This is a genomic window from Mariniflexile sp. AS56 (assembly GCF_030552475.1).
In the GTDB taxonomy this organism is placed as follows: Bacteria; Bacteroidota; Bacteroidia; order Flavobacteriales; family Flavobacteriaceae; genus Mariniflexile.
This window is the reverse complement of record NZ_JAUPED010000011.1, coordinates 57,672-115,342: the sequence shown is the minus strand read 5'-3', so window position 1 is coordinate 115,342 and position 57,671 is coordinate 57,672. Positions and strand designations below refer to the sequence as shown.

51 protein-coding genes (2 of these 51 cut by a window edge) are annotated in these 57,671 nt (G+C 35.8%); 20 read left to right on the top strand and 31 right to left on the bottom strand.

The window, feature by feature from the left end:
• The 3 genes from Q5N74_RS14210 to Q5N74_RS14200 form a co-directional block, all read right to left on the bottom strand.
• Positions 1-109, bottom strand: the 5' end (the start) of a protein-coding gene (locus tag Q5N74_RS14210) for a DUF1592 domain-containing protein (protein ID WP_304389565.1). Its footprint begins 3,527 nt before the window's first position; only the first 109 of its 3,636 coding nucleotides appear in the window; the start codon lies at positions 107-109; its stop codon lies off the left edge, out of view.
• Between the two features lie 432 nt (positions 110-541).
• Complete coding sequence (locus tag Q5N74_RS14205; RefSeq protein WP_304389564.1) at positions 542-3,499, bottom strand: DNA polymerase III subunit alpha; 2,958 nt, start codon at positions 3,497-3,499, stop codon at positions 542-544.
• Positions 3,499-4,713: a DNA polymerase IV gene (locus Q5N74_RS14200; protein WP_304389563.1), complete on the bottom strand. Its 1,215-nt coding sequence runs from the start codon at positions 4,711-4,713 to the stop codon at positions 3,499-3,501. Before Q5N74_RS14200 ends, Q5N74_RS14205 begins: the two co-directional genes overlap by 1 nt.
• 52 nt (positions 4,714-4,765) lie before the next feature.
• Between Q5N74_RS14200 and Q5N74_RS14195 the strand changes: the two genes are divergently transcribed.
• Positions 4,766-5,539 (top strand): LexA family transcriptional regulator, encoded by a 774-nt coding sequence (locus tag Q5N74_RS14195; protein ID WP_304389562.1) that lies wholly within the window; start codon positions 4,766-4,768, stop codon positions 5,537-5,539.
• Positions 5,539-6,879 (top strand): exonuclease domain-containing protein, encoded by a 1,341-nt coding sequence (locus Q5N74_RS14190; RefSeq protein ID WP_304389561.1) that lies wholly within the window; start codon positions 5,539-5,541, stop codon positions 6,877-6,879. Before Q5N74_RS14195 ends, Q5N74_RS14190 begins: the two co-directional genes overlap by 1 nt.
• A gap of 62 nt (positions 6,880-6,941) precedes the next feature.
• Here the strand turns inward: Q5N74_RS14190 and Q5N74_RS14185 are convergent, their stop codons facing one another.
• The 3 genes from Q5N74_RS14185 to Q5N74_RS14175 are packed head-to-tail and all read right to left on the bottom strand — an operon-like array spanning position 6,942 to position 9,623.
• Positions 6,942-7,523, bottom strand: coding sequence for an LUD domain-containing protein (locus Q5N74_RS14185; RefSeq protein ID WP_304389560.1), 582 nt, complete (start codon positions 7,521-7,523; stop codon positions 6,942-6,944).
• On the bottom strand, positions 7,516-8,883 hold the full coding sequence (locus tag Q5N74_RS14180; protein WP_304389559.1) for a lactate utilization protein B: 1,368 nt from the start codon (positions 8,881-8,883) through the stop codon (positions 7,516-7,518). Before Q5N74_RS14180 ends, Q5N74_RS14185 begins: the two co-directional genes overlap by 8 nt.
• A 2-nt stretch (positions 8,884-8,885) precedes the next feature.
• On the bottom strand, positions 8,886-9,623 hold the full coding sequence (locus Q5N74_RS14175; RefSeq protein WP_304389558.1) for a (Fe-S)-binding protein: 738 nt from the start codon (positions 9,621-9,623) through the stop codon (positions 8,886-8,888).
• 384 nt (positions 9,624-10,007) lie between these two features.
• Between Q5N74_RS14175 and Q5N74_RS14170 the strand changes: the two genes are divergently transcribed.
• The 5 genes from Q5N74_RS14170 (at position 10,008) to Q5N74_RS14150 (ending at position 17,450) form a co-directional block, all read left to right on the top strand.
• The gene (locus Q5N74_RS14170; RefSeq protein WP_304389557.1) at positions 10,008-12,113 is read left to right on the top strand and encodes a bifunctional aldolase/short-chain dehydrogenase; all 2,106 of its coding nucleotides are present in this window, start codon (positions 10,008-10,010) and stop codon (positions 12,111-12,113) included.
• A 159-nt stretch (positions 12,114-12,272) separates the two neighbouring features.
• On the top strand, positions 12,273-13,553 hold the full coding sequence (locus Q5N74_RS14165) for a sugar isomerase (protein ID WP_304389556.1): 1,281 nt from the start codon (positions 12,273-12,275) through the stop codon (positions 13,551-13,553).
• A gap of 9 nt (positions 13,554-13,562) precedes the next feature.
• The gene (locus Q5N74_RS14160) at positions 13,563-14,933 is read left to right on the top strand and encodes an FGGY-family carbohydrate kinase (protein ID WP_304389555.1); all 1,371 of its coding nucleotides are present in this window, start codon (positions 13,563-13,565) and stop codon (positions 14,931-14,933) included.
• Positions 14,934-14,969: 36 nt separating this feature from the next.
• On the top strand, positions 14,970-16,382 hold the full coding sequence (locus tag Q5N74_RS14155; protein WP_304389554.1) for a cytosine permease: 1,413 nt from the start codon (positions 14,970-14,972) through the stop codon (positions 16,380-16,382).
• Between the two features lie 171 nt (positions 16,383-16,553).
• Entirely contained in the window at positions 16,554-17,450 is an 897-nt protein-coding gene (locus Q5N74_RS14150) for an aldose 1-epimerase (protein WP_304389553.1), read from the top strand.
• 92 nt (positions 17,451-17,542) lie between these two features.
• Here Q5N74_RS14150 and Q5N74_RS14145 read toward each other — a convergent pair whose 3' ends face one another.
• Complete coding sequence (locus tag Q5N74_RS14145; protein WP_304389552.1) at positions 17,543-17,830, bottom strand: hypothetical protein; 288 nt, start codon at positions 17,828-17,830, stop codon at positions 17,543-17,545.
• Positions 17,831-18,028: 198 nt separating this feature from the next.
• Between Q5N74_RS14145 and Q5N74_RS14140 the strand changes: the two genes are divergently transcribed.
• The gene (locus Q5N74_RS14140) at positions 18,029-18,415 is read left to right on the top strand and encodes a thioesterase family protein (RefSeq protein ID WP_304389551.1); all 387 of its coding nucleotides are present in this window, start codon (positions 18,029-18,031) and stop codon (positions 18,413-18,415) included.
• A gap of 77 nt (positions 18,416-18,492) precedes the next feature.
• A complete protein-coding gene (locus Q5N74_RS14135) occupies positions 18,493-20,055 on the top strand; it encodes a hypothetical protein (RefSeq protein ID WP_304389549.1) in 1,563 nt (520 codons plus the stop codon).
• Positions 20,056-20,723: 668 nt separating this feature from the next.
• Here the strand turns inward: Q5N74_RS14135 and Q5N74_RS14130 are convergent.
• Positions 20,724-21,605 carry an NAD(P)-dependent oxidoreductase gene (locus tag Q5N74_RS14130; protein ID WP_304389548.1) on the bottom strand — a complete coding sequence of 294 codons (882 nt, stop codon included), beginning with the start codon at positions 21,603-21,605 and terminating at the stop codon, positions 20,724-20,726.
• 495 nt (positions 21,606-22,100) lie between these two features.
• On the opposite strand from Q5N74_RS14130, the gene Q5N74_RS14125 reads away from it, so the two are divergent.
• Entirely contained in the window at positions 22,101-22,427 is a 327-nt protein-coding gene (locus tag Q5N74_RS14125) for a multidrug efflux SMR transporter (RefSeq protein WP_304389546.1), read from the top strand.
• Positions 22,428-22,542: 115 nt separating this feature from the next.
• Positions 22,543-23,757, top strand: coding sequence for a tRNA modification GTPase (locus Q5N74_RS14120; protein ID WP_304389545.1), 1,215 nt, complete (start codon positions 22,543-22,545; stop codon positions 23,755-23,757).
• 203 nt (positions 23,758-23,960) lie between these two features.
• Here the strand turns inward: Q5N74_RS14120 and glyA are convergent, their stop codons facing one another.
• The gene (gene glyA / locus Q5N74_RS14115; protein WP_304389544.1) at positions 23,961-25,232 is read right to left on the bottom strand and encodes a serine hydroxymethyltransferase; all 1,272 of its coding nucleotides are present in this window, start codon (positions 25,230-25,232) and stop codon (positions 23,961-23,963) included.
• Between the two features lie 200 nt (positions 25,233-25,432).
• On the opposite strand from glyA, the gene fahA reads away from it, so the two are divergent.
• Together fahA and Q5N74_RS14105 are read left to right on the top strand one after the other, a co-directional pair.
• Complete coding sequence (fahA, locus tag Q5N74_RS14110) at positions 25,433-26,716, top strand: fumarylacetoacetase (protein WP_304389543.1); 1,284 nt, start codon at positions 25,433-25,435, stop codon at positions 26,714-26,716.
• Between the two features lie 809 nt (positions 26,717-27,525).
• On the top strand, positions 27,526-28,704 hold the full coding sequence (locus Q5N74_RS14105) for a hypothetical protein (RefSeq protein ID WP_304389542.1): 1,179 nt from the start codon (positions 27,526-27,528) through the stop codon (positions 28,702-28,704).
• 104 nt (positions 28,705-28,808) lie between these two features.
• On the opposite strand, the gene Q5N74_RS14100 is transcribed toward Q5N74_RS14105, so the two are convergent.
• The 6 genes from Q5N74_RS14100 to ytxJ all read right to left on the bottom strand — a co-directional run bounded on the left by Q5N74_RS14100 (position 28,809) and on the right by ytxJ (position 34,243).
• Positions 28,809-30,245 carry a sulfatase gene (locus Q5N74_RS14100; RefSeq protein WP_304389541.1) on the bottom strand — a complete coding sequence of 479 codons (1,437 nt, stop codon included), beginning with the start codon at positions 30,243-30,245 and terminating at the stop codon, positions 28,809-28,811.
• A 330-nt stretch (positions 30,246-30,575) separates the two neighbouring features.
• Positions 30,576-31,025, bottom strand: coding sequence for a hypothetical protein (locus Q5N74_RS14095; RefSeq protein WP_304389540.1), 450 nt, complete (start codon positions 31,023-31,025; stop codon positions 30,576-30,578).
• A gap of 59 nt (positions 31,026-31,084) precedes the next feature.
• Positions 31,085-32,770 (bottom strand): RluA family pseudouridine synthase, encoded by a 1,686-nt coding sequence (locus Q5N74_RS14090; protein WP_304389538.1) that lies wholly within the window; start codon positions 32,768-32,770, stop codon positions 31,085-31,087.
• 100 nt (positions 32,771-32,870) lie between these two features.
• A complete protein-coding gene (locus Q5N74_RS14085) occupies positions 32,871-33,284 on the bottom strand; it encodes an SRPBCC family protein (RefSeq protein WP_304389536.1) in 414 nt (137 codons plus the stop codon).
• A 154-nt stretch (positions 33,285-33,438) separates the two neighbouring features.
• Complete coding sequence (locus Q5N74_RS14080; protein WP_304389534.1) at positions 33,439-33,837, bottom strand: gamma-glutamylcyclotransferase; 399 nt, start codon at positions 33,835-33,837, stop codon at positions 33,439-33,441.
• 16 nt (positions 33,838-33,853) lie between these two features.
• Positions 33,854-34,243, bottom strand: a complete 390-nt coding sequence (gene ytxJ / locus Q5N74_RS14075) for a bacillithiol system redox-active protein YtxJ (RefSeq protein WP_304389533.1) — start codon at positions 34,241-34,243, stop codon at positions 33,854-33,856.
• A gap of 272 nt (positions 34,244-34,515) precedes the next feature.
• On the opposite strand from ytxJ, the gene clpB reads away from it, so the two are divergent.
• Together clpB and deoC are read left to right on the top strand one after the other, a co-directional pair.
• The gene (gene clpB / locus Q5N74_RS14070) at positions 34,516-37,122 is read left to right on the top strand and encodes an ATP-dependent chaperone ClpB (protein ID WP_304389532.1); all 2,607 of its coding nucleotides are present in this window, start codon (positions 34,516-34,518) and stop codon (positions 37,120-37,122) included.
• 330 nt (positions 37,123-37,452) lie between these two features.
• The gene (deoC, locus tag Q5N74_RS14065) at positions 37,453-38,184 is read left to right on the top strand and encodes a deoxyribose-phosphate aldolase (protein ID WP_304389531.1); all 732 of its coding nucleotides are present in this window, start codon (positions 37,453-37,455) and stop codon (positions 38,182-38,184) included.
• A 2-nt stretch (positions 38,185-38,186) separates the two neighbouring features.
• On the opposite strand, the gene Q5N74_RS14060 is transcribed toward deoC, so the two are convergent.
• Genes Q5N74_RS14060 through Q5N74_RS14040 form a run of 5 tightly spaced genes read right to left on the bottom strand, consistent with a single transcriptional unit; the run spans position 38,187 to position 42,845 of the window.
• Complete coding sequence (locus Q5N74_RS14060; RefSeq protein ID WP_304389530.1) at positions 38,187-39,041, bottom strand: biotin-dependent carboxyltransferase family protein; 855 nt, start codon at positions 39,039-39,041, stop codon at positions 38,187-38,189.
• Positions 39,034-39,765, bottom strand: coding sequence for a 5-oxoprolinase subunit PxpB (pxpB, locus tag Q5N74_RS14055; RefSeq protein WP_304389528.1), 732 nt, complete (start codon positions 39,763-39,765; stop codon positions 39,034-39,036). The genes Q5N74_RS14060 and pxpB overlap by 8 nt, the downstream gene beginning before the upstream one ends.
• A gap of 5 nt (positions 39,766-39,770) precedes the next feature.
• Positions 39,771-40,511 (bottom strand): 5-oxoprolinase subunit PxpA, encoded by a 741-nt coding sequence (gene pxpA / locus Q5N74_RS14050; protein ID WP_304389527.1) that lies wholly within the window; start codon positions 40,509-40,511, stop codon positions 39,771-39,773.
• Positions 40,511-41,743: an Nramp family divalent metal transporter gene (locus Q5N74_RS14045; protein ID WP_304389526.1), complete on the bottom strand. Its 1,233-nt coding sequence runs from the start codon at positions 41,741-41,743 to the stop codon at positions 40,511-40,513. The genes pxpA and Q5N74_RS14045 overlap by 1 nt, the downstream gene beginning before the upstream one ends.
• Positions 41,736-42,845 (bottom strand): DUF2891 domain-containing protein, encoded by a 1,110-nt coding sequence (locus Q5N74_RS14040; RefSeq protein ID WP_304389525.1) that lies wholly within the window; start codon positions 42,843-42,845, stop codon positions 41,736-41,738. Before Q5N74_RS14040 ends, Q5N74_RS14045 begins: the two co-directional genes overlap by 8 nt.
• A 400-nt stretch (positions 42,846-43,245) precedes the next feature.
• Here Q5N74_RS14040 and Q5N74_RS14035 point away from each other — a divergent pair, with 400 nt between their 5' ends.
• Both Q5N74_RS14035 and Q5N74_RS14030 read left to right on the top strand, forming a co-directional pair.
• Positions 43,246-43,704 carry a toll/interleukin-1 receptor domain-containing protein gene (locus Q5N74_RS14035; protein ID WP_304389523.1) on the top strand — a complete coding sequence of 153 codons (459 nt, stop codon included), beginning with the start codon at positions 43,246-43,248 and terminating at the stop codon, positions 43,702-43,704.
• Positions 43,705-43,769: 65 nt separating this feature from the next.
• Complete coding sequence (locus Q5N74_RS14030; protein ID WP_304389522.1) at positions 43,770-44,987, top strand: RDD family protein; 1,218 nt, start codon at positions 43,770-43,772, stop codon at positions 44,985-44,987.
• Positions 44,988-45,376: 389 nt separating this feature from the next.
• Here Q5N74_RS14030 and Q5N74_RS14025 read toward each other — a convergent pair whose 3' ends face one another.
• The 11 genes from Q5N74_RS14025 to glp form a co-directional block, all read right to left on the bottom strand.
• Entirely contained in the window at positions 45,377-45,805 is a 429-nt protein-coding gene (locus tag Q5N74_RS14025; RefSeq protein WP_304389521.1) for a hypothetical protein, read from the bottom strand.
• A gap of 220 nt (positions 45,806-46,025) precedes the next feature.
• Positions 46,026-47,561 carry a YifB family Mg chelatase-like AAA ATPase gene (locus Q5N74_RS14020; RefSeq protein ID WP_304389520.1) on the bottom strand — a complete coding sequence of 512 codons (1,536 nt, stop codon included), beginning with the start codon at positions 47,559-47,561 and terminating at the stop codon, positions 46,026-46,028.
• A gap of 147 nt (positions 47,562-47,708) precedes the next feature.
• A complete protein-coding gene (gene moaA, locus Q5N74_RS14015) occupies positions 47,709-48,737 on the bottom strand; it encodes a GTP 3',8-cyclase MoaA (protein ID WP_304389519.1) in 1,029 nt (342 codons plus the stop codon).
• An 11-nt stretch (positions 48,738-48,748) separates the two neighbouring features.
• Entirely contained in the window at positions 48,749-49,660 is a 912-nt protein-coding gene (gene moaCB, locus Q5N74_RS14010) for a bifunctional molybdenum cofactor biosynthesis protein MoaC/MoaB (RefSeq protein WP_304389518.1), read from the bottom strand.
• 17 nt (positions 49,661-49,677) lie between these two features.
• The gene (locus Q5N74_RS14005) at positions 49,678-50,121 is read right to left on the bottom strand and encodes a molybdenum cofactor biosynthesis protein MoaE (RefSeq protein ID WP_304389517.1); all 444 of its coding nucleotides are present in this window, start codon (positions 50,119-50,121) and stop codon (positions 49,678-49,680) included.
• A 5-nt stretch (positions 50,122-50,126) separates the two neighbouring features.
• The gene (moeB, locus tag Q5N74_RS14000) at positions 50,127-51,230 is read right to left on the bottom strand and encodes a molybdopterin-synthase adenylyltransferase MoeB (RefSeq protein ID WP_304389516.1); all 1,104 of its coding nucleotides are present in this window, start codon (positions 51,228-51,230) and stop codon (positions 50,127-50,129) included.
• A gap of 40 nt (positions 51,231-51,270) precedes the next feature.
• Positions 51,271-51,504 (bottom strand): MoaD/ThiS family protein, encoded by a 234-nt coding sequence (locus Q5N74_RS13995; RefSeq protein ID WP_304389515.1) that lies wholly within the window; start codon positions 51,502-51,504, stop codon positions 51,271-51,273.
• Positions 51,501-52,073: a molybdenum cofactor guanylyltransferase gene (locus Q5N74_RS13990; protein ID WP_304389514.1), complete on the bottom strand. Its 573-nt coding sequence runs from the start codon at positions 52,071-52,073 to the stop codon at positions 51,501-51,503. The genes Q5N74_RS13995 and Q5N74_RS13990 overlap by 4 nt, the downstream gene beginning before the upstream one ends.
• Position 52,074: 1 nt before the next feature.
• Positions 52,075-52,815, bottom strand: coding sequence for a sulfite exporter TauE/SafE family protein (locus Q5N74_RS13985; RefSeq protein WP_304389513.1), 741 nt, complete (start codon positions 52,813-52,815; stop codon positions 52,075-52,077).
• Positions 52,815-53,153: a winged helix-turn-helix domain-containing protein gene (locus Q5N74_RS13980; protein WP_304389512.1), complete on the bottom strand. Its 339-nt coding sequence runs from the start codon at positions 53,151-53,153 to the stop codon at positions 52,815-52,817. The genes Q5N74_RS13985 and Q5N74_RS13980 overlap by 1 nt, the downstream gene beginning before the upstream one ends.
• 10 nt (positions 53,154-53,163) lie before the next feature.
• Positions 53,164-54,342, bottom strand: coding sequence for a gephyrin-like molybdotransferase Glp (glp, locus tag Q5N74_RS13975; protein ID WP_304389511.1), 1,179 nt, complete (start codon positions 54,340-54,342; stop codon positions 53,164-53,166).
• Between the two features lie 239 nt (positions 54,343-54,581).
• On the opposite strand from glp, the gene Q5N74_RS13970 reads away from it, so the two are divergent.
• The 3 genes from Q5N74_RS13970 to Q5N74_RS13960 all read left to right on the top strand — a co-directional run.
• Positions 54,582-55,337, top strand: coding sequence for a Crp/Fnr family transcriptional regulator (locus Q5N74_RS13970; RefSeq protein WP_304389510.1), 756 nt, complete (start codon positions 54,582-54,584; stop codon positions 55,335-55,337).
• Positions 55,338-55,599: 262 nt separating this feature from the next.
• Positions 55,600-56,985, top strand: a complete 1,386-nt coding sequence (locus tag Q5N74_RS13965) for a CmpA/NrtA family ABC transporter substrate-binding protein (RefSeq protein WP_304389509.1) — start codon at positions 55,600-55,602, stop codon at positions 56,983-56,985.
• A gap of 22 nt (positions 56,986-57,007) precedes the next feature.
• Positions 57,008-57,671, top strand: partial view of an ABC transporter permease gene (locus Q5N74_RS13960; RefSeq protein ID WP_304389508.1) — the 5' portion only. The gene runs 443 nt beyond the window's last position; 664 of the gene's 1,107 nt are visible here — the first part of the coding sequence; the start codon lies at positions 57,008-57,010; its stop codon lies off the right edge, out of view.

The window sequence follows — 57,671 nt, the reverse complement described above, 5'->3', positions numbered from 1 at the left end:
GCCCTAGAAAAAATACAAACGTATTTTCAATTTCGCCTGTTAAAGGAATAAAAAAAAGCCCTAAAAGTGTTGCCGTAAAAACAAGTGCAATTAACAGGGTACGTTTCATAAAATTTAGAGTCTTTTAAAATTCACTGAACAACAAAACCACTATTTAAATTAAGAGTAATTTTATATGAATTGATTTACAAGAAATTAGCAAAAACAATGTTAATCACAATTAAAGCAAAAATCTTCCAAAATCTTCACCATTTATAATACTATTTTTGCTTTTAATAGCGTTTCCCTTTTTTTAAAGAACAAAACGAATGTGAAGTATGCTTAAAATTGAAATAATTATTTATGATATTCCATTTTAAATATCAGCGTAATAACTCTAAAATATTGGCTGTTTTTTTTGAATAGAATAACTTTTACTCTCCTATACACCAACGCAATACATACTAAAAAAAAATTACGAATTACTTTGAATAACACGCTCTTTAGCCCTTTTTGAGTACCCCACATGCTTACCGTAAGAGACTCTCCCCTAACTTCTATACTACAAACCTCGCGGGTCCGGTTTTAAAGACATTTTATTTGACCAAATAATATCTAAACTACAAAAATCAAACTCCTCGGTAACCTTCCCATAACAGGCATAAACCCCCATACCATTAATTGGGTATTTATCAACTACTTTGGTGAAATGTACCGTATCAAAGTAGCTACCATCTCTGTCTACAAAGGTGCAAAACCGTATTAATTTACCTGTAGAAGTATTATGGAAACGGGTGTTTACTAAAATACCATACAGCAACACATCCTTATTTATGTATTTATTTAATTCATTTACCTTTATGTTTTCCTGACATACTTCATCCATCAAATCAAAATAACTACACAACGGGAACCCAAGCAACTCTATCTGGTCATAAGCTTCTTCAATATACGTAATTGTAAGCGTTGGCAAATTAAACTGCCTGTGGTTGGGCTTAAATAAACGGGCCTGTGTTGTGCCTTGCTTAGTAACATTCAGTTTAAAAATAGCTTCCCATAACAATTCCGTTTTTGAACGTTCGGTAAATCTAAAAGCATCAATTCTAATTAATATGGTTATTTGTTCAATACTAATAGAAACCCGATCGATAAAATCATCTAAAGAATTAAATATGCCATTAAAATTTCGCTCCGTCAGGAATCTTTTAATGGTTAATGCTTCCAAACTTTTCAAGTAACCAAAGCCCAAATAAATAGTTTTCTCCTTTATCAGGTTGGGATGATCGCTATTATTAATACATGGCGGGTGCACCAAACCACCACACATTTTAGCCTCATGTATATAATGCTCTGTACTATAAAAACCCCCACCATTATTTAAAACAGCCACCATAAACTCCAAGGGGAAATAGCATTTTAAATATAAACTTTGGTAACTTTCTACAGCATAAGAAGCCGAATGCCCCTTTGCAAAAGCGTACCCTGCAAAGCTTTTTATTTGATCCCACACCTCAAAGGTTAATGCCTCTGGATAGCCTCTTTCTTTACAATTTTTAATAAACTTCGCTTCCACTGCTACAAACTCCGTTCGTGACCTAAACTTACCGCTCATGCCTCTACGCAACACATCGGCTTCTCCTAAAGTGAGTCCTGCAAATTGATTGGCTACTTTCAGCACATCTTCTTGATACACCATAATACCATAAGTCTCTGGCATAATTTTTAATAACATGGAATTCGCTTCTTTGCGTTTTTCTGGATACCGCTGCCTGATGATAAATTCTTTTTTCATGCCTGAACCAGAAACCCCTGGACGAATAATAGAACTCGCCGCTACTAACCCTAAATAATCCTGCGTTTGTAGCTTTTGCATCAAGCCTCGCATGGCAGGAGATTCTACATAATAAGCCCCAATTGCTTTACCTCTTTTTAAAAGGTCATTGATGTTCGGGTCCTTTTTAAACGCCTCGACTTGGGTAATATCTATGGGTGGGAGTTCGGGTCTGTTGTACTGAACAATTTCAATCGCTTCCTTTATTTTAGCCAAACCCCGTTGTCCTAAAATATCAAATTTAAAAACACCCACATCTTCCGCAATAATCATATCAAATTGAATGGTTGGAAAGCCTTTTGGAGGTAAATCAGTCGCTGAATAATAATGAATGGGTTTATCTAAAATCAATACGCCACAAGAATGTACACTCAAATGGTTTGGAAAACCTCTAATAAGTTGTCCGTACTTTAAAACTAATTTTGAAATATCATCTAAAGTAGATTCTGCATATTTACCATCACTCAACTTATCTATTTCTTCCTTTGGCAACCCAAATACTTTACCCAATTCTCTCACCACACCTCGATACTTGAAGGTGTTATAAGTGGCTAATAAGGCGACATGTTCAAAACGTTTAAAGATGTATTGAGTAATATCTTCTCTATCTTTCCATGAAAAATCGATATCAAAATCGGGTGGAGATGCTCTAAAAGGATTAATAAAACGCTCGAAATACAAATCCAACTCAATAGGGTCTACATCTGTAATCCCAATAATATAGGCCACAATACTATTCGCGCCACTGCCCCGCCCTACGTGTATATACCCCATTCGTTTTGAATAGGAAATAATATCATAATTAATTAAAAAGTAAGACACAAAATCCATGGTCTTTATGGTGATTAACTCAGTATATAAGCGGTCTTTAACCTTTTTTGTAGGCTTGGAATAGCGTTTATGTAAATTAGCCTCGCATAGTTTCTCTAAAAGTTCATAATCTGCTTCTGGTGATTCTAAATACACCCTTTGGTTTTGTGATATTCGGTCTTTTCCAAAACTAAAATCAATGGAACAGGCTTCCAATATTTTTTCAGTATTAGAAATAATATGCGGAAACTGATTGCAAGCTGTTTTTAAATCTTCCAAAGGCAACATAACATCGGTGGTTTTGCATTCTTCAGAAGATTGCAACTTACTTAACAAGGTGTTATTATCGATGGCTCTTAATAAACGATGGGCATTAAAATCTCTTTTATTCCGAATGGTAACCTGCTGTTGAATGACCAACTTATCGGTATATGATTTATATGCTGAAAAGGGTAACTTCTTTAGCTCTTCCACAGACACCCCTATAAATTCATTATCATGAAACACTTTCTTTTCATTTTGCAACACCTTTTCAAAAGGATAAATAATGAACACATTCTGGAATGAAGGCGCCTCATTAGGAATGTTTTTTTTGTGATGAGAATGCTCTGATAAAAATGTATTCAACTCCTGAAAGCCCTCATTATTCTTGGCAATACCAACAAACTGCTGCGAAACGCCATTTCTAAAATCAATACCAATAACTGGTTTTATATTGAATCCCTTTGCTTTTCGTGTAAAATTTAAACATGCCGATGTGTTATTAATATCTGTTAACACCAATGTTGAAATGCTGTTTTTTTGTGCAAGTTCCAAAAGGTCTACTTCTGAAAAAGTTCCAAAACGCAAGGAATAATATGTATGACAGTTAATGTACATTATTGTTTTCTATGTGCTAATAAAATAGGTGGTTCGCCATTAAATGGATTTTGGAAACGCCCAATAGTTTTTGCGCCCATGGCCGATGCTTTTTGGACACTCAATTCACCATAACGGTTTCTTATGGTATCCATCGCATTGTAAAGGCTCAACATTTCTTCGGTATCATCAAATAGGTTAATTTGGTAATTACCCGTCACCAAATCACTAAACTTCACCCCCACTAACCTAATTAGTAAACGCCGTTGATACAGATTATCAAACAACTCCAGTATTTTAGGAATTAAAACATGGTCTGCACTGGTATATGGAATTTTAAGCTGTTTGGAATAGGTATTAAAATCGGAATAACGAATCTTCACACTAACGCAAGACGCCAGTTTATCACCTCTACGTAATTGAAATGCTAAATTTTCAGCCATTGCAAAAATTGTGGTGCGTAATTTCACAACATCCGTTGTATCTTTGGTAAAAGTGCGTTCTGTCGAAATAGATTTTCGTTCATAGAAAGGAATAAGTGGCGGGTTGTCTAAACCATTGGCACGCTTCCAAATGGTAGTACCATTAACCCCCAAGACGCTCGTCATCATTTCAACGGGCATTTGCTGCACCACACTTACTTTATCAATCCCTAAATTCCTTAAAATTTGATAGGTTTTATCTCCTACCGATGGAATTTTTTTAATAGACAAAGGTGCTAAAAAAGGTTTTTCAAAACCAGGGTCTATACGCAGTTGGTTATTAGGTTTCGCTTCACCCGTCGCTACTTTTGATACAATTTTATTAGCAGATAAACCAAATGAAATAGGCAACCCTGTTTCCCTAATAATGGTAGATCGCATTTCCGAAGCATATTTATAACTTCCAAAAAACTTGTCCATACCACTTAAATCGGCATAAAACTCATCGATGCTCGCCTTTTCAAAAACAGGCACTTTTTCTTTTATAATTTCAGTAACCTGATGGGAGTATTTGGTATAAATAGACGAATTCCCTCGAATAACAACTGCCTCAGGACACAAACGTCTGGCTAGCTTCATAGACATTCCCGAATGTACCCCAAAACGCCTTGTTTCATAGCTACATGCGGCAACAACACCTCTATCTCCTATACCGCCAACCAGTAAAGGCCGTTTTTGTAACCTGCTATCAATCAATCGTTCACAAGAAACAAAAAAGGTATCCAAGTCTAAATGTAATATGTTCTTATTCATGCTACAAAATTAGCTACATTTACAAGCAATTATTGCTTATATTTGTAGCATTATGAAAATGATTTCAAAAAACATTCGGCATTTAAGGCATTTAAAAGGGCTTACACAAGAAACGCTTGCAGACGATTTACAGGTAACACGTTCACGCATTAGTTCTTATGAAGAAGGACGATCGGCACCTACCATCGACATGCTTATATTAATTTCAGATTATTTTAAATTACCTATTGATATTTTATTGCGAAACGACTTAACAAAAGCAACAGATTCCTCCTTTATTGAAGTTGGCAACCAACGCGTATTGTTTCCTATAACGGTCGATTCAGATAATGAAAACCTAATAGAAGTAGTTCCCATTAAAGCTTCTGCTGGTTATTTAGCAGGTTATGACGATCCTGAATATATTGAACAGCTCGATAAAATAAAACTTCCTTTTTTACCCACAGGTAAACACAGAGCCTTCCCTATAAAAGGCGATTCTATGTTACCCATGAAAAGTGGTTCGTATGTTGTGGGACGTTTTGTTGAAGATAGAAACGATATTACCAATGGTAAAACATATGTACTCCTTACTTTGAATGATGGTATGGTATACAAACGTGTCTACAACCATATTAAAGAGAAAAATGCATTACTTTTAGTTTCCGATAATACCACGTATCCACCTTACGAAGTATCTATTAATGAGGTGGTGGAATTATGGGAATTTACCTGTAGCATCAACACTCAAGAATACAACGAACAGGAACTAAAAATAAGCAGTATTATTAATATGTTTAATGATTTAGGAGTTGAATTAAAAGCTCTAGAAAAACTACAACGCTAATGTATACGATCATCGATGTTGAAACCACGGGACAAGGCAATAAAATAACTGAAATATCTATTTTCAAATATGACGGCACCCAAATTATTGACGAATTTACATCGTTAGTAAACCCTGAAGCCTATATCCCCGAATACATTACCACGTTAACCGGTATTGATAATGCCATGGTTGCCAAAGCACCTACATTCGCTGAAATTGCTAAAGATATTTTGGCGATTACCGAGAATACCATCTTTGTGGCGCACAGTGTGAATTTTGATTATAATGTAATACGCAGTGAATTTAAAGACATAGGTATTGATTTCAAAAGAAAAAAACTATGCACAGTCCGCTTATCACGTAAATTAATCCCAGGGCATGCCTCTTATAGTTTAGGCAAAATATGTACCGCATTATCTATTGATATTAATGGCAGACACAGAGCACGAGGTGATGCTGAAGCCACCGTAATCCTTTTTGAAATTTTATTAAAAGCTGAAAATTCTGAAAAGGTTTTTAATGATTTTTTAAAACCCTCTTCAAAAGAAGCGACTCTACCTCCCCACTTACCAAGCGCTGTTTTTAATGCGATTCCCAATAAAGCGGGTATTTATTATTTTAAGAATAAAAAAGGAAAGGTTATTTATGTTGGAAAAGCAAAAGACCTAAAGAAACGTGTGTTGAGTCATTTTTACAACAAAACGACCAAAGAGTTAAACCTGTGTCGAGAAACCGTAGATATCGATTTTGAGTTATCGGGTAGCGAACTTGTTGCGCTTCTTATGGAAGATGCTGCCATCAAAGAATATTTCCCTGAATACAATTTGGTATCAAAAAGAAACACCAAAGCTTTTGGTATTACGATGTTTGAAGATAGAAACGGTATCATTCATTTAGCATACAACACTTTAAAAGCCACCCCAAATCCGCTATTTATTTTTTATAGTATAACAGATTGTAGAGCTTTTCTAGAACGTTTATGCTCCCAGTTTGAATTATGCCCAAAATACTGCCATCTACAAGATGGTGTTGCCCAGTGTTCGCATTACAAAATAAAAACATGCCATGGTATTTGCAATGAAAAAGAATCTACCAATCTATATAATGACCGTGTTCGGAATGCTGTAAAACTTACACTTGAAAAATCTAAAGACCTTGTTATAAAGGAAAAAGGCCGACATGAAGAAGAAGAGGCCTTTGTACTTATAAAAAACAATGTGTATTTAGGCTATGGTTTTATTGATAAATCGGAACAAATAACCAATAACGAAGCTTTAGAACACCATTTGATTCTACAAAATGACAATGTGGATGTGCAGAAAATTCTACGCAGTCAATTATTAACTATATTAAATTAGAAATAACAAGCATTTAAGAAAGCACTAGCTTGCTTACGCTCCAAATTTCTCATTCAATTCCTTTAAACAATAAAAACAGTTAAACTCATGGCTCCGTGCGCTCCTACTACCAAACATTGTTCAATATCGGCTGTTTTAGAAGGCCCTGAAATGAAGACTCCAAAGGTGCGTTCACGCTTAGAAATAGCTTCATAGACATGGTGCAGGTGCAAATAAATATCCTTTTTTTCTACTATTAGAATTAAATCGTTTGTAATAAATGGTAAGGCACGAATGGTAAAATCAGACTCAGCTATCCAAATAGCACCATTTTCAGCGACAGCCAATTCGCCTTTTATAATCGCTAAATCTATATCTTCTAAACCATGTGGTTCTGTGTCTTTATTAATAGAAATGGTTCCTAATGTAGATTCCTTTACACAAGACACAATTTTTGAAGCCTTGGGATACAGCTTTTTAATTTCAGCATCCATCGCTTCAATCGCATTTAATTGAATCGCTTGGCCGCCAACAAACTTCAAGTTATCTATAAAAGTTTCTACTAAATTTATTTCTTCTTCAAAAAAACTTAAATCAATTTCCGGTAATGGTAACGATTCTGGTTTATTTTTTTTAACGGCTTTTAAAATAGATTCTCTACTCATTTTTCTTTCTTTTTTTATACCATTCATCAAAATTCTCATTCTTAACTTCTGGCAAATCTCTGGCTTTACCCCAAGCATTTAACTTCGAATAAATTAAAAAACGCGGCGCATGTTTCAACATAAAACGTGATGATTTCCCAACAAAACTATACATTTTAGAATTTGCTAAAACGCTCCCTGCTATTTTTAAAACCGTCTTCTTCACAACAGGTTGAGGCACATCTTTCACAATCACTTGGCGCCATTTATATAACTGCTCGTGAATATTAATTTTAACTGGGCACACATCACTACACGAACCACAAAGTGTGGATGCAAATGGTAGTGAACTGTGTTTTTTCAAATCGATTCCTGGTGATAGAATAGACCCAATAGGTCCTGGAATGGTTGCTTTATAACTGTGACCACCGCTACGTCTGTAAATTGGGCAGGTATTCATACAAGCACCACAGCGAATACAATGTAAGGAGGCTCTAAAATCTTCACGACTTAATTGCTCCGTTCTTCCATTGTCAACTATTACAATATGCATTTCTTTACCCGGTTCAGGCTTATTAAAATGCGACGAGTACGTCGTAATAGGTTGCCCCGTAGCGCTTCTGGCTAGCAGGCGTAGAAAAACACCTAAATGTTTTTCTTGGGGAATCAATTTTTCCATTCCCATACAAGCAATATGCACTTTGGCAAGGTGTGCGCCCATATCGGCATTTCCTTCATTAGTACATACTACAAAACCACCCGTATCGGCTACGGCAAAGTTAACACCTGTAATAGCCGCATCTGCTTTTAAGAATTTATCACGTAAATGCTTTCTAGCTTCACTGGTTAAATATTGAGGGTCGCCATTACACGGCTTGGTACCTAAATGCTCTTGAAAAAGCACATCGACTTCTTCTTTCCTTTTATGGATAGCAGGTAATACAATATGACTTGGTGGTTCTTGAGCCAATTGCACAATACGTTCCCCTAAATCGGTATCAATTACTTCAATATCATGCGATTCCAAATAAGGGTTTAAGTGGCACTCTTCCGTAAGCATCGATTTGCTTTTAACCACTTTTTTAACGTCATGCTTCGCTAAAATACTGTGAACAATCTTGTTGTGTTCTTCGGCATCGGCTGCCCAATGTACGGTTACACCGTTTTTTTGAGCGTTTTCTTCAAACTGTAAAAGATAACCATCTAAATTAGAAAGCACATTCGCCTTAATGGCCGATGCTAAATCTCTAAGATTTTCCCAGCCTTTTACGTTATGAGCCGATTTATCTCGTTTCTGCCTAACAAACCATAAGGCTTTGTCGTGCCAGTCTACTTTCGCTTCGTCTTTATTAAATACTGCTGCTTCGTCTGCGTGTGCCATAATTAGATACTGCTATTTAAAATTTCTGCTATGTGCATCACCTTTAAAGGTTGTTTATTTCTATTTATTAAGCCTTCCAAATGCATTAAACACGAGTGGTCTGCACCGGTTACCACTTCAACATCGCTGTCTAAATGGTCCTGAATTCTATCTTTCCCCATTTTTACTGAAATGGCTTCTTCAAATACCGAAAACGTTCCACCGAAACCACAACATTCATCCACTCTATTCAAGGTTTTAAGTTCTAAACCTTTCACTTCTTTTAATAGACTTTCTTCGGTTGAATAATGATCGTCCATCCGTTCTGAACAAGACCCAAGGCGTAAACCACGAAGACCATGACAACTTTTATGAATGCCCACTTTATAAGGGAAGGAAGCGCCTAAATCTGTTTTACCTAATACTTCATAGATAAATTGACAAAGCTCGTAAGTGTTTTTCCTAACACGTATCACCTCTTCCGTTTGTTCTAAAATATCAAAATGTTTTTTAACATGATACACACAACTCCCTGAAGGCCCCACGATATAATCGAATTCCTTAAAATTCTCTACAAATAATTGACAAATTCCTTTCGAATCATCTTCATATCCGGAGTTACCTAAAGGCTGTCCACAACAGGTTTGCCCCGTGGGATATACAACTTCAACGCCTAATTTTTCCAAAACCTCTAAAGTAGCAATACCTACTTGAGGGTATAATTGATTTATGTAACAGGGTATAAATAAACCGACTTTCATTTTTTCCTTATTTTTTAAACTTCTTTAATAACACCTATTAAAGAGTATTAATTATTGATGTTTGAAGAAGTTCTTCTTTAAAATTTAAACACCATAAGATAATAGCAAATTTAAACATCTCAACTAGAAATACTGCCCTGTACTGTACTGTATTTTTAGTTTCAAGTAAAAACGAGCACATTATTCATTCTAACAAAGGGTTATAAATACCTAATTAATAAGTCCTAATAACATGAAGTTGTATCCTAATTCAGGATAAAAAATCAACATTAAACATCATTTTTTTTTAAATAATTCATTTTTTTTAATGGATAACAGTACAGTACAGGATACAAACATTATTCTCTTAATTTATCTTCGCTTAGAAATATTTTAATAATACTCATGAATACACTTGAAAAAAATTTTAAATACGTAGATTATCTTTGGGATAACGCAAAGGCAGAAAATTTAGGCGATGATCAGGTTGCATTATTTTTATACCGTTCTAACATTTTAGGAGCCGATTTAAGAATCACTAATTATGGAGGCGGAAATACAAGCTGTAAAACCATTGAAAAAGACCCTTTAACAAATGCTGACGTTGAAGTGATGTGGATTAAAGGTTCTGGAGGCGATATAGGTACTTTAAATAGAAGTGGTATTGCAGGAATTTACACAGATAGATTACGCGATTTAAAAAAGGTTTATGGCGGTTTAGCTGATGAAGACCGCATGGTTGCTTTATTCAACCACTGTATTTATGATTTAGATAGTAAAGCGCCTTCAATAGACACGCCTCTTCACGGGTTATTACCTTTTGCACATATAGACCACTTACATCCAGATGCTTTAATAGCTGTTGCAGCTGCTGAAGACAGTGAAAAAGTAACCAAAGAAATTTGGGGTGATACTATGGGCTGGGTGCCTTGGCAACGTCCTGGTTTCGATTTAGGTCTGCAATTAGAAAAATGCTTAGCAGACAACCCTGGAATTAGAGGCATTGTTTTAGGTAGCCATGGTTTATTCACTTGGGGTGATACTTCTTATGAATGTTATATGAATAGTTTAGAAGTTATTGAAAAAGCTTCTGATTATATTGAAACCAAAATCAAAGAACAAGGATCTGTTTTTGGCGGACAAAAAGTACAGAGTTTAGCTAAAGAAGCGCGTTCTGAAAAAGCATCTCAATTAATGCCTTTATTAAGAGGTTTATGTTCTTCTGAAAACCAAATGATTGGTCATTTTTCTGATAGTGATGTGGTTCTAGAATACATTAACAGTCATGATTTAGAACGATTAGCGCCAATGGGAACGTCTTGTCCAGATCATTTCTTAAGAACAAAAATTCAACCATTAGTTTTAACTTTAGATACTAATGAAGAAATAAGTGATTCTAAAGCCATTCTTGCAAAATTACAACCTGCTTTTGAAGCATACAGACAAGAATATGCTAATTATTACAATACGTGCAAGAAAGACAACAGCCCTGCCATGCGCGATCCAAACCCGGTTATTATTATTTATCCAGGAGTTGGAATGTTCAGTTTTGCTAAAAACAAGCAAACAACACGTGTGGCTAGTGAATTTTACATTAATGCGATTAACGTAATGCGTGGTGCAGAAGCTATTACATCTTACACGTCATTACCAAGACAAGAAGCGTTTGATATTGAATATTGGTTACTCGAAGAAGCAAAACTTTCTAGAATGCCAAAAGAACAACCATTATCGCGTAAAGTAGCTTTAGTTACTGGTGCTGGTGGTGGTATTGGAAAAGCAATTGCCGATAAATTGGCTGCTGAAGGTGCAAACATCGTACTTACAGATATTAATGAAGACAGTTTAAAAGAAGCACATGCTACTTATAAACGCGATGTATCTACCTATGCTATTTGTAATGTAACAAGTAACGCATCTATTAGAGAAGCATTTAATAAAGCGTGTTTAGAGTTTGGAGGTGTTGATATTATTGTACACAGTGCTGGTTTAGCCATCTCTAAACCTATTGAAGAAACTACTGAAAAAGACTGGGATATTTTACAAAATGTATTAGTTAAAGGTCAGTTCGAATTAGCTCAAGTAGGTGCTGAAGTGATGCGTAAGCAAAACCTAGGCGGAAACTTTATTAGTATAGCTAGTAAAAACGGATTGGTAGCAGGCCCTAATAATGTGGCTTATGGCACAGCAAAAGCAGCACAACAACACATGGCGCGTTTATTAGCCGCAGAATTAGCTCCAGATAAAATACGTGTTAACACCGTAAACCCCGATGGTGTTATCGTTGGAAGTAAAATTTGGGAAGGTGCTTGGGCAGAAGGGCGCGCTAAAGCCAATGGTATTACTGTAGAAGAATTACCTGCTTTTTACGCAAAAAGAAATTTATTAAACGAAATTATAACACCTGCTGATATTGCGAATGGGGTTTTTACTTTAGTAGGAATTCTAGATAAATCTACCGGAAACATTATTAACGTTGATGGTGGAATGGCAAATGCATTTGTTAGATAAAATAGTTTGAGTTAGTTTTAGTTTGTTGAAAACTTCCATAGCATATTCAAGTATATATGGAAGTTTTTTTTTCGACATCTAGAATTAGTTCCTTGTAAATTTTAGGAGCACATAAATAATACAAATGCTATCTTACCATTAATATAATATTACCAACTCATGAAAATAGGACAAAACCACATACAAGACACCAATAAAAAAGATTTAAAATCGCATCAAGAGCATTTCGATTTTTTGGGCCATAGCTTAACAAAAAAAGGAGCGAATGTTGATGCTATCATTAAAAAACTTCAAGATTTTCAAGTAGCCATTCCAAGTTGGGCACTAGGCGCTGGAGGTACACGTTTTGGACGTTTTTCATTTTTCGGAGAGCCTTCTAGCTTAGAACAAAAAATTGAAGATGTAGGTGTTTTACATGCCTTAACACAAACTGCAGGAGCTGTATCACTTCATATTCCTTGGGATATTCCTCAAGATTATAATGCCATTAAAGAATTAGCAAGCGGTTTAGATATTAAGTTTGATGCGGTAAATTCAAACACCTTTCAAGATCAAAAAAATGCGAAAGAAAGTTATAAATACGGTTCTTTAAGCAACACGAGCGAAGCTGCGAGGCAACAAGCCATTCAGCATAACTTAGATGTTATTAATATTGGAAACAAATTAGGTTCCAAAGCTTTAACCGTTTGGTTGGCAGATGGCTCTTGTTTCCCTGGTCAAAACAACTTTCAAACGGCCTTTCAAAACACACAAGATAGTTTAAAAGCCATTTACAAAGGCGTGCCAGATGATTGGAAATTATTAATAGAATACAAACCATACGAGCCAAACTTCTACAGTACGGTAATTCAAGATTGGGGTGCTTCATTAATGCTTGCTAATGAATGTGGTGACAAAGCATATACTTTGGTCGATTTGGGCCACCACCTTCCAAATAGTAACATCGAACAAATTGTTTCTATTTTACAATTGAAAGGAAAATTAGGTGGTTTCCACTTTAACGATAGTAAATATGGTGATGATGATTTAACTGTTGGTAGCATCAAGCCTTATGCCTTATTCTTAATTTTTAATGAATTGGTTTATGGGATGGAAAACAACCCACAAAATCCAGATTTAGCGTGGATGATTGATGCGAGTCACAATGTAAAAGATCCGTTAGAAGATTTAATACAATCGCTTGAAGCCATTCAAGAAGCCTATGCTAAAGCACTTTTAGTCGATCAAGAGGTATTAAAAGCAGCACAATTGGATAATGATGTAGTTAAATGCCAAGAAATTTTACAAGACGCTTATAGAACTGATGTGCGTCCACTCTTAGCAAAAGCACGATTAGAAAGAGGCGGTGCCTTAAGCCCTATTCAAGCATATCGTTCGTTAGATGTTAGAAATTCATTAATAAAAGAAAGAGGTAAAAATACTGTGGCAACAGGTTTATAATAGGTGAACATGATAGACGTAACAGCTGTATTTGACATCGGTAAAACCAATAAAAAATTCTTTCTTTTTGATAAAGATTACAAGGAAGTTTATAAAGAATACACACACTTTGACGAGATTGAAGATGAAGATGGTTTTCCTGCCGAAAATCTAGAAGCCCTTCAAACCTGGTTAAAAAGTGTATTTGAAAATATTCTTAAAGCATCTGAATTTAATGTGAAGGCCATAAACTTTTCAACCTATGGTGCTAGTTTTGTGCATTTAGATGAAAACGGCGAAGTACTTACGCCACTTTACAACTACACAAAACCTATTGACAAAAGCATTATAGATTCGTTTCTAGAAAAATACGGACCAAAAGAAGAGTTCCTAAAAACAACAGGGTGTTTCGATTTGAGTTTGCTAAACTCGGGTTTACAACTTTATTGGTTAAAATATAGCAAACCAGAGGTTTTTAAAAAAATTAAATACTCGTTACACCTGCCGCAATACTTAAGCTATGTTTTTACGGGCATTCCTTTAAGCGAATATACCAGTATTGGTTGCCATACGGCGCTTTGGAATTACACGAAAAAGGATTACCACGAGTGGGTTTATAAAGAAGAATTAAACACCATTCTACCTGCAATCGTGTCAACCGAAACAAGTATTAACATGAATTATAATGGAAAACGCATTAAAATTGGTGTGGGTATTCACGATAGTTCATCTGCATTATTACCTTATGTAAGAAGTGTTAAAAAGAAATTCGTGCTAGTTTCAACAGGTACTTGGAGCATTACTTTAAACCCCTTTACAGACCACCCGATTATTGAAGATACGCAGGATAAAGATTCTATAAATTACATGCGAATCAATGGAAAACCTGTAAAAGCAACCCGCTTATTTCTAGGGAATGAATATAAAATTCAAGTTAACAAACTACATACACATTTTGGTGTTTCAGATGATTATCATCGTCATGTAAAATTTGATTATGATACCTATGCTGAAATTAATAAAAATTTCAAACACATGTTTAAATGGGAAAGTTTAACGGATAGCGACATGCCGTCACAAACCAGCTTTCCATACAGCAAATTTGAAGATGCTTACCATCAATTAATGACCGAACTTGTTTTGCTTCAAATAAAAAGCATCCAAGACGTTATTGGAGATGATGCTATTAAAAGATTATACATAGATGGTGGTTTTAGTGATAACGATTTGTATGTAAAATTACTATCACATTACTTTAGAAACATGAAACTTAGAACCACAGACTCTTCATTAGGGTCTGCTTTGGGTGCTGCTATTTGTATTTCAGATTCAAAACTCAATTCTAAATTCCTTAAAAAGAATTATTCACTTAAAAAACATGTACCCTTTATTTTAAAATAAAACCAACTTATACCATAACTAAATACCATAAAACTAATGAGCCAAATTAATACCGAAGCCGAAGACATAGAAATTATTGCAGGAGGCGAGTTTGAAAGAACCCCTGTGCCGCAATCAAAATTAAAAAGTTGGAAAAGCTTTTTAGGTATGTATGCCGGCGAACATGCTGCTGGAACCGAATTTATGATTGGCCCCTTATTTTTAACCGCGGGTGTAAGTGCTTTCGATTTAATTATCGGTCTTCTTATCGGTAACTTATTAGCTGTATTATGTTGGAGGTATTTAACCGCCGAAATTGCTGTTAAAAACAGATTAACCCTATATTTTCAACTAGAAAAAATATGTGGTAAAAACTTGGTAACAGGTTATAATTTAGCAAACGGTATTTTATTCTGTTTTTTAGCTGGATCTATGATTACGGTTTCAGCCACCGCTGTTGGTATTCCTTTTGACATGCCTATGCCGAAACTATCAGACACACTCCCTAACGGAGCAACTTGGGTTATTATTGTCGTTATTATTGGTGCTGTGATATCGCTTATTGCCGCACGAGGTTACGACACGGTTTCTAAAGCTGCCAACTGGATGTCGCCTATTATTGTTTTAGCTTTTTTAGCTTGTGGTATTGTTGCTTTAAACCAATTAGGTGTTTCTAGTTTTTCTCAATTTTGGGATATTTGGGGTGCAGGTAGAGACCCATTCCCAGGTCAAATAAAATACACCTTTTGGCATGTTGTAATATGGTCTTGGTTTGCAAATGCTGCCATGCACATTGGTATGTCCGATTTATCCGTTTTTCGTTTTGCAAAGAAAGCTAGTTCAGGCTGGACTACCGCTGCGGGTATGTATGTAGGTCATTATATGGCGTGGATTGCTGCTTGTTTATTATATGCGGTATATTTAAATTCACCCGAAGCACAAGCCTTTTTATCAAATGGTGAAGCACCTCCTGTAGCTCCCGGACCTTTAGCTTATAACGCTATTGGTGTTTTCGGAATTATCGCTGTGGTTCTAGCTGGATGGACTACCGCCAACCCAACCATTTACAGAGCTGGTTTAGCATTCCAAGCAGTTTTACCAAAATTATCGACTGCAAAAGTGACTATATTAGCAGGTGCAATCGCAACCATTGCGGGTCTATTTCCTGCTTTTGCGATGAAACTTTTAGGGTTTGTTGCTCTTTACGGATTTATTTTAGCGCCTTTTGGAGCCGTTATCGTATTTGAGCATTTCTTCCATAAACAAGCTGGTATAGTTAAAAACTACGCTGAGGTTGCCAATATTCAATTTAACAAATCGGTGTTATGGGCTTGGGCTATTAGTTTTGGTTTGTTCTACTTTATATCGGTACAATTTGATGTGTTTTTATCATTTGTAACGTTACCTGCTTGGTTACTATGTGGCGTCCTATTCCTTGTTTTTAGTAAGAAATTTCAAAAGAAACACTAGAAGATAAAGTTTATAAAATTTTTATAGAAACCCGTGAACAAGCTTGTTTACGGGTTTTTAGTTTCTAAAGCGATTAATAAAATTCAAAAGACAAAAACCAATAAAATGTAGGCATTTAACTTGCACTTAGTATATTTGCAAGGTTCTAATCATCAAAAAAAAAGGAAGACATTGTATACCATAAAGCAGACTTTAAACAGCTCTAATATTTTAGAGTGTATTGAAATAGAAAACTCAGAAAAAACATGTTATGCTAAAATTAACGTCCATCAAGGCGCCAGTTTACAAGTATTAAAACTTGATAGCAAAATAGTTATTGAGGATTTATCTCCGTTAACTTATAACAACACCTATGCTTCCTCTATCCTGTTTCCGTTTGCCAACAGAATAAAAGATGGTAAATACACGTATGAAGGTAAGGAGTTTCAGTTTGAGGTCAATGAATCTGGTAATAACAACGCCCTGCATGGATTGGTTTACAACAAAACCTTTCAAGTGGTTGATCAAAAAGAAACAAAAGACTTTGCCACTATCACCTTTGAATATGTAGAGACTAACGAATCTATGGGCTTTCCATACACATATACCATGCAACTTGAATATGTTGTGAATAAAAATTCGGTAGACATTCATGTGTCAGTTAAAAATACCGATGCCGAAGCCTTTCCTTTTACACTCGGGTGGCACCCTTATTTTGTTAGTGCAGATTTATACAACAGCACTCTTAATTTTGATAGCAACAAACAACTTGTTTTCGATGAACGTTGCTTAACCACAGGCGTTACAACCATTGAGAATGAACCCGATTTCGAGATTAAAGACAAACAATTGGATGATTGTTTTGTTCTAAATACGAATAAAACCCAATTCAATACACCAACTTACAAACTAGCAATAAGTGCTTCTTCCCAAGAAAACTTTCTGCAAATTTACACACCACCTAGAGCAAACACCATTGCTATAGAGCCAACAACCGGCGTATCGGATAGCTTTAATAACAAAATGGGCTTGGAAGTTTTAAAACCTAATGAAACGCATCTACTCACATGGAATGTAACCATACTATAAATTAAAAAAATGCTGTTTCATTAAATGAAACAGCATTTTTTTTTATATAAAGCTTCTAATAAAGGGAGATGCAATTAAAACATCTCTTTTTATTAAAGGATGATGATTAACAGTAAAATGATGATGATTGCTCCCGAAGAAATGTAAAGTCCATTTCCTGATGCTCTTACATCTTTCTTGATTTTTCGTACTTCTTTACGTAGTGCCTTCTTTTCAGAAGAACTTAACTCAGATTTATCTAATTCTTTTATTTCTTCCAATCGATTCAACATCACTTGAACTTCAGCAGGGATTTCAGCTGGTGCAGGAGCTGTTGCATGTATTGGTGCTTTTTCAGCAGCCATCATTGTGTTTGGTAACGCTACTAATGATACCATCATTAATAAAATAATAAGTGACTTTTTCATAATGTGTTGGTTTTAAGATTATTTAACACTGTAAAGGTAGGCGATATGCCGTTGCTTCCGTTATATCATTTTTTATACATGTTACATAATTCAAACTTTACAGCATTTTTCAGAATTTATTAATTACTAATTTTTATCTTTCCTTTTTTCAATTCAGAAAAACAGAACAGCATGCAAACTTTCGAGACGAGTTTAACGGTAACAGAAAACGATTTAGACGAACTTAACCATGTTAATAATATTCGGTATGTACAGTGGGTGCAAGATATTGCCAAAGCGCATTGGCTAAAAAATGCCTCGGAAAACATCCTAAAAACCTATCATTGGGTCATGCTATCTCATTATATAGAGTATAAAGGTTCGGCCTTACTAGATGATGTTGTGACGATTAAAACCTATGTGGTAGATTCTAAAGGCGCCACCTCTATGCGTATGGTTGAAATATATAATGATGCCCAAAAATTGCTTACAAAATCTGAAACCTCTTGGTGTTTAATAAATACTAAAACCAAAAGACCTGCACGAATTACCCCCGAAATAATCGATTTATTTAACTAAATAACGAAGTTGCATACTATAGGTTCAAAACAAAAGTTATATTTTTGATTCCTATTGATTCTAAATAACCCCGTTTAATGAAACGCACTTTATATACCCTTTTTACCCTAGCCTTTTTAATGCTTTGGAGTTCTTGCAGAAAAGATTTTGATTTTTCACCAAACACAGGAAGCCTTCAATTTTCTAAAGACACCGTATATTTAGACACCGTTTTCACCAACATTGGGTCTAGTACTTATAATTTAAAAGTATATAACAAGAGTAATCATGATATTCTGATTCCTTCTATAAAATTGGCTTTAGGGAACACCTCGAATTACCGCTTAAATGTAGATGGGATTGCAGGTAAAACCTTCGATAATATTCAAATTCTAGCCAAAGACAGTTTGTTTATTTTTGTTGAAACTACCATCGATATCAATAATTTTTCCAATCCAGATGGGGAATTTTTATACACCGATCAAATAGAGTTCGATGCAGGTGCCAACCTTCAAAAGGTAGAACTTGTTACATTAGTACAAGACGCTGTTTTCATATACCCAGATAGAGATAACACGACCAAAATTATTGAAACTCTAAAATTAGATATTAACGGCGATCAAGTAGAAACAGAACTTCAAGGTCGCGAGTTATTACCAAGCGAACTCACCTTCACCAATGAGAAGCCCTATGTTATTTATGGTTTTGCTGCGGTGCCCAACGGAGAAACCTTAACCATTAATGCTGGAGCTCGTGTGCATTTTCACGAAAATTCTGGTTTGATTGTTACAGCTGGTGCTACCTTAAAAGTAAATGGGAACCTGAGTACTGATGCTGAACTTTTAGAAAATGAAGTTATTTTTGAGAGTGACCGTTTAGAACCCAATTTTGAAAACGTTCCCGGGCAATGGGGTACCATTTGGTTATTTGAGAATAGTATGAATAACAGCATAAATTACGCGACCATAAAAAATGCAACCATTGGTATTTTATGTGATGGAAACGCCAATGTTGCGAGCGAAAAACTTAAAATTACAAACTCACAAATTTATAATTCTAGTAGTTTTGGCTTAATGGGGAGAAACACCTCTATTACAGGTGAAAATATGGTGATTAATAATAGCGGACAAGCCTCATTCGCAGGCACTTTTGGTGGAAAATACAATTTTACGCACTGCACCATTGCTAATTACTGGAATGGCTCTAGGCAATTCCCTTCTGTTTTTTTAAACAATTTTATTACAGATGAAAACGATACTGCTATTGTAACCGATTTAACCCAAGCCAATTTTAACAACTGTATTATTTACGGAAACGATAATCCTGAAATTCTGTTTGAAGAAATTGAAGATGCTTCGGTAGTTTTTAACTTTAAATTTACGAATTGCTTGATTCGCTTTGACAATAGAAGTAATAATTTCACAGGACCTAATTACGATTTGAATGACACCAACCACTATGAAGGTAGCATTTTTAATAAAAACCCACATTTTAAAAACACATCGCTAAACCAAATGATTATAGGTGAAGATTCCGCGGCTATAAGCCAAGGTTCATCCGCTTTTGCAAGCCAAGTACCTTTTGACATTTTAAATGTAGACAGAACCACTTTAACTGACTTGGGAGCCTATCAGCATATTACTTTTCCTGTTGAGGATTAAAAATCATAATATCGTATCTTGGTTTATTGTTGGGGGTGTGAATAAAAAAACTTCAAGATGAATAATATTATACAGGAATTGCTGTTGATTCGAACAAACGTTTTTTAGAACATCAAAAACAACCGAAAGCTTGTTCTACTGGGTGTAAAAAACATACGGGAATAGAAATAATCGAAACAATTGACACATAGTATAATGGAATCAAAGATGCTATTATACTACTTGAGGATATTTATACTCTAAAGATATTGACAAGTATCTATTTAAAAATGTAAGAAGTAGTAGGTATTTAGGAAACGACTTGAAAATAAAAAATCACTAGTGTTAACTAAACCAAATCTAGAAAACGAGCAAACTTCCACACACAAGGACGTTATGATACCGTTTTCCCCGCCTTGAATAAAGACTACCTAATTTTAAACATTATCTACAAAAAGGATCAAGTCACCAGACGGTATTCACAAATTTTCAAACTAAAAATTTTAGACGAAATTCGAGCCAATAAACTTAATAAAAAATTAACTAGATAGTCTTTACGGTATTACTCCTACTCCCATGAATGGATTAGAATACACAACCGTAAAGACTGACTTGTCGTGAATAAAGGTCATTTTATTGAAACTTAAATTCACAAGCATTAATTAGTATTAAAAAAGATTAATACACTTCTATTTCTCTAGTTTCATGAAGTAATCGAAAATTTCAGGAACATTTCCACTACCCATATCAGCACTAACAGCTGCTTTAAGGTTTGTAGAAGTAGCTTCAGCAATCAAAGATGTTGTACCAAGATCATTCATCATTTGCACAAAATACCCTAAATCTTTGTTAGCATTAGCTATAGAAAATCCTAAATCACTTACGTTGTCTACAGCGTAATTTTTACAGAATTTCATAAACGGAGAGTTCGAAGGCCCAGAAGACATGATATCAAACAGTTGCTGAGTATCTACACCTGCTAATTTCGCTGCTGCGAAAGCTTGCGACATAGCAACTACAGTTGTCATACCCATGAAATTATTAATCAGTTTAGTAGTATGTCCAGCACCTAGAGCACCTAGATAGAATACATTTTCACCCTGTTCATCAAGAACCGGTTTCACTTTCGCGAAAGTCTCCGCATCTCCAGCCGCCATAATGTTTAGCAGTCCGTCTTTTGCATGTGCAGGTGTGCGCCCTAGTGGAGCATCTATCATACCAGCACCCTTTTCAGCTAGGTCCTTACCTATTTTGATAGTCGATGCAGGAATTGAAGTTCCGAAATCAATCAAAACAGCTCCTTCTTTAATTCCAGCTAAGATACCATCTTCACCGTAAACTATCTTTTCAACAACTGCAGAAGTTGTAAGACAGAACATTACGATATCGCTCTTTTCAGCTAATTCTTTTGGCGTAGAAGCTTCAGTAGCATTACCGCGGGCGATAACTCTTGCAACTTCATCCTTATTAAGATCCATTACTATTAATTCGAATCCTCTTTTTTGTAGATTTTCAACCATGTTTCCGCCCATAAGGCCAAGTCCGATAAATCCGATAGTAGGTTTTTTCATATTTAATTGAATATTGTTAATGCAAAGATATGCATCTCTTTATTAAAATAGCTTACTCGACTGATAAAAATGAAATCCACAAAATTTGTAAAGAAAAGTTTTAATTTTCTAAAAAAACAATAAAAATGTTGAGAAATAATAACTTTCCAAAAACGCAAAAAACAATTCTATATCCTTAAAAAACAAAATACTACCGACAGCACTATCTTTAATTCATGCCTATTGATTTTGTGAATGAAAATGCAATAGCAGAAAGTCTTAATAATATTCTTAAAGGTGAATTTTATCTAGACCAAACCTTTACTAATATGGTTCACTAGAAAAAATACAATTAATTTATTCAACGAAATAAGATTACACTTATCTTTAGACTATAAAACACCGAATATACTGTATAAAATTAATTTTAACATGTAGTCATATTTCAGAATGAAACATATAATTACAGACCAAGACTGAAGACCAACAATCATCTCAAAAAGAAATTAACAACTAATGAATTGGATATTATTAATAATTGCCGGACTATTTGAAGTAGCTTTTGCAGCTTGTCTTGGAAAAGCAAAAGAATCAACAGGAGTTGAATCAACTTATTGGTATATAGGCTTCCTAGCCTGTTTAGTAATAAGCATGTCTCTTCTTATAAAAGTGACGCAACAACTGCCTATAGGCACGGCATATGCCGTATGGACAGGAATTGGAGCCGTAGGTACCGTTTTAGTTGGAATTCTCGTTTTTAAAGAACCCGCCACATTTTTGCGACTATTTTTTATTACTACATTAATTATCTCAATTATCGGACTAAAAGTAGTTTCACATTAAACGGATAAAACAAAAGGATAAATACAAATCAGAGGTCGATGCAAATCCGAAAATTTAAAGTAACAATCCCTACTGCCCATAGACGATAACTAAATAAAAACCAAATTATTACCAAATGAAAAACCAATTACTTATTCTTCTTTTTAGCATTTCATTTATTAATTGTTATGCTCAAATTACTTTCGAAAAGGGTTATTATATTAACAACAATAACGAAACTATAGAGTGTCAAATTAAAAATTTAGATTGGAGAAACAACCCTACTGAATTTGAATATAGACTTCAAGAAAACAGTGAATCTAAAAAAGAAAGCATAAAATTGGTTAAAGAATTTGGTATTAATAACATTTCAAAATACGTTAGAAGTACCGTAAATATCGATCGATCTAGTGATGTTATTAGTAATATGAATTACGACAAAAACCCTATCTTTAAAGAAGAAGTGATTTTTTTAAAGGTACTTCTTGAAGGAAAGTCTAATTTATATGAATATATTGACAGCAACCTGAGACGCTATTTTTACACCAATTCTACTTCCAATATTGAGCAACTGGTTCGTAAAAGCTATAAAACACATGAAAATCAAGTAGCTGAGAATACAACTTTTAGAAATCAATTATGGAATGATTTGAAATGCCCAAGTATCAGCATCAACCGAGTTAAAACCGTCGATTATACTAAAAAAGATTTAATTAAATTTTTCACGCTATACAGCACTTGTCATAAAACAGAATTCTCGAATTTTAAACAAAAAGAGAAAAGAGATTTTTTCAACTTAACACTTCGTCCACGCATAAATAGTTCGTCGTTAACCATGATGGAGAACTCTCAAGAAATGGATTACGGCACCAAAATTGGACTTGGGTTTGGAGTGGAATCTGAATTTATTTTACCTTTTAAAAAGGGTAAATGGAGTATTTTAATTGAACCGACCTTTCAATATTTTAAATACAAAAACACAACGGAATCAAACAACGTTTTTGGTGGCGAACTTACAGAAGAAGTCGATTATAACTCCATTGAAATTCCTATTAGCTTAAGGCATTATTTTTTTATCAACCCCAACTCAAAAATTTTCATAAACGCTTCTATAGTAACCGATTTAACTTTAGGATCTACCATTGAATTTACCAGAAAAGATGGTTCCACTATAAACTCATTAAAATTAGATTCAAGAAACAACTTAGCCATGGGGCTAGGTTATAAACACAACGACACCTATAGTTTTGAAATAAGATACCAAACGAGTAGAGAGGTCTTAGAACAGTACGGTTTTTTGAAAACAGATTATAAAACCTTGTCTTTTATAGTCGGTTATTCCATAATGTAGAAAAGAACGAATTAACCTGTTTTTTAGTTCATTAAATAAACAGAATCATTAAACTATTTGATCACACAGTCCTGACATCTGATTATTACGAGATCCATGATGCATAGATCCCAAAAACAAAAAATCCTGCATAAAGCAGGATTTTTTATTATATAGAGAGCTCTCTCATTTTAAAAATCTGAGAGCTCTTATTTACTATGTGACTATACAAATAATGGACGTCCAGCCATCATTGCATTTACTTTAACTTTAACAGCCGCTAAAACGTCTTCATTTTCATGATTCGTAATAACTTCATCAATTAAGTCAACAATTGCAATCATGTCATCATCTTTCAAACCTCTAGTTGTTACTGCAGCAGTACCAACACGAATACCAGATGTTACGAAAGGAGAACGTGTATCGAAAGGCACCATATTTTTATTTACAGTAATATCTGCTTTTACCAAGGCATTTTCAGCTTCTTTACCAGATATATCTTTGTTACGTAAATCAATTAACATACAGTGGTTATCGGTACCATCAGAAATGATATTGTATTCTTTCTCTACCAACGCTTTTGCCATAGTAGCAGCATTTGCTTTTACTTGTAATTGGTAATGTAAAAAATCATCAGTTAAAGCTTCACCAAAAGCAATCGCTTTAGCAGCAATAATGTGCTCTAATGGTCCACCTTGGTTTCCAGGGAATACCGCCGAATCCAATAAAGAAGACATTTTACGTAAACTACCATCTTTTAAAGTAATTCCGAATGGGTTCTCGAAATCTTGTCCCATCATAATCATACCCCCTCTTGGACCTCTTAAAGTCTTGTGAGTTGTTGTAGTTACAATGTGGCAATGTGGCATTGGGTCGTTTAAAATACCTTTTGCTATTAATCCTGCTGGATGTGAAATATCGGCCATTAAAATAGCACCAACACTATCAGCAATCACTCTAAAACGTTCAAAATCGATATCACGAGAATATGCAGATGCACCAGCAATTATTAATTTCGGGTTCTCTTTAGTAGCAATTTCTTGAATTTTATCATAATTTAAAACGCCTGTTTCCTGCTCTACACCGTAAAATACAGGATCGTATAATTTTCCAGAAAAGTTTACTGGAGAACCGTGTGTTAAATGGCCACCATGTGATAAATCGAATCCTAAAATTTTATCTCCAGGGTTTAAACATGCGTGATAAACCGCTGTGTTTGCTTGACTTCCAGAGTGTGGTTGTACGTTAACGTACACAGCACCAAACAAAGCCTTTGCTCTATCGATCGCTATTTGTTCTACTTCATCAACCACCTCACAACCACCGTAGTAGCGTTTACCTGGGTAACCTTCAGCATATTTATTGGTTAATACAGAGCCTGCAGCTTCCATTACTTGTGGGCTTACAAAATTCTCTGATGCAATAAGTTCTATACCATTAAGTTGGCGTTCTTTTTCAGCTTCAATTAGTTCAAAAATTTGTTCGTCGCGTTGCATAAAATTAATTTCTTGTTAAATATTCGGCAAAAATAACAAATAGATTAGTTAAATACACCAAAAAACATATATTTACTTGTAAGTTTTCAACTGTTTTATTAACGGTTAAAAGAAACCTAATTTTTATGCATTTTATTCCATTAAAATGAAAAAAATGTGTACGTTTGAATATAATTCAATAAACATTAAACTTTAAAGTTATGCCATTAACAGCTAACAATCCAGATAGAAAATCGTGGTTACACGTCGATAAAAATTCAGATTTCCCAATACAAAACATTCCGTTTGGGGTCTTTTTAACACGCGATGACATTGTAACTATTGGTACTAGAATTGGAGATACCGCTATCGATTTGGGGGCGTTACACCAATTAGGGTATTTTGAAGGTATTCCGTTAACGGATGATATCTTTCTTCAAGACACATTGAATGATTTTATTGCCGATGGCCGTAAAACATGGCGTGCTGTTAGGAATAGAATTGCTGATATTTTTGACAGCAACAACAAAACATTAAAAGACAACAAACACCATAAAGAGATTGTTCTTTTTAGATTGGATGAAATTGAGATGCAATTACCAGTGCAAATTGGCGATTACACCGATTTTTACTCAAGCATCGAGCACGCTACCAATGTAGGCACCATGTTTAGAGATCCAGACAACGCCTTATTACCAAACTGGTTACACATACCTGTTGGTTACCATGGTAGAAGTTCATCTATCATTCCTTCAGGGATTCCTGTTCACAGACCACAGGGGCAAACGCTTCCTAATGGCGCTGATGCACCTGTATTCGGCCCAAGTAGATTGGTAGATTTTGAATTAGAAATGGCTTTTATTACTACCGATGCTAATGATTTGGGTGAACCTATCCCTATTAAAGAAGCAGAAGAATACATTTTTGGATTGGTATTATTAAATGATTGGAGTGCACGCGATATTCAAAAATGGGAATATGTGCCACTAGGACCGTTTTTAGCTAAAAGCTTTGCATCGTCTATTTCACCGTGGATTGTAACACTTGACGCTTTAGAGCCGTACCGTGTGGAAGGACCAAAACCTTTAAAACCACAATTAGAATACCTTCAATTTAAAGGTAAAAAGAGTTACGATATTAATTTAGAAGTTTCCATTCGTCCAAGTGGTGCTAAAGAAACAGTTGTTAGCAAATCTAATTTCAAGTATATGTACTGGAATATGGCGCAACAACTAGCACACCATACTATAAATGGTTGTCCAATAAATTCTGGTGACATGATGGGAAGCGGTACCATTTCTGGACCAACACCCGATTCTTACGGTTCGATGTTAGAATTGTCTTGGAGAGGTGAAAAACCAATTAAAATGAAAGATGGTAGCGAGCGCAGCTTTATAAACGACAACGATACGGTTATAATGCGTGGTTTCTGTGAAAAAGACGGCACTCGTATTGGTTTTGGTGAAGTTTCTACTAAGTTACTACCTGTTTTTAAACGCAAATAATTTAGAAATCGGCATAGCGAAAGCAAGCATGCTAATTTTTTAAAATTAAAATATAATGAGATTCTAAATCCTGCAAGGTTTCAATACTTTGCAGGATTTTGTATTTCAATCCCACCGTCATTGCGAACGCAGTGAAGCAATCCCATGAAAAGAAACGTCATTGCGAGGAACGAAGCAATCTCATGAAATTAATTCGAAAGTGAATATTCAACTCAAAAACAATGAGATTACTTCAGTCGTGCCTCCTTCGTAATGACGCTTAATTAGATGTTTTTCTTTAGAATATCACAAGAAACGAAGCAATCTCATCAAACCTACCGTCATTGCGAACGCAGTGAAGCAATCTCATGAAAAGAAACGTCATTGCGAGGAACGAAGCAATCTCATCAAATCAATTCGAAAGTGAATATTCAACTCAAAAACAATGAGATTAATTCAGTCCTACCTCCTTCGTAATGACGCTTAATTAGACGTTTTTCTTTAGAATATCACAAGAAACAAAGCAATATCATCAAACCCACCGTCATTGCGAACGCAGTGAAGCAATCCCATGAAAAGAAACGTCATTGCGAGGAACGAAGCAATCTCACCAAATCAATTCCAAAGTGAATATTCAACTCAAAAACAATGAGATTACTTCAGCCCTACCTGCTTCACTATAACGTAAATTAATGAGATAATCCGAATACAATTCCTATTAAAAAAGCAATATTTAATCATTTAAACGGATTTATTAGTATTTAATCTATTCTTTCGCTATTTTGGCACCCTTATTGGAAACACACCCAAATAAACCAAACGTAAACCTCATGATAAGAACATTACTTTCTGCATTACTAATAGCCTGCATCTTATCTTGCAGCACTAGTAAACAAATTGAAAAATCGTTAAGTACTGGTAATTACGACCAAGCTATTTATAACGCCATTAGTAAATTACGTACTAACAAAGACAAAAAAGGGAAAGCCGATTTTATCGCCATGCTTCAAGAAGCTTATAATAAAGCCAACGAACGCGATTTAACCGACATCAATTTCCTTAAAAAGGACAACAATCCGGAAAATTATTTACATATTTACGATATGTATCTAGTTTTAAAAAACCGCCAAGAACTTATAAAACCTTTACTACCATTGGCTATTAATGGTAAAACGGTCCAGTTTAATATGGTCGATTATTCCAACGACATCATCAAATTTAAAAACGATGCGTCTTTACAAATCTATAACAACGCATTAGCACTTTTAAAATCTAAAAACAAGCTAGATTCCAGACAAGCATTTCAAATGTTTAAGGATATTGAAGACATCAACCCTAATTATAAAGATGTTCGCAGCCTTTTAGATGTAGCACACACACAAGGCATCGATTTTGTACTGGTAGATATGGTTAACGATACCCGAAAAGTGATTCCAACCCGTTTGCAAGACGATTTATTAAACTTTAGCACGTACGGTCTTAATAATTTATGGACCGTTTACCACAACACCGCCGTTAAAGAGGTGCGATACGATTACAACATGCGCTTTAATTTAAGAGAGATTAACCTTTCTCCTGAACAAATTAAGGAACGTCAAATTATAAAAGAAAAACAAATTGCTGATGGTAAAAAAGATTTACTAGACAGCAAAGGCAATAAAGTAAAAGACAGCCTTGGCGCGACTATTCAAGTTGATAAACTAATAACCATTCGTTGCCAATACGAGGAAAACACCCAATTTAAATCGGTGCAAGTTACAGGTAATGTCGAATATGTGAATTTAAACACCAAACAGTTGGTAGATGCTTTTCCTATAAGCAGCGAATATGTATTTCAACATATTTTCGCAAGTGTACGCGGTGACGACCGTGCTTTAGAAACCACACTTTTACCTTACTTAAAAAACCGTCGTGTGCCCTTCCCTACCGAAGAACAAATGATTTACGATACCGGTGAAGATTTAAAAGCACAACTCAAAAAAATTATAAGTTCCTACGTTTTGAATTAGAACAAACCGTTCTAGCACAAGCTAGAATTTCGGTATACAAAACAAAAAACCTCTAAATTACTTTAGAGGTTTTTTTGTGGGTTTTAGGTGAAATTTATCAGAAATTATTCAGCGTATCGTGGCCATTTAGCTTGTATAACTCCCTTTAAGCCCTGTACTAGTGCCGGGTTTGTACTTGCTATGTTTTCAGTTTCATTTCCTGTTTGTGTATGGTCATACAACTCCACAAACCCATCATCATGAAGTGTGAATCTATGGGTATTTGTTCGTATTGTACTAGCGTGTCTAAAGTATGCAAACGCAGGATGCCCTTCGGCATTTGGATCTTCCATTACGTTTTTTAAGGATACGCCTTGCGCAAAATCAGGAGTTTCAATACCCGTTAAATCGCAAAGCGTTGGAAATATATCCAGAGTTTCTACAATAGCACTTGTATTAACATCCGCATTTTTCATACCCGGATACTGAATAATCAGCGGTGCATGCAACGATTCCTCAAACAAACTGTGTTTGCCCCAAATAGCATGTTCACCTAAATGCCAACCATGGTCGCCCCAAAGTATGACAATGGTATTTTTATCGGCGCCCGTGCGCTTCAATTCAGCAAGCACTTTTCCCACTTGAGCATCTGCATAGCTCACACAAGCGGCATAATGCCGGCGTACCTCATCTGCAAAATCACTATCTGTATTCGGGTCTTTACCCCAACGGTTGTAATTCATAAATTCACCCGATGGATGCCAAGTCGTTCTCCCCTCTGGTTTTTGCGTGTTTTTTGGTTCTGGAAATTCAACACCATCATACATATCTAAATACTGTTTAGGTGCACCAAAAGGTAAATGAGGTTTAATAAGTCCAACTGCAAGGAAAAAAGGTTGCGCTTTATCTGCTGAAAGCGCTCGTAATTGGTTTAGTGCTACTTCCGTAATCGCACCATCTGGATAAATATTGTCATTGCCAGTTGCAGATTGAAAAACATCCATATCCCCTGCTTTTTTCCGAATGTCGCCATGAGCCAACCCATGCATCGCGCCACGTGGGTGCTCCCATTCCGTAACAGGCATCAAGTGTTTATCCCACGCATTTGGCATTTCAATAACAGTGCTATCGTTCCAATCTTGACCACCTCTACCACCTGGGTGGTGCGATACTTTCCCAACCGACACGGTTTTATACCCCTGTTTTCTAAACCACTCGGGCATACTCGGGGCGACGGTTTCACTTCCTTTTTCTAGGTTTTGAGACCGTTGGAAAAGCGCATCGTTAGTTGCGGGTCCATATTGCCCTGTTAATAAGGTATAACGCGAAGGACCGCAACTAGGTGCATTCACAAAATGTTTTTGAAATGAAACACCTTGCTTTGCCAACTGGTCGATGTTTGGAGAAATGATGTGCTTCGCTCCAAAGCTTTTCAACTCCGGGCGTAAATCATCCACACAAATTAATAGAATATTGAGTTTTTTATCGGGTGTTGTGGTTTTACAACCCACCAACAATAAAACGCCTAATGCCACGCAAAGAATAGGTATTGATCTCCTCATTTTAATATTTTATAAAAAGATATTGAGTGAATTTAACATTTTATCGCTTTAAAAACGAAGTGGTTGTATGGCTTGTTATTAGGAGTTGTTAACATGTTGCACGCTAACCTATAGATTTTACCACTTCTAATCGGTGGGACTGAACTTATTGCGGATAATAAGATCATTGGAACACCTGTAAATCACATCCGATTCTCTATAGAAAAGCTGATAATAACATTCTGAAAATCGTTAGAATTCTGAATAAGGGTTTGGATATTAAAAGCGACTGATACATACAACTCCTCAAATAATTTATAAATTTTTCAATTCCTTCGGAACCTTCGTTTTTCAAAAATATAATTGAAACTTTCTATCTTCAATTAGAATCATAACGGGTTCATGATTCTGAGGAAAATCAAAATACAAAGTCTTTTTTATATTCTTATTTCCTTTAATTTTCTTCTTCTTTTCTGAAAATGGTTTTGAAAAGTAAACAGGGTACCTATTATTTAACCTGTCAAGTGCATAAACATTTTCGTAATTTAAATAAATGGGCGTTTTCCCAGTGTTTTTAATAACTAATTGTATCATTTTAATTGAACCTTGCACAGCCCGAAAAGTACTAGATCTTTGAACAGCATATCTATCTACTACTTTTAAAACCTGAATATCCAAATTTTTAAAATCAGGATTTTGCCCAAAACAACAAGAACTTGTAAATAGAAACAATATTGGAATAATACTTAAACACTTTAAAAAATTTGCCATATTATATTTTGATATAAATTTTCTAAACATTCAACTCAAACAAATTTAGGGTTTTCCTACTAAAAAAAATAATAACACAACCCAACATCCTAAAAAGGCACCTTACAACTCACCGTAAGTACTTCGTTAATAATAGGATGCGTAAAAATAATTTGTTCGGCGTGTAAGTGGAGACGGTTGGCTTTGGTGCCGTAGAGATCGTCGCCAACAATAGGTGTTTGCAAGCCTTCGCTGTGGGCAGCGTGTACACGTAATTGGTGGGTGCGCCCCGTAATGGGGTAAAAATAGACACGGGTTTTACCGTTTTCGGTAGCGATTACTTCGTAGTTCGTGGTACCCGGTTTGCCATGCGTGTAGCATACCAATTGTTGTGGGCGGTTATCTAAATCGACACGTAACGGCAAATTTATAGTCCCCTTGGTGCTGGGTAATAATCCATCTAACACAGCCACATAGCGTTTTTTTACGCTGCGGTCTATAAACTGTTTTTGCAACTGCTTATACACGCGTTTGCTTTTGGCTACCAACAACAAACCCGAGGTAGACATATCTAAACGGTGTACCAACAAAGGCCCTGTGGCATTTGGTAAATACTGCTGCATTCTGCTTAACACCGACTCGTTGATGTTTTTTCCGGGAACCGATAAAAACTCATGAGGCTTATTTACCAATAAGAGATGCTCATCTTCATAAACAATATCCAAGGTTTGGTTCAACACAATTTGGTCTTCAATAGGGTTTGGGTCTATTTCCAAACCTTGCATCATGTGCCCTAAAATAGGTTCGCACTTGCTACGGCAAGATGGGTAAAACTGTTGGTGTTTCCGAACTTCAGACTTTGGAGAAGCTCCCCACCAAAATTCGGCCATCGCGATGGGTTGCAACTTATTTTCATACGCATATTGAAACAATTTAGGCGCAGCACATTCCCCCGAACCCGCAGGTGGTATAGGCGAAGTGGTTTCTTTGAAAATATCTAGTAAATCTTTGGTATTGCCTGCTGCGTTTAAAAACTGGTACTGCTCGTGAATGCGTTTTTGTAAAGACGCCGATAAGGTTGCACGCTTCGTTTTTGAGTCTTGAATGGGTTGTGTAAAACTATTTAAATGTATTTCCGCTTCTTGTATGCGCTGCTCCCCTTCTATTTTAAGATGCTTTAAACGTATTTGGTAACCAATACTCTGTTGACTTAAAGTTTCAACAAACACAACGTAAGCTTCGGCCGTCATAGTTTCCTTTGCAGCTTCACGTTGTTGGTTTCTGTGTTGCTTAGCAGTTTTAATTTCGGTTTTAAGAGCTTTTAGTGTTTCCGCGAAAGCGTTTTTACTTTCTAAAACATGTGCCTGTGCCGTTATATACGCGGAAGCCTGCCCTAAACGTTCAATCTCTGCATTGATGGCGTTTAATTGTGCTTCGCCTTTTTTATAAAAACCAGCTTCGTTTAAAGTATTATAAACAGTGGGCACAAAACCTTTAAGATGGTTGCTATCTGCCAATTTACCAGAGAATGCTGCTAGATACCCCAATTCACCTTTGGTAGTTTTTACCACCATAACGCCAAACATTTTACCTATTATGAGTCCGTTTTGGTTGGGATTCAAACCAAAATTATGCATAAAATCCGTTTGAGTCTCTAAATACTGTTGCAATTGTTTTGCTGCCAACAAACTTAAAGCGTGTGGCTGGTAATAAAAGGGAAAAGTGAATTTTTTGGGTAATTCTATTCCCGAATCGTTCGTTAAAGGATGATATAGTGAGGTATTAAAATGCTGCATAGTTGGTTTACAAAACGCTGCAAAGAAACAAAATTATAAGGAATATGAGGTTTTTGGTTCACAATGCCCCCGTTTGAAGATTGAAGGACACGACATGTTTTTATTTACTTTCCACGTAGGCTTTGAAATTATTCAAAATAGCTAGCCATCCGTTTTGCTGCATCTCCACCGAGTTTAGGTTTTCAGGGTCGAACACCTCAGTTAACTTGGTTTCATGACCGTTTTCTTCAAAAATAACCATAACCTGTCGCCCATCGGCCATAGTGTAGGCTATTTTCTTATGGGTGATAACCTCCTTGTAAACCCCTTCAAAATCAAAATTTATGATACCATCTTTAGAAGACATTCTTATGGAAAATTGACCGCCCACTCGTAAATCGTTCGCGGCCTTAGGGCAACACCAATCATTTGAAGCAAAATTCCATTTTACAATATGCTTCGGAATTGTCCAAAAATCCCAAACCTTATGCAACGCTGCGTTCACAATTACCTCAACAATGATTTTACTTTTCATTATAGTAATTATTAAAAGAATACCCTTCCTAAAGGTAATAATAATTACAATTAAATCAAAAAATATAGGCTGGTAAAAAGATGATGAACCACTTTTTACCAGCCTATATTTTTAATATTCTAGGCGCATCTAAACGCCCTATAACTATATATCTTTACTTATCTAGGTAATTCCCAGAGCCAATTTGTTTTAAATTCTCAGTGGAATTATTATAGGTATACACCCAGGTTTTTACAGGCTCTTGCGTGTCTAGTTTGGCCTCAATTAAGGTGCGTGTATACTCGTTTGCATGTTCGCCCGTATCACCAATGCCTTCATAATCATCCAAAACTTTAAAGGTTTTTTCAGCATTTAGAATTTTAAACACATGCCCATGAACTCTATGGTTTGGGTTATCGCTTAAAATAGCGCCCGGATACCAGGAAATTTCAAAGAGATTCCCTTGAAAGCTACCAACACCCACGAACTCGGAGTTTCTTTCTAAAAACTTAGACATATAACTCTCAAAATCTTTTAAGAGCGTGCCGTATACGAATAGAAAATCAGATGTCATTTATAAAAAAACAGGATTAAATAAATTCGCTTAAATCGATGCTGTTTATAGCTCCATGGCTATCAAACTTCACAACAACCCCATTTTTAATAATAAGTAGTTGCGGCGATTCATGCATAACTTGGAAGGTAGCAGCTATTTCGCCAGAAATGTCGCGGTGGTTAAGCAAATCTAAATAATACAAATCCACATCGTTTTCTGTTACATTATAAGCACTTTCAAACTGCTTTATAACCATTCTACTAATACCACAACGGGTAGAATGCTTAAATATAACCTGTGTTTTGGTGGCCGATTTGGTTTTAATGTCTGTTAATTGTGCTAATTCGGTTAACGGAATCCAAGGCAATGCCTTTTTATCTTTTTCTTCTGTTGAACCACTAAATAATTTATTAAATATACCCATGTAACTATTTTTTATTCCGCGAAAGCGAACTTTTTATGATCATTAATTATATTATGTAAGTCGGAAACATTTCAAAATCTTACAAACTGACTAAAAGTCACTAAAAACCAGCACTTAACCGACATTTTGTCTTTAAAATCGTACTGGTAAGATTATTGACTTATTCAAGTTGTAAAAGTAAAATAATTAAAAATATTTTTGCTTTACATTGAAAAGAAAAAGAAACATGAATTAGATTTCCTTGATGAAAGGAATGATAAAAACAAAACCATATGAATTTAAATAATTATACCATAAAATCGCAGGAAGCCATACAGCAAGCACAGCAGTTGGCGCAAGGTTTTGGGCATCAGCAAATTGAAAACGAGCATTTTTTTAAAGGCATTTTTGAAGTAGACGAAAACGTACTTCCTTTCATTTTAAAAAAATTGAATGTAAACATCAACATTCTAGAACAAGCCTTAGATAAACAATTGGAAAGCTTCCCAAAAGTTTCTGGTAGCGAACTCATGCTATCGCGTGAAGCAAGCAAAACACTAAATGAAGCCGCTATTATTGCAAAAAAAATGAAGGATGATTATGTGTCTGTAGAACATTTAATCATTGCCGTTTTTAAATCGAATAGCAAAATAGCACAGATGCTAAAAGACCAAGGTGTTACCGAAAAAACACTAACGGCAAGCATTAATGAATTGCGCAAAGGAGAGAATGTAACCTCACAAAGTCAAGAAGACACCTATAATTCGCTTAATAAATATGCGAAAAATTTAAATCAACTTGCTAAAGATGGTAAACTAGATCCTGTAATTGGGCGTGATGAAGAAATTAGAAGAATTCTTCAAATATTATCGCGAAGAACAAAAAACAACCCCATTTTAATTGGAGAACCTGGAACAGGTAAAACAGCCATTGCCGAAGGTTTGGCACATAGAATTATAGATGGCGATATCCCTGAAAATCTAAAAGACAAACAAATTTTCGCTTTAGATATGGGCTCACTAATTGCAGGCGCGAAATACAAAGGCGAATTTGAGGAACGTTTGAAAGCCGTTATAAAAGAAGTCACAAGCAGCGAAGGTGATATTGTATTGTTTATTGATGAAATACACACACTTGTAGGTGCTGGTGGCGGACAAGGAGCTATGGATGCTGCCAATATTCTAAAACCCGCTTTAGCGCGTGGTGAATTGCGAGCTATTGGAGCCACAACTTTAGATGAGTATCAAAAATACTTTGAGAAAGACAAAGCTCTAGAACGTCGTTTCCAAAAAGTAATGGTTGAGGAGCCAGATACAGAAAGTGCTATTTCGATACTTCGAGGTATTAAAGAAAAGTATGAAACTCACCACAAAGTTCGCATAAAAGACGAAGCGATTATTGGCGCCGTAGAACTATCACAACGCTACATTACCAACAGGTTTTTGCCAGATAAAGCGATTGACCTCATGGACGAAGCCGCTGCCAAATTACGCATGGAAATTAATTCGAAGCCCGAAGAACTGGACGTTTTAGACAGAAAGATCATGCAGTTGGAAATTGAAATTGAAGCCATAAAACGCGAAAAAGACGAAAGCAAACTTAAAGTACTGCGCGCCGATTTAGCAAACATTAAAGAACAACGTAACGAAATAAATGCCAAGTGGAAGAGTGAAAAAGAGGTTGTAGACAACATCCAAAACACTAAACAAGCCATTGAAAACTACAAACTAGAAGCCGAACGTGCCGAACGCGATGGCGATTACGGTAAAGTAGCCGAATTACGCTATGGAAAAATAAAGGAAGCGCAAGCAGAACTAGAAACCTTCCAGAAGCAATTACAGGCCCAATCTGAGCACTCTTTGATAAAAGAGGAGGTTACTTATGATGATATCGCTGAAGTGGTCGCAAAATGGACCGGAATTCCCGTTACCAAAATGCTACAAAGCGAACGCGAAAAATTATTGAAGCTAGAAAACCAGCTGCACAAACGCGTGGTAGGACAAGAAGAGGCTATTGAAGCGGTAAGTGATGCGGTACGCAGAAGTCGTGCCGGGTTACAAAACCCCAAAAAACCCATTGGCAGCTTTTTGTTTTTAGGAACCACAGGCGTTGGTAAAACCGAGTTAGCGAAAGCTTTAGCGGAATACCTGTTTGATGATGAAAATTCGATGACACGTATAGACATGAGCGAATACCAAGAACGCCATGCGGTAAGCCGATTGGTTGGCGCACCTCCAGGATATGTTGGTTATGATGAAGGCGGCCAATTAACAGAAGCCGTAAGACGTAAACCCTACTCTGTAGTTTTGCTAGATGAAATTGAAAAAGCACATCCAGACACTTTCAATATTTTATTACAAGTGCTAGATGAAGGGCATTTAACGGACAACAAAGGACGTGTAGCCGATTTTAAAAACACCATTATTATCATGACCTCCAACATAGGAAGCCAGATTATACAGGAGCGCTTTGAAGCCACAAAAGACATTAATTCTGCTATCGAAGCTGCCAAAGTGGATGTTTTAGCTTTATTGAAACAAAGCGTACGCCCAGAGTTTTTAAACAGAATTGACGACACTGTCATGTTCACCCCTTTAAATAAAGAGAATATAACAGCCATTGTAAAACTACAGCTAAAAGGCATTACAAAAATGATTGGACAACAAGGCATCACTTTTGATACCACTCAAGAAGCTATTAATTATTTAGCTGAGAAAGGATACAACCCCGAATATGGCGCTCGCCCAGTAAAACGCGTGATTCAGAAAGAGGTTTTAAACGCCCTAAGTAAAGAGATTTTAGCAGGTAAAGTCACCACAGACAGCATTATACTTTTAGATGCTTTCGACGACCAATTGGTTTTTAGAAACCAAGGCGATATGGTTACCGAAACTATTTAATTACAGTTTTTTGTAACAAAAAAGTTAAAACTTAGACACATAGTTGGTTGGTTAGCAAAAGCAACATGATTCTTCTCGGAGATGAGTGTTGCTTTTCATTTTTCACCCCTTCGACAAACAACCACCCTCTCAAATTACATAATATTCTAAAAACAAGTCAGTTAAATGAATTATCCGAAAAATTTTCTTTAAAAAATGTTGTTTTATCGGATAAATATGAATTTAATCGTTATTTTTGTTTCAAGTAAGGTCCCAAACTCTACTCAATAATACTAACAATTTAGATTTGTTACCCTAATAGCAAATCCCTAAAAAAAACCTATTAATAGCATGGATATATCCAAATGTATTGACTATTCTTTACTTCAAGCGACCTCTTCAGAGCGCGATATCATCAACCTTTGCCACGAAGCAAAGCTAAATAATGTTTTTGCCGTTTGTATAAACACCGCATATGTAGCCCTTGCAAAACAACTTCTAGATGGTACCGATGTTAAAATAGCATCTGTAGTCGGCTTTCCGTTAGGTGCCACCTCTACTGCTGCTAAAGTGTATGAAGCCCAAAAAGCCATTGAAGATGGTGCTGATGAAATTGAAATGGTTATCAACCTCGGGTTTCTTAAAAGCAAAAACTACGTGTCGGTTTTAAAAGACATTATCGATGTTAAAATGGCGATTAAAAACACCCCTCTAAAGGTGATTTTAGAAATATCAGAATTAAACAAAAATGAAATTATTAAAGCCTGCAACATCTGTATTGATGCGCATGCCGACGTTATAAAAACCTCTAGCGGCTTCTCGAAAAGCGGAGCTACTTTTACAGCCACAAAAATCATTAAAAAAACCATAAAGAACCAAGCACAAATAATGGTTTCAGGCGGTATTGAAGATTATGAAACAGCCGTTAAATACCTAGAAGCAGGCGCCGATAGAGTTGGAACTGCCAGAAACATAAAAGCTTCAAACAGCTCACTTCAAAATAGAAATATTAAAATTTTCAAGAAATACTCAGAAAACACACAAAGACAAACAATTGAAGTAGACGCGATTATTATTCAATAATTTCACCTACTTCCAACCAGCTTAAAATCTATAAAGCTGCCTGTGAATTTTTGAGCCATTCTATTAATTGCCGACTCTTTTAACTGCAACACCCGGGGATAACCACCTGTTGTTTGACAGTCGCGCATTAATACAATAAGCTTTCCAGACGGCGTTAATTGCACCGTACCTGGCAATACAGCCGACGTAATAATAGGCTCTAAATTATTTTCTAAAGGTTCTGAAAGTTGATACGCCATACGGTTATTATCCTTCGAAACAGTAAAGCTATTTTGAAACAAAAATTCTTGCTGATTCTTTGATAAGAAATCAAATTCAGGACCTTTATAAACATCTATTCGGTGAGACAAAAAATGTTCATCTTTCACTTTAACTAATGCATTATTACTTACTGTAAATGAATTCATTTCATTAATTAAAAAAACATCATTTTTAGAAATTTTAGATTGAGAAGTCACTCCATTATACATGCTTCGACTCCCCATAACTTCTTCGGTTTTAAAACCACCAAAAACAGCTAAATAACAACGAAACCCTTTAGCTAATTTACCAAAAGACAACACATCGCCAGCAGACACCTGAATACTTTTATTCATCTGAATTGCCTGGTTATTTAGTTCCGGAGCCATAGTCGCACCCGATATACAAATACGCGTATCGCAATCAAACCGAAGTGATATTCCAGTAATAGTCATTTCAATGACCGCATCATTCGTATTATTACCTAAAATATGATTTGCTAAAGACGCTGAATACACATCCATCACTCCAGAATACGGTACGCCGTATTGCTGAAAACCCATACGCCCTAAATCCTGAACAGACGAATACATACCTGACTTTAATACTTTAACCATGAAGCACCTCGCTTTCCATTTGATACAGACCCGCATCTACCAAGGCCTTGATGTCTTGATACTCAATAAGTGACACCTGCTTAAAGACGATACGATCTCCTGCTTTCGCAAAACATGGTACGTTTAGTTTGGGATTAAAAAACGAGACAGGTGAATTCCCTATGATATTCCAACCCCCAGGACTTTCTGCGGGATACACTCCTGTTTGATTTCCACCAATAGCCACAGCCCCCTTTTCAATTCGTAAACGTGGCGTTGCTTTTCTTGGCATATGGAGTAACACATCTAAACCTCCTAAATACAGAAAGCCAGGTAAAAACCCAATAAAATAAACAGTATATTCAACTTCTGTATGACACTTAATTATCGCTTCTTTGGACAACTTTTTTTCTTCGGAAATAGCTTCTAAATCAACACCAAAAGCAACATCGTAACATACAGGGATTTTCCACAGCACTGACACTGTGTCATTATTCAATTGAAGCGATTTATAGATGTTTTTAAGCATGCTTACTTCGTTCTCAAAATTCCTACAAACAGAATCGTAAATAATTAATAACGAGTTATATGCGATCTTTAATTCAACAATAGATTTAACACTATTATCCGAAATAGTCGTTTTAAACTGAATGATATCCTTTAGAATTTCAGCATCAATAATTGCTGGCCATTCTACCAAAATAGCCCGCTCACCAAAGGGTTTGTATGTAAGATTAAAAGCCATTAATATTATAAAATTTTAACGCCTTTTGCTTCCAAATTTGCACGTAGTTTTTTCACTAATTCGGCCGCCTGAAGATTATCACCATGCACACAAAACGTCTGCGCTTTTACAGCCACTTCTGCCCCAGTAATTGTTTTTACTTTTCGTTTTTCCAACATATAAAATACATGTTCAAACATCACATCCGAATCATGAATTAAGGCATTTTTATCGGTACGTGATACCAATGTTAAGTCGTCATTATAATTTCTATCCGCAAAAACCTCATAGGTAATCGGAATATTATTTTCAAGTGCTAGACGTTCAATAATTGAATTACAAGGCACATAAAGTTTAACAGGCATCTCAATACTTTTCATCACTTCCACAAGCGTGGTCGCAATTTTAACATCTGTAACAGCCATATTATACAAAGCACCATGAGGTTTTACATGATGTAATAAGGCGTTTTCCTCCTTTAAAATAGATTTCAGATTGAAAATTTGTTCTTTCACGGAGTTATACAAGGCCACACAGGACATTTGCATAGGTTTTCTGCCAAAATTCTCAATATCTGGAAAGGAAGGGTGTGCGCCAATTTTAACGCGGTGCTTCTGCGCTAATTTAACCACCTTGCGCATGGTTTTACCGTTACCCGCATGTCCGCCACAAGCAATATTACAAGACGACACATAAGGCAGCAAGAGCGATTCGTTACCAATCCCCTCACCTACATCGACATTTATATCTATTGAATTATTAATCACTAAATCAGTTTTAGATTCAACACGTTATTAAGCGTTACGAGAGACAATAAAATACTAATAAGCAAGATAAGGAATGCTGCTATATTTTGAACTACATTATTTTTATAAATTCCTAAAACAGACGATTTATTAACCACCCAAATTAAAAACCCAGCAATAAGTGGCAACAGAATACCATTAGCAATTTGCGCAAATTTAATAACTTCAATAGGTTTTACACCCAAAGACGAAAACACAATACCAAGTATTAAAATAACCATCCATACGGCTTTAAATTTTTTATCAGCCATACTTGTAGACCAACCCAAGCAACCTGTAGCTACAAAAGCCGCCGCCAAAGGCGCCGTAATTGCACTCGTAATACCTGCAGAAAACAAACCTATAGCTAGAAAATATTTAGCAAAACTACCAAACAAAGGCTCTAAGCCCAGAGCTAAATCGGCTACATTTGCTACATGTTGCGTGTTTATTGAAGCAGCCGAAATTACAACACACATAGACACGATACCTCCAAAAACAATTGCTACCCTAGTATCTCGTTTTACCAACTTCAAATCGGATATATGATGCCATTTTTCTTTCACCAAAGACGCGTGCAAAAACAAATTATAAGGCACAACCGTGGTTCCTATCAAGGCCATAATAGTTAAGATGCTCCCTTTTGGCATTTTAGACAACACAATACTCTTAAAAATATCCGTAAGACTCGGCTTGGTAATAATCGTGGTTACCAAAAAGGCAAAACTCATCAACAACACAAGCGCCACCAAAGCCCGCTCTATGACTTTGTAACTCCCTAAATAAAGCAACACAAAAGCAATAAAACCAATTAACAGATTCAATCCTTTCACTGTAAAACCCGCCACAACTACTGTTGGATTCCCCATAATGGTTTCCAATCCCAAAACACCACCCGTAATATTACCAGCCTCATAAGCGGCGTTGCCCACCACAATAGCCAAGAGTATTAAGCCAACCGCTAGTATTTTTAACACAGGATGTTTGATTTCTGATCTTATAATTTCTGACAGTCCTTTTTGAGAAACAAGTCCTAATCGTGCAGACATTTCTTGAAGCACCACAGTTGCCGCAATAGACAAAACCATAGCCCACAGCAACGCGTACCCAAAATGAACACCCGCAAGCGTACATACCGTCACGGTGCCTGGACCTATAAACGCCGCAGCCACCAAAGGGCCTGGACCTATGTTTTTAAACCAATTTTTAATCATGAGAAGCGGCATTCAATGCGTAAATAGCAAAGCTACCTAACCAATGTCCGCCTTCATAACTATCACCAAAAATACTTGGCAAGGAATAATTTATATGCTCGTAAGCAATCGTTTTTAAATGCTGATATTCCGCAAGGTTTTCTGAGATTTTAATTAAACTCCACGCACGCGAAAAATTCACACCATCTAAATGCACCAAATGTCCATCGGTTCTATCTGAAACCACCCCTACTTCCAAAGCAAACTTTTTATCTTTTAATTGCGGTAAAAAGTCAGATAACCACTTCTTATAAGCTTCAACAGACAATAAGCGCTTCATTAATGCCGCCTCTTCCAAGCAAGGTGATAAAAAATCGGTGCCACTAGGCTCCCAACTCATTGGACAGGCTTGGTCGTTTAAAAAGAAAAATTTAGCACGCTCCTCAATAGCTAATTTCAAAGCTTCGTTATTTACGGTTACAGCATAATCATACGCAAAGGACAAGCCAAACGCGGTATTAGGATGCGTTCCCACCCGAAGCGGGTAATTTAATTTTGGCAAAAACTCGATATACTTTTCAATTATTAAATGGGTTAGCGGCTGCAAATTCGCTTCCAACTCTCTAGCAACAGGTGTTTCCCAAGTATGCAATTCTTCTGCTAGTTTTAACAACCATGCCCAACCATAAGTACGCTCAAAAGACTTATTATGTTCACCATGAAAATAACTAACTTCTGCTTCTATGTTTTCTTTGGATATATTTTGAAGTAGTTTTTGTTTAATCTCTTTAGCATGCTCTAGGTCTGGAAATCGTTTTAACAAACTCACCAAACTCCAATGTCCATGAACGGACGAATGCCAATCGAAACACCCATAAAAGGCAGGATGCAATACTGTGGGTGCCTTTAAATCGGCATCAGCTCCCAAGGTTTGCGATAGCCTATTTGGATATTCTGTATTCATACATTCTAAAGGCAATTGCGCCAACTTATTCGCTTGTTCTAAATTTAGCACAGCCATGGGGTCTTGTTTAATTTCTGAATTTATTGATTGTTGTTCTTTTTTGGTGTTATTACAACCTATCGCAAAAACGGCGCATAAAATAACGAGGACTCTCTTCATGTTTTAAGTTTATTCTTTGTTTTTATAAATCGAATTAAAATATAGATAATAATTATGGATGTTTCCTTTTTTATGTTTGATGATTTTTTTTTAACTCTCATTTATTAATCAAGTATTAGACATCCTTACCCCAAAATGGTTTGTTTTTTTTCTTGGTATTCTATGGATATATTGTTGTAATTATAATCATCTATAAAAGAATTCATTTTTGTGCAATTGCATATATAATATTACAATATTTTATGCTAACTTGCTGAATACATTCAAGTTCTACAATAATAGAGAAAAATAAAAAAGTATTATTTAGTTACTTAAATACGTACTTAGTGAAATACATACTGAACCATTTTAACTTTATAGTCCACGAAAATTAATTTATAATTAATACCTGAAAACAAATATGTCTAGTAAAGCCGTTAAAATATTCACATCATACGCTCATGAAGACGAAGGGCTTAAAGATGAAATGGATAAATATTTAAAAGTGTTAAAACGTTCAGGAAAAATTGACGCCTGGAATGATCGAGAATTAATCGCTGGTCAAGAATGGAATGAAGGCATTATGAGTGAATTTGCCAAAGCCAATATTATTTTACTATTAGTAAGTGTCGATTTTATTGCTTCCGATTTTATTTGGGACACAGAGCTTGCGGAAGCCATGAAAAGGCATGAAGCAGGAACCGCTTTTGTTGTTCCCGTTATTTTAAGGAGTTGTAAGTGGACAAGTATGCCGTTTGCAAAATTACAAGCCTTACCTAAAAATGCGCGTCCAATTTCAGATTATGACGATAAAGATGTCGCATTTACAGAAGTAGCTACAGGAATAGAACGTCTTGTTGATTATATTTTATCCAAATAAAAGAATTCCCCCTATAAACGTTGATTAGCAAAAAATAATTTTAACTAACCAAAAAATTAACTTTTATGTCGACAACAACCCCTTCCGCAGTCTCTACAGGTAAAGGAAAAATAACCGTTTATTTTCTTGCAGCTCCAGAAGATGAGGAGCAATCTAAAGCGATAAAAAAATACCTTTCTCCCGTTGTTCGAAATTCTAAGATCCCAATTGAAATACTGAGTGATTTCGAAATTCCAGCAGGACAAGATATAAACAGCTATAAGCTTCAATTGTATGATGCTGATATTGTTTTAGCTTTTATAAGTGCCGATTTTATTAATGACGATCAAACATACATACGCACCCAAAAAGTTATTGAACGTTACAATAAAGGCGAAACAGTCATGTTACCAATTTTGGTACGAAACTGCATGTGGAAGTCAACACCCTTTGTTAATTTACCTTTATTACCTAAAAATACGCAACCACTTAATAATAGACAATATTGGAATAGTGAAGATGATGCTTTAACCTCAGTAGTAAATGATATATATGAATCGATTAACGATTTTAACGAAGAGGAAGACGAAATTGTTGAACACATTGCTGAAGAACAATTATCCTCTTTAACAGAATCTAGAACTGTTGCCGAAGATATTATTGAAAATATATCAGAAAACGAAATTTCAGAAAAGGCAGAATTACTCATTGATAAGAACGAAGAGGTTGTAGAAGAGATTACTAAAGCAGAACCTGTAACGGAGAAAGCACCAGCACCAGCACCTTCCGTAAAAAAGACACCGACACGCAAAAAAATAGCGCATGTTAATTTAGAAGTAGACTATAGAAAAAACTACTACGGAAGAACCCTTATGAAACGAGGTGCCGCCTTTATTTTGGATCAGTTTTTAACATTTGTACCCATATATTTCTTATGGATAATTATTGAAGTTATGACTATGGATGATATTGAAGTTGAATATGAGCCATCTGACACATCACTATTATTATTTATTTTAGTGTATTTTACCGTATGTGCCGTTTTTGAATCCTCGAAGTGGAAAGGGACTTTTGGCAAACGCATTATGAAACTGGAGATTACAGAGAGAAATGGTGATCCTGTTGGATTTTTTAAAGCTTTTTTTAGAAATATACTAAGATTTATCATGCCTTATACTTACATTCTTGTGGTCCCAATAATAATTCAAATATTTACCTTCAAAAAGTATAAAAAGCTATTTCATGATCAAATGTCTTATACAGTAGTTGGAGAGCGTTTAAAGCAAGAAAAACGGGTGAAATAAATTATTTTGATTTATTATGCCTAGATAGTTTCTGTCTTGAAGTTGAGATTGATTTTTTAATATAATAATAGTCCTTGGCTTTGAAGTAATTATATTTTAGGCCGATAAAAACCCAGTTATTATTGTTTATGCTGTGCGAATTCCCTGCTCTCCGAAGCTTTCTCGGGAACTTATGCTGTGCGAAGTCTCCCGACTTCGCAACCATCACAATAGGTCGTAATACTTGTGGGTGCGAAGTCGGGAGACTTCGCACAGCACATCCCTACTTTTAATAAGGTTTATTATTTATAGAACACTTCTTAGAGCGGGGTAAATAAAATAACTAATAATATGTGAAGTTTATTTAGCATTTTGCAAGCAATAAATTATATACGTTTGACAGCAGTTTTTTATTTTATCCACATCAAATATAGTCCATAGTTAAAAATTCCAATTCCTAAATAAGTTACAATGTTCAGAATTAAATCCAATCCATCGTTTGACATTGTTCTTTTTGTTGTCTTAATCCCAGTTTTAATTTCATTTAATAAATCTTTTATTCTCGTAATCATATTTAAAAGAATACCTAGTATTATATAGACATTAGTATAGTTATACAGAAATATGAATAATATAATTGTTAAGCAAGAAGTAACTATAGTAGAGGCTAAACCTCTTTTTCGATTATTTTCATACAATTCGGCAATATATTCACTAGTTGTATTATCCGTTTGTTGGTAAAAAAGTCCTCGAATAATAATTCCAATTAAAGTCGATGATATAATAAATAATAAAATATTCGCAATTATAAATTTTACAATTATCCAGACTATATCCATATTCTGTATTTTTTTTTAGTTGTGTGGGTTAAAATATTAAATTAATTAAATAATCTATTAATCCAATCACCTCGAAACAAGAAAATAACATCATTCCCTGCTCTCCGATGCTTTCTCGAAAATTTATGCTACACGAAGTCTCCCGACTTCGTAACCATTCCAATGATCGTTAAGACTTTGTCTTGCGGACTACCAAAGAGATTCCTGCCTTCGTAGGAATTTAACCCAACCACCCATCTCTATCCAAACTCCTATATTGAATCGCTTCACCAATATGCGAACCGTTTACCTCTTCAACACCTTCTAAATCGGCGATAGTTCTAGAAACTTTTAAAATTCTATCATAAGCCCGAGCCGATAAATTAAGGCGTTCCATCGCAGTTTTTAACAGTTGCTTTGAAGCATCATCTAGAACACAATATTTTCTAATTTGTTTGGTGCTCATTTGTGCATTATAATGCACCGCATCACTTTCTTTAAAGCGTTCGGTTTGAATGGACCTAGCTTGGGTGACGCGTTTTCTAATATCAACCGAGGTTTCTCCTTTTCTATCTTCCGATAGTTTTTCAAAAGGCACGGGTGTTACTTCAATATGTATATCAATACGATCTAACAAAGGCCCTGAAATTTTACTTAAATACCGTTGCATTTCTGCAGGACTCGAGGTAACAGGTGCATTGGGGTCGTTAAAATAACCTCCTGGACTTGGGTTCATACTTGCTACTAACATAAATGAGGACGGATAGGTAACTGTAAATTTAGCACGCGAAATAGTGACTTCCCGATCTTCCAAAGGTTGGCGCAACACTTCTAAAACACCACGTTTGAATTCGGGTAATTCATCTAAAAACAAAACCCCATTATGGGAAAGTGATATTTCACCAGGCTGTGGAAACGCGCCGCCTCCTACTAAAGCCACATCTGAAATAGTGTGATGTGGACTCCGAAAAGGCCGTTGTGCCATCAAGCCCGTTTCTTTTACGCGACCAACTACCGAATGTATTTTTGTTGTTTCCAGCGCTTCATGAAGCGTCATAGGTGGTAAAATACTTGGCAAGCGTTTTGCTAACATGGTTTTTCCGGCACCAGGTGGGCCGATTAAGATAATGTTATGTCCGCCAGCTGCTGCAATTTCCATACAGCGCTTTATACCTTCCTGCCCTCTAACGTCGGAAAAATCGTGTTCTGGGAAATCTAAATTTTTCTCGAACTCCTCACGAGTATTCACAATAGTTTGCACTAAAGGTTCTCCTTTGTCAAAAAAATCAATAACCTGTTTGATGTTATCGATACCGTAAACTTCTAAATTATCAACAATAGCCGCCTCTTTAGCGTTCTGACTTGGTAAAATAAAACCTTTAAAACCTTCTTGTCTTGCTTTTACCGCAATAGGCAAAGCGCCCTTTATAGGTTGTAAAGTACCATCGAGCGACAATTCTCCCATAATAATATAACGCTCTAAATCGTCGTCTTTTATTTGTTTGGAAGACGCTAGAATACCTATTGCCAAAGTTAAATCGTAAGCAGATCCTTCTTTACGCAAATCGGCAGGCGACATATTAATAATGATTTTTTTACCAGGAATTCGGTACCCGTTATTTTGAAGCGCCGCAGCAATTCGGTAATTACTTTCTTTAATGGCATTATCAGGCAAACCTACTAAATGGTACCCAATACCTGTATCTGTATTCACCTCGACAGTGATGGTTGTTGCCTCCACACCAAAAACAGCACTTCCAAAAACTTTTTTAAGCATATAAATTGTTTACTGCTTAAATGTAAGAAATGTATCTTTTAGTTTGACAAAAATTAACTGCGTTTAAAAACAATTTTCAAACACTTAATAAATACTATTTTCGCTCACATTTCAACAAATAAACAAATCCACAAATAAACAAACCAACTACCCACCAATCGTAATCATACTCCTATTATTACTGTGCAATTTAGGCTCTTGAAGTTTTTCTAAGGTATCCATGCCTCCACGTACTTTAAATTTAGCTTGCACCGCTTTTTGAATAACGGGTTCAATTGGCTTACCTGAACGAAGCGTGGTTAATATATCAGATTCTGATGAAGAAAACAAACAGTTCTTAAGCTGCCCATTAGCGGTTAAACGCAGTCTGTTACAGGAATCACAAAACGGATTGGTAACCGAACTAATCACAGCAAAACTCCCTTTGTAACCTGATATTTTATAATTTTTAGAAGTATCATTCGGCGCATCTTGTAAGCGTTGTATGCTTTCTTCTGAAAAAGTTGCATTTACATAAGTCATCACTTCTGCATAGGAAACCATTTTACCCATATCCCATTTATTACCATCAAACGGCATGAATTCAATAAAACGAATTACAACAGGCAACTCTTTTGTTAAATTGATGAAGTCAATAATTTCATTTTCATTAAACCCTTTCATTAACACCACATTGACTTTCACTTTAAAACCTTCTTCAACTAAAAGTAACATGTTTTTATAAACGATGTCAAACTGGTCGCGCCGCGTAATGTGTTTGAATTTGCCTCTATCTAAAGAATCTAAACTGATGTTAATTTTGTTTACACCATTCACTTTCAAAACATCAATAAACTTATCAATAATCACGGCGTTTGAAGTGATTGATAATTCCACAGGAAGCGTCGCTAGTTTTTCTAAAATCACAGGAATATCTTTACGCACCAAGGGCTCGCCACCTGTTAACCTTATTTTTGTAACACCATGTTTTACGAAGGTTTTGGCTATTTGGTAAATTTCTTCATTAGTCATTAAATGACTTTTAGGAGATAACGGCACACCTTCTTCTGGCATACAATACGAACACCGTAAATTACAACGTTCTATTAACGAAATGCGCAAATACCCATGATGCCTACCATGTAAATCTTGTAATACTGGAGTTTCATTTTTCATTTTCAATTCTACCTTTTTCATTTCATTACAACTTAATCATGTCTCGCACCTCTTAATATTCCGAAAATATGCAATACCGACGGGAATATGGCGTCCATAGATTCACTGGCCCCATTAGTTGATCCTGGTAATGCCAACACCAAGGTGTTTTTCATAGTACCGGCAACACTTCGTGATAGCATCGCATAGGGTGTGCGATCTTGACCGTAATTACGAATCGCCTCTTCTATTCCTGGAATGCGTCTATCTAAAAGCGGTACCAATGCTTCTGGTGTGACATCGCGAGCTGAAAGCCCTGTGCCACCCGTATAAATAATGAGGTCGATTCCGTCTTCTTGATACCGTTTTGCTTTGTCTTGAATTGCTTCCAATTCATCTGGAATCACTTCATAAGCTTCCGTTTGAACACCACAAGCTTTTAATTTTTCAATAATTGCTTTTCCAGCTCTATCTTCTTTATGTCCCGCTGAAATAGTATCGGAACACACAATTACAGCTGCAGTAATATCGGTTCTAAATCGGTTTTTAAAATCAGATTTACCACCTTTTTTATGCAGTAATTTAATATGATGGATTTCAATACCTTTATCGATAGGCTTTAACATATCGTACATATTTAAAGCAACAACACTGGCTCCATGCATCGCTTCAACCTCTACCCCTGTTTTATAAATAGTTTTCACCGTAAATAAAACAGTGATTTCCAATTCGTTTATTTCATATTCCACGCCTGTAAATTCAATTGGCAATGGGTGGCAATCGGGTAAAATATCGGGCGTACGCTTTACCCCTAATAAACCCGCAGCTTTACTCATAGCAAACACATTCCCTTTTGGAACCATATCGTTTTGTATAGCAGCAATAGTTTCTGGTTTACTCACTTTCACAATAGCCTGAGCTACTGCAGTGCGGAGTGTTGTATTTTTATGTGTGATATCGACCATTTTCGATTTATTATTTTTTAATTATTAACCTTCCACTGATGTGAATCGTCTTCAAAAATTTCTTTTCCAAAAACGGGCACGTTGGCTTTTATTTTTTCAACAATAAATTCTAAAGCTTCAAAAACTACTTTACGTCTGGGTGATGATACAAACACAAACAAGCAGATTTCACCAGCTTTCACAACACCTAAACTATGATAAATATGCATGCAGGTTAAATCAAACTTTTCAAATGCAGCTTCTCGGATGTCATTGAACTTAATATTCGCCATATCTTCATAAGCCGTATAATCGATAGCCGAAACCGTTTTCCCATCAATAACATCTGCACGTACTTGTCCTAAAAATATATTATGCGCACCAATACTGGTTTTAGTTTGATGTTTGGCGATAGATTCTCCTATAAATCCGGAAGAAATAGCGCCTTCTTTAAACACGCTTTTTGGTTTTTTATCTGTCATTTGAATTATTTATTTTTTACTGAAAGGTTTTTAAAACCTTCTAGCTTTTCTATATGATTATTAATCTCTAAAGCTCCTTCTCTAAGGCTGAAACAGTTGTCAATATTCAAATTTTTCAATACGGAAACCGCTTTTTTACTACGTATTCCCGACTGGCAAAAAACAACTTTTTGCTTTTCACCGTCTATTTTATGAATGGAATTTTCTAGTTCACTTAAAGGAATTGCAGTCACATCAAGAAGATCTACTTTCGGAAGCTCATGCACTTCCCTAACATCTATAAATTGAATGTTTTCTTTGGATACAACATCCTTTATAGAAACGACTTCCGTTAGAAACTCACAATTAAATTCGGTTTGTTTATCGCTAAAAGTATCTTTACCCTTTAAAACAGCATCAATAATTGCTTCCGATTTATTAATTTTTAAAACCGTTGTTTGCGCTGTTAATGCATTATAACAAAGTAATTTCCCTGAGAGTACATCTCCAATACCTAAAATGATTTTCAACACTTCGTTGGCTTGCATACTACCAATAATTCCGGGTAACACACCCAACACACCCACTTCTGAACAATTTGGAACTGTGTTTTTTTGTGGCGGATTAGGAAATAAGCACCTATAACTGGGTCCGTTATTATAATTAAAAACAGACACCTGGCCTTCAAATTTATAAATCGCACCGAAAACAAGAGGTTTGTTAGCAATGATGCAGGCATCGTTTATAAGGTAACGTGTTTCGAAATTATCGGTTCCATCGACAATAACATCGTATTGGCTGAATAACTCCAAAGCATTTTGATAGCTTAGTTTTTCCGCATAAGCGGTGATTGAAATATCGCTATTTAAATCTTCCAACCGCTTTTTTGCAGCCTCAGCCTTATTTTGTCCCAAACTAGAGGTTCCAAATAAAATTTGACGTTGTAAATTAGATAATTCAACCACATCAAAATCCATAATTCCCAAGACACCAACACCAGCTGCGGCTAGGTACTGCAAAACAGGACACCCAAGTCCGCCCGCACCAACCACCAAAACTTTGGCGTTTGTAATTTTATCTTGACCGGCTTGTCCGATTTCCGAAAGTATGGTATGTCTGCTATATCTCATAAAGATGTAATTTTTTTAAAATAGAAGTCTCCCTCCTTACTTATCCACCAGCAAAAGGCGGTAATAAAGCGATTTCCTTTCCTGTTATTTCGGTTTCAAATGGCACCAAACTTTGATTTTGAGCTACTTGAAAATCATTATTTTTAAGCGCTTCATATTTAGAATGCAAAACATCTAATAGCTCAGAAATGGTAGTTCCTGAAAAGGAAATGGTTTCTTCTTCACAATCCGTCACTTCAGCAATAAACCCGAAATATTTTATACTAATATTCATTTTATAATCTCCTTTAATTGTGCTGGTGTATTGATATTTTGCGTGAATGAATTATCTGCTTCTGTTAACACAACAGATTTTACTTGACATTGATTCACTGCCCGCTGTAAGCGTCGTTCACCGGCATTTAATAATTTTAAAAATACCTGTTCGCAGGACTTTCTATAAAGCGCAATAAGTGGCATGTTCTTCCCTTGACTTTCTATTTGAATGACTTCAGAATTACCATCTACAGCATCCAATAGTTTCATCAAAATTTTTGTAGAAATTAATGGAATATCACAGCTCAACACTAAATTATATTCTGAGGAAGAATGTTTCAACCCCGAATAAATTCCTGCCAATGGCCCTCCGTTTTCAATAAAATCTCCAATACGTTCTAAACCAAACTGATCATAGGCTTCATTATTAGAAACAATAATAGCATTAGAAACTAAAGGTTTTAACGCATCAATACTATGCTGTACAAATTGTTTGCCTTCATACATCAAAAAGCCTTTATCGGTACCCATGCGAGAACTTTTTCCGCCAGATAAAATAATACCCGTTATGTCTTTTTTATCTATCATTTTATGTGAACATCAATTTAACACAAGCGATAACAAGCACAAAAGCCAACATATAGCGCAACGATTGATTGTTTATTTTTTTGCTTCCTAAATAACCTCCAAATACACCACCTATTAAGGCAACCCCTACTAAAACAAGGGTATCACTTTCTATTTGCACACCGCTACTTAGTTGCCCCACAAGTCCTGCCGCGGAATTAACCCAAATAAATAATGCCGAAACAGCTGCTGCCTCTTTCATATTCCCCCAATGGAGCAGTAATATAAGTGGCGTTAAAATGATACCACCACCAATACCTATTAAACCAGAAAAGAAACCAATAATACCACCAACTAAAAGTCCATGCCACAGTTTTACTTGGTTTATTTTTTCAGATTCCTTTCCAAAAACATTTAGCATTTTTAAAATAGCAAACACCAATAAAACGGCTAATATTTTTTTATAAATAGAGGCATCAATGTCGATAGTACCACCAAAAAAAGCCAACGGAATGGATGTTAATGCAAACGAGAAAAACAGTTTTTTATTAAAAAATCCTTCCTTATAATAATAGTAAAACGAAATGCCTGCCACAAAAAGATTCAACAACAGCGCTGTTGGCTTCATCACTTCTGGTAAAAACGAAAACAGAGCCATTAAAGCCAAATACCCACTCGCACCACCATGACCTACGCTCGCGTAGAGAAATGACACAATAGGAAGTAGCATTAGAAAGAAACTTATGTTTTGGGTTTCTAACATTATAAATTCTCGATTTGAGCTAATTGTTTATCTAAAAATTTCCAGCAATTTTGATTGATTTCGTCGAAAACCTGAACAAGGGATTTCCCGTATTCGGTTAATTCTGCACCACCGCCACCTTTACCTCCAGTTGAATTTATAGTCACTGGTTTTTTAGCCGATTTATTTACCGAATCAAGAAGCGTCCATGCTTTTTTATAAGATAGATTTAGGCTTTTTGCCGCCTTTGATAAAGAACCTGTTTCATCTATAGCTTTTAACAATTGCACACGCCCTTCACCTAAAAGCACATGCTCGTTGCATTCAATCCAAATTCTACTCTTAATTTTATAACGCATCGGTTTCAATTTAAACGGGTAACAAAATCACTTCCACTTTATCCCCAACAGCTATCGTTGAGCAATCTTCTTCCATAAATACCAACACATTTGCTAGGGCAAAAGTTTGCTGCATTGCAGAACTTTGTCCCTCTAAAATCTCAACAGAACCATTAGTATATGTAGCTTTTAAAAACTGTGGTCGATCACCAAACTTTTTAAAATCGGACCTAGAAGTTGCGTGTATGCGTGGTAATTCAACCAGTTTACGGTTCATCATTTTTCGCAATGTGATATACACATACACATAAAAACAAGTTAACGCAGCAGCAGGATTTCCTGGAAGCGCAAAAATGGCCGTATTTTGTTTGGTTCCAAAAAACAAGGGCTTACCTGGTTTTTGTTTCACTTTATAAAAATGTTCTGTAACACCTAATGCATTTAATGCTTTTCCAACAAAATCGTAATCACCCACAGAAATACCACCGGTTATAATTACCAAATCATGTTCATTAATAACAGCATCTAATTTTGATTGTGTTTTTTCATAATCATCTTCAACCTTATGAATGCTAACATCGTAAAACTTCAAACTATAAAGCGCACTTAAAAGCATTTTAGAATTGCTCTCGTATATTTTTCCGTAAGCTAAATCGGTGCCAGTTTCCACCAACTCATTACCGGTAGTCACTAAAGCTATAGACGGTTTTTTAAACACATTAACTGTTGAAACACCTAATGAACTTAAATATCCAATAGCAGCAGGTGTTAATTTCGTGTTTTTAGTAAGGGCTTGTTCCCCTTTTTTAACCTGCTCCCCTAATGGACGAATGTTCGTGTTAACCTCAATACGATTTGCAATGGTAATCGAGTTCACATGAACAATCACCTTTTCTTGCATCATTACCGCATTGGCGGAGTCTGGAACAGGTGCGCCCGTAAAAATACGCACGGCTTCACCTGGTTTTAAAATAGGCTGATGCGCATCACCCGCTTTAACCTCTCCTATTAGTTGATATGTTAAGCTATCGTGTAAACACAAAGCATAACCATCCATTGCCGACTGCCTAAAGGGCGGCATATTAATAGGAGAAACAACCGTATCAAAAAGTCTATAACCCCCTGCTTTCTCCAAGGTTTTAAAGGTGCTTTTTAAAAGCGGTTTGCTTTGCGCTTTAATAAGCTGAATAGCTTCAGTAATGGGTATCATAATAGAATTCGTTATATCCTTACAAATATAACGAATAACTTTCTGCAAGTCTATTTGAAGTCATATAATTAACAAGAAATACGTAGTAACTAAAATTTAGTTCGTTTTATTAAACACTCTACAATGGAGTCATACCAATTTTAAAGAAGTCTTAAAAATACGTACTAAATATACAAAATTAAGTATTAATACGTATATTTGAAATCAATCAACCAATTACTGGTTATCACACACTTATATTGCATACTAAAACAGCACATACTAACACCATTATACGAAAACGCGTTATTGAAAACACATCTTGTTTTTCTTGCGAGAACAGTGATTGCCTAATTAAAAAGAACATCTCTGCTTTTGAAGACTCTAATCTTCTTGATGAAAAAAGCAATTTAAGATGCAAGCGTGGACAGCAGTTTATCATGGAAGGTGCTCCCGTTAATGGTTTGTTTTTTGTGCTAAAAGGAACTGTAAAAGTTTTTAGAACTGGTATTAATGGACGCGAACAAATTGTGCGGTTTGCTAAAGAAGGTGAAATTATTGGGCACCGTGGCTTTGGTACCGAAGAACACTATTCTATTGGAGCCATAGCCCTAGAAGACACAAGATTATGTTATTTCTCAAAGCAAAACCTACAAGAAACGCTGCTTAGCAACCCAAAATTTGCTTACGATTTCATGCTGTTTTACGCGAACGAACTAAACAAAAGCGAATCCAAAGTAAAATCTATAACCCAAATGACGGTTCGAGAACGCGTTATTGATTCCTTACTATATATAAACAGAAAATTTGGAGACGTAAAAGGCCTTTTAAACCTCCCGCTAACTAGAAAAGAATATGCCGATTATGCAGGCACTACAGAAGAACAAGTGATACGTATTTTTTCAGCCTTAAAACGAGAAAAACTTATTGCTGCCAATGGAAGACGCATAGGTATTACAAACATTCAAGTGCTTAAAAATGAAATTAGTGAGCACAATTTCTACTTAGACAGCTAGTTCTCTTTCTTCATTTCAATCCTAACATACACTAAATTTTAATTTACTACAGCTAAAAATACGTATTGCATGGATAGCAAACAACAACACCTAATCAACTCATAAAATAACAGTTACACGCAAAACCTGCTATTTAGCAGGTTTTTTCATGATTAAAAAGAGGTTGTTACCTATGGTTTATCATAAGCTAAAACGATTACTACTTATATATTTGTCAAAAAATTAAGTACTAATACTTATTAAAATTCAAAAACCAGATAATATGAAATCAATTTTAACAAAATCAGCATGGGTTCTATCACTTGGGTTGCTTCTAAGCGCCTGTGGCGGTAAAGAAAAGAAAGCAAGCACTGGAGCGGTAGCCACAGAAACTTCAAAAACAAAAACTTTAGATATTGAAAAACCACAATTAACTTTTGGCTTTATCAAATTGACCGACATGGCACCTTTAGCCATTGCAAAAGAAAAAGGTTTTTTTGAAGATGAAGGATTATTCGTTTCTGTAGAAGCGCAATCTAACTGGAAAAATGTATTGGATCGTGTTATTGACGGTCAGTTAGATGGTTCACATATGTTAGCAGGACAGCCAATTGCTGCTGGTGCTGGTTTTGGAAGACAAGCCGAGTTAGTGACCGCTTACTCGATGGATTTAAACGGAAACGGCATCACAGTATCCAACGATGTGTGGTCTAAAATGAAACCAAATATTCCAAAAGGAGCCGACGGCAAACCCATTCACCCTATAAAAGCAGATGCTTTAAAACCAGTAATTACCGAATACAAGAATAAAGGAAATGCCTTTAAAATGGGTATGGTTTTCCCTGTATCTACTCACAATTACGAAATTAGATATTGGTTAGCCGCTGCCGGAATTAACCCTGGTATGTACACCGCCGATAATGTTCAAGGACAAATTGGAGCCGATGTGTTACTATCTGTTACGCCACCGCCACAAATGCCAGCAACCTTAGAAGCAGGTACCATTTACGGCTATTGTGTAGGTGAACCTTGGAACCAACAAGCCGTATTTAAAGGTATTGGCGTGCCAGTTGTTACCAATTACGACATCTGGAAAAACAACCCAGAAAAAGTATTTGTAATGACTAAAACCTTTGTGGAAGAAAACCCAAATACAGCTATCGCTGTTACAAAAGCGTTGATTCGTGCTGGTAAATGGCTGGATGAACCAGGAAACAGAGCGGAAGCTGTAAAAATACTATCGATGTCACAATATGTTGGAGCAGATGAAGTAGTTCTAGCAAATTCTATGACAGGAACATTCGAATTTGAAAAAGGAGACAAACGTGAAATGCCCGACTTTAACGTTTTCTACAAATACAACGCCACCTACCCGTTCTACTCTGATGGTATTTGGTTCTTAACACAAATGCGTAGATGGGGACAAATCCCTAACGCCAAACCAGAAGGCTGGTATGCCGAAACTATTAAAAAGATATACAGACCAGACATATGGAAAAAAGCAGCCGATTTATTGGTAGCCGAAGGCCACATACCGAGTAGTGATCTACCAAAAACAGATGGTTACAAACCTGCAACAACCGATTTTATTGATGGTACCAAGTACGACGCTAAAGACCCTATAGGATACATCAATGGTTTCTCAATAGGAAATAAGGATTCAAAGTAAAATTTCAAAAAAGTTAGCAATCATGAAGCAAAGCATCACATTGAATAAAATAACCAAGTTTGTTGGATTCGGGTTCTTAGGAACACTAAAATCGATATTTACAGGGAACATTGAAAAAGAAGATTTTAAAAACTTCTTACGAAAAGTAATCGTGCCGCTTGCTTCCATGCTCTTATTTATAGGATTATGGCACATGGGAGCTAAAACCTTATTCAATATAGAAGCCGAATACAAAATTGAAAAAGCATTAACCGAACAAGGGCAGGAAGCTGCAAATGCCATGGAAGCGTGTATAGCATCTGGCGCTATAAAATGCCAACCCAACACGCTACCCTCTCCTTCCCAAGTTTGGGCTTCTTTTCAGACCTTGCTGGAAGATCACCTTGTTATTAGAGCTGATAAAGCTGCATTTATTGAAAAAACAGCCTCTTTGAACGCCAAACGTTTATCTGATGGTAAAAATGCGATAACTTATACTGGAAGACCATCGTTTGTAGATCAGATTTTCACAAGTATTAAAACCGTTTTTGCTGGCTTTTTTCTAGCCCTGCTTATAGCGGTTCCTATCGGAGTTGTGATAGGATTGAGTAAAACATTAAGAAGTTCGGTTAATTGGTTAATTCAAATATTAAAACCCGTATCGCCCGTAGTTTGGTTGCTATTAGTTTTTATGATTGTAAAAACAT

Coding starts and splice junctions, on each gene's coding strand:
- Q5N74_RS14205 (WP_304389564.1), bottom strand. CDS start 3,499: ATGTACATTAACTGTCATACATATTATTCCTTGCGTTTTGGAACTTTT.
- Q5N74_RS14200 (WP_304389563.1), bottom strand. CDS start 4,713: ATGAATAAGAACATATTACATTTAGACTTGGATACCTTTTTTGTTTCT.
- Q5N74_RS14195 (WP_304389562.1), top strand. CDS start 4,766: ATGAAAATGATTTCAAAAAACATTCGGCATTTAAGGCATTTAAAAGGG.
- Q5N74_RS14190 (WP_304389561.1), top strand. CDS start 5,539: ATGTATACGATCATCGATGTTGAAACCACGGGACAAGGCAATAAAATA.
- Q5N74_RS14185 (WP_304389560.1), bottom strand. CDS start 7,523: ATGAGTAGAGAATCTATTTTAAAAGCCGTTAAAAAAAATAAACCAGAA.
- Q5N74_RS14180 (WP_304389559.1), bottom strand. CDS start 8,883: ATGGCACACGCAGACGAAGCAGCAGTATTTAATAAAGACGAAGCGAAA.
- Q5N74_RS14175 (WP_304389558.1), bottom strand. CDS start 9,623: ATGAAAGTCGGTTTATTTATACCCTGTTACATAAATCAATTATACCCT.
- Q5N74_RS14170 (WP_304389557.1), top strand. CDS start 10,008: ATGAATACACTTGAAAAAAATTTTAAATACGTAGATTATCTTTGGGAT.
- Q5N74_RS14165 (WP_304389556.1), top strand. CDS start 12,273: ATGAAAATAGGACAAAACCACATACAAGACACCAATAAAAAAGATTTA.
- Q5N74_RS14160 (WP_304389555.1), top strand. CDS start 13,563: ATGATAGACGTAACAGCTGTATTTGACATCGGTAAAACCAATAAAAAA.
- Q5N74_RS14155 (WP_304389554.1), top strand. CDS start 14,970: ATGAGCCAAATTAATACCGAAGCCGAAGACATAGAAATTATTGCAGGA.
- Q5N74_RS14145 (WP_304389552.1), bottom strand. CDS start 17,830: ATGATGGTATCATTAGTAGCGTTACCAAACACAATGATGGCTGCTGAA.
- Q5N74_RS14140 (WP_304389551.1), top strand. CDS start 18,029: ATGCAAACTTTCGAGACGAGTTTAACGGTAACAGAAAACGATTTAGAC.
- Q5N74_RS14135 (WP_304389549.1), top strand. CDS start 18,493: ATGAAACGCACTTTATATACCCTTTTTACCCTAGCCTTTTTAATGCTT.
- Q5N74_RS14130 (WP_304389548.1), bottom strand. CDS start 21,605: ATGAAAAAACCTACTATCGGATTTATCGGACTTGGCCTTATGGGCGGA.
- Q5N74_RS14125 (WP_304389546.1), top strand. CDS start 22,101: ATGAATTGGATATTATTAATAATTGCCGGACTATTTGAAGTAGCTTTT.
- Q5N74_RS14120 (WP_304389545.1), top strand. CDS start 22,543: ATGAAAAACCAATTACTTATTCTTCTTTTTAGCATTTCATTTATTAAT.
- glyA (WP_304389544.1), bottom strand. CDS start 25,232: ATGCAACGCGACGAACAAATTTTTGAACTAATTGAAGCTGAAAAAGAA.
- fahA (WP_304389543.1), top strand. CDS start 25,433: ATGCCATTAACAGCTAACAATCCAGATAGAAAATCGTGGTTACACGTC.
- Q5N74_RS14105 (WP_304389542.1), top strand. CDS start 27,526: ATGATAAGAACATTACTTTCTGCATTACTAATAGCCTGCATCTTATCT.
- Q5N74_RS14100 (WP_304389541.1), bottom strand. CDS start 30,245: ATGAGGAGATCAATACCTATTCTTTGCGTGGCATTAGGCGTTTTATTG.
- Q5N74_RS14095 (WP_304389540.1), bottom strand. CDS start 31,025: ATGTTTAGAAAATTTATATCAAAATATAATATGGCAAATTTTTTAAAG.
- Q5N74_RS14090 (WP_304389538.1), bottom strand. CDS start 32,770: ATGCAGCATTTTAATACCTCACTATATCATCCTTTAACGAACGATTCG.
- Q5N74_RS14085 (WP_304389536.1), bottom strand. CDS start 33,284: ATGAAAAGTAAAATCATTGTTGAGGTAATTGTGAACGCAGCGTTGCAT.
- Q5N74_RS14080 (WP_304389534.1), bottom strand. CDS start 33,837: ATGACATCTGATTTTCTATTCGTATACGGCACGCTCTTAAAAGATTTT.
- ytxJ (WP_304389533.1), bottom strand. CDS start 34,243: ATGGGTATATTTAATAAATTATTTAGTGGTTCAACAGAAGAAAAAGAT.
- clpB (WP_304389532.1), top strand. CDS start 34,516: ATGAATTTAAATAATTATACCATAAAATCGCAGGAAGCCATACAGCAA.
- deoC (WP_304389531.1), top strand. CDS start 37,453: ATGGATATATCCAAATGTATTGACTATTCTTTACTTCAAGCGACCTCT.
- Q5N74_RS14060 (WP_304389530.1), bottom strand. CDS start 39,041: ATGGTTAAAGTATTAAAGTCAGGTATGTATTCGTCTGTTCAGGATTTA.
- pxpB (WP_304389528.1), bottom strand. CDS start 39,765: ATGGCTTTTAATCTTACATACAAACCCTTTGGTGAGCGGGCTATTTTG.
- Q5N74_RS14045 (WP_304389526.1), bottom strand. CDS start 41,743: ATGATTAAAAATTGGTTTAAAAACATAGGTCCAGGCCCTTTGGTGGCT.
- Q5N74_RS14040 (WP_304389525.1), bottom strand. CDS start 42,845: ATGAAGAGAGTCCTCGTTATTTTATGCGCCGTTTTTGCGATAGGTTGT.
- Q5N74_RS14035 (WP_304389523.1), top strand. CDS start 43,246: ATGTCTAGTAAAGCCGTTAAAATATTCACATCATACGCTCATGAAGAC.
- Q5N74_RS14030 (WP_304389522.1), top strand. CDS start 43,770: ATGTCGACAACAACCCCTTCCGCAGTCTCTACAGGTAAAGGAAAAATA.
- Q5N74_RS14025 (WP_304389521.1), bottom strand. CDS start 45,805: ATGGATATAGTCTGGATAATTGTAAAATTTATAATTGCGAATATTTTA.
- Q5N74_RS14020 (WP_304389520.1), bottom strand. CDS start 47,561: ATGCTTAAAAAAGTTTTTGGAAGTGCTGTTTTTGGTGTGGAGGCAACA.
- moaA (WP_304389519.1), bottom strand. CDS start 48,737: ATGAAAAAGGTAGAATTGAAAATGAAAAATGAAACTCCAGTATTACAA.
- moaCB (WP_304389518.1), bottom strand. CDS start 49,660: ATGGTCGATATCACACATAAAAATACAACACTCCGCACTGCAGTAGCT.
- Q5N74_RS14005 (WP_304389517.1), bottom strand. CDS start 50,121: ATGACAGATAAAAAACCAAAAAGCGTGTTTAAAGAAGGCGCTATTTCT.
- moeB (WP_304389516.1), bottom strand. CDS start 51,230: ATGAGATATAGCAGACATACCATACTTTCGGAAATCGGACAAGCCGGT.
- Q5N74_RS13995 (WP_304389515.1), bottom strand. CDS start 51,504: ATGAATATTAGTATAAAATATTTCGGGTTTATTGCTGAAGTGACGGAT.
- Q5N74_RS13990 (WP_304389514.1), bottom strand. CDS start 52,073: ATGATAGATAAAAAAGACATAACGGGTATTATTTTATCTGGCGGAAAA.
- Q5N74_RS13985 (WP_304389513.1), bottom strand. CDS start 52,815: ATGTTAGAAACCCAAAACATAAGTTTCTTTCTAATGCTACTTCCTATT.
- Q5N74_RS13980 (WP_304389512.1), bottom strand. CDS start 53,153: ATGCGTTATAAAATTAAGAGTAGAATTTGGATTGAATGCAACGAGCAT.
- glp (WP_304389511.1), bottom strand. CDS start 54,342: ATGATACCCATTACTGAAGCTATTCAGCTTATTAAAGCGCAAAGCAAA.
- Q5N74_RS13965 (WP_304389509.1), top strand. CDS start 55,600: ATGAAATCAATTTTAACAAAATCAGCATGGGTTCTATCACTTGGGTTG.